The organism is Streptomyces sp. NPDC039609 (assembly GCF_055596705.1).
This window is the reverse complement of the sequence record NZ_JBVIUJ010000010.1, coordinates 225211-281309: the sequence shown is the minus strand read 5'-3', so window position 1 is coordinate 281309 and position 56099 is coordinate 225211. Positions and strand designations below refer to the sequence as shown.

At 71.4% G+C, this 56099-nt stretch carries 53 protein-coding genes and 1 tRNA gene (2 of these 54 only partly in view); 26 read left to right on the top strand and 28 right to left on the bottom strand.

The annotated features are described in order from the left end of the window. Nucleotides 1-194: the 5' end (the start) of a hypothetical protein gene (locus tag ACZ561_RS28950; RefSeq protein ID WP_471000273.1), read on the bottom strand. The gene continues 211 nt to the left of window position 1, outside the view; the window shows 194 of its 405 coding nt (coding positions 1-194); it begins with the start codon at nt 192-194; its stop codon lies beyond the left edge, outside the window. A gap of 34 nt (nt 195-228) precedes the next feature. Next, nucleotides 229-3297, bottom strand: a complete 3069-nt coding sequence (locus tag ACZ561_RS28945) for a CHAT domain-containing protein (protein ID WP_471000270.1) — start codon at nt 3295-3297, stop codon at nt 229-231. 101 nt (nt 3298-3398) lie between these two features. Between ACZ561_RS28945 and ACZ561_RS28940 the strand changes: the two genes are divergently transcribed. The 3 genes from ACZ561_RS28940 to ACZ561_RS28930 are packed head-to-tail and all read left to right on the top strand — an operon-like array spanning nt 3399 to nt 5126. After that, complete coding sequence (locus ACZ561_RS28940; protein WP_471000267.1) at nt 3399-4118, top strand: vWA domain-containing protein; 720 nt, start codon at nt 3399-3401, stop codon at nt 4116-4118. Nucleotides 4119-4170: 52 nt separating this feature from the next. Continuing rightward, the gene (locus tag ACZ561_RS28935) at nt 4171-4545 is read left to right on the top strand and encodes a VOC family protein (protein WP_471000264.1); all 375 of its coding nucleotides are present in this window, start codon (nt 4171-4173) and stop codon (nt 4543-4545) included. 41 nt (nt 4546-4586) lie between these two features. Beyond that, on the top strand, nt 4587-5126 hold the full coding sequence (locus tag ACZ561_RS28930; protein WP_471000261.1) for a pyridoxamine 5'-phosphate oxidase family protein: 540 nt from the start codon (nt 4587-4589) through the stop codon (nt 5124-5126). 53 nt (nt 5127-5179) lie between these two features. Here the strand turns inward: ACZ561_RS28930 and ACZ561_RS28925 are convergent, their stop codons facing one another. From ACZ561_RS28925 to ACZ561_RS28915, 3 genes are all read right to left on the bottom strand, one after another. Further along, nucleotides 5180-5674 (bottom strand): lytic transglycosylase domain-containing protein, encoded by a 495-nt coding sequence (locus ACZ561_RS28925; RefSeq protein ID WP_471000258.1) that lies wholly within the window; start codon nt 5672-5674, stop codon nt 5180-5182. Between the two features lie 89 nt (nt 5675-5763). Further along, nucleotides 5764-6777, bottom strand: coding sequence for an acyl-CoA dehydrogenase family protein (locus tag ACZ561_RS28920; protein WP_471000256.1), 1014 nt, complete (start codon nt 6775-6777; stop codon nt 5764-5766). After that, nucleotides 6777-7922: an acyl-CoA dehydrogenase family protein gene (locus ACZ561_RS28915; protein ID WP_471000253.1), complete on the bottom strand. Its 1146-nt coding sequence runs from the start codon at nt 7920-7922 to the stop codon at nt 6777-6779. The genes ACZ561_RS28920 and ACZ561_RS28915 overlap by 1 nt, the downstream gene beginning before the upstream one ends. A 56-nt stretch (nt 7923-7978) precedes the next feature. Here ACZ561_RS28915 and ACZ561_RS28910 point away from each other — a divergent pair, with 56 nt between their 5' ends. From ACZ561_RS28910 to ACZ561_RS28885, 6 genes are all read left to right on the top strand, one after another. Further along, nucleotides 7979-9115, top strand: a complete 1137-nt coding sequence (locus ACZ561_RS28910; protein WP_471000250.1) for an acyl-CoA dehydrogenase family protein — start codon at nt 7979-7981, stop codon at nt 9113-9115. Then, on the top strand, nt 9112-9906 hold the full coding sequence (locus ACZ561_RS28905) for an SDR family oxidoreductase (RefSeq protein ID WP_471000247.1): 795 nt from the start codon (nt 9112-9114) through the stop codon (nt 9904-9906). The genes ACZ561_RS28910 and ACZ561_RS28905 overlap by 4 nt, the downstream gene beginning before the upstream one ends. Nucleotides 9907-9921: 15 nt before the next feature. Then, entirely contained in the window at nt 9922-10542 is a 621-nt protein-coding gene (locus tag ACZ561_RS28900; protein ID WP_471000244.1) for a TetR/AcrR family transcriptional regulator, read from the top strand. An 18-nt stretch (nt 10543-10560) separates the two neighbouring features. Beyond that, complete coding sequence (locus tag ACZ561_RS28895; RefSeq protein ID WP_471000241.1) at nt 10561-11718, top strand: acetyl-CoA C-acetyltransferase; 1158 nt, start codon at nt 10561-10563, stop codon at nt 11716-11718. A 247-nt stretch (nt 11719-11965) separates the two neighbouring features. Continuing rightward, the gene (locus tag ACZ561_RS28890) at nt 11966-12169 is read left to right on the top strand and encodes a cold-shock protein (protein WP_005318814.1); all 204 of its coding nucleotides are present in this window, start codon (nt 11966-11968) and stop codon (nt 12167-12169) included. Between the two features lie 89 nt (nt 12170-12258). Next, the gene (locus tag ACZ561_RS28885; RefSeq protein ID WP_471000238.1) at nt 12259-13899 is read left to right on the top strand and encodes a DEAD/DEAH box helicase; all 1641 of its coding nucleotides are present in this window, start codon (nt 12259-12261) and stop codon (nt 13897-13899) included. Here ACZ561_RS28885 and ACZ561_RS28880 read toward each other — a convergent pair. Genes ACZ561_RS28880 through ACZ561_RS28860 form a run of 5 tightly spaced genes read right to left on the bottom strand, consistent with a single transcriptional unit; the run spans nt 13896 to nt 18217 of the window. Then, nucleotides 13896-14792, bottom strand: coding sequence for a tyrosine-protein phosphatase (locus tag ACZ561_RS28880; protein WP_471000236.1), 897 nt, complete (start codon nt 14790-14792; stop codon nt 13896-13898). The genes ACZ561_RS28885 and ACZ561_RS28880 overlap by 4 nt on opposite strands. Nucleotides 14793-14821: 29 nt before the next feature. Next, a complete protein-coding gene (locus tag ACZ561_RS28875; protein WP_471000234.1) occupies nt 14822-15871 on the bottom strand; it encodes an NAD(P)H-dependent flavin oxidoreductase in 1050 nt (349 codons plus the stop codon). Next, nucleotides 15868-16608, bottom strand: coding sequence for a CoA-transferase subunit beta (locus ACZ561_RS28870; RefSeq protein WP_471000231.1), 741 nt, complete (start codon nt 16606-16608; stop codon nt 15868-15870). The genes ACZ561_RS28875 and ACZ561_RS28870 overlap by 4 nt, the downstream gene beginning before the upstream one ends. Beyond that, the gene (locus ACZ561_RS28865) at nt 16605-17450 is read right to left on the bottom strand and encodes a CoA transferase subunit A (RefSeq protein ID WP_471000228.1); all 846 of its coding nucleotides are present in this window, start codon (nt 17448-17450) and stop codon (nt 16605-16607) included. The genes ACZ561_RS28870 and ACZ561_RS28865 overlap by 4 nt, the downstream gene beginning before the upstream one ends. Then, on the bottom strand, nt 17447-18217 hold the full coding sequence (locus tag ACZ561_RS28860) for an enoyl-CoA hydratase family protein (protein ID WP_471000225.1): 771 nt from the start codon (nt 18215-18217) through the stop codon (nt 17447-17449). Before ACZ561_RS28860 ends, ACZ561_RS28865 begins: the two co-directional genes overlap by 4 nt. Before the next feature lie 68 nt (nt 18218-18285). Here ACZ561_RS28860 and ACZ561_RS28855 point away from each other — a divergent pair, with 68 nt between their 5' ends. Then, nucleotides 18286-19050, top strand: coding sequence for an SDR family oxidoreductase (locus ACZ561_RS28855; protein ID WP_471000222.1), 765 nt, complete (start codon nt 18286-18288; stop codon nt 19048-19050). 1 nt (nt 19051) lies between these two features. Further along, a complete protein-coding gene (locus tag ACZ561_RS28850; protein WP_471000219.1) occupies nt 19052-19933 on the top strand; it encodes an SDR family oxidoreductase in 882 nt (293 codons plus the stop codon). Here the strand turns inward: ACZ561_RS28850 and ACZ561_RS28845 are convergent. Then, nucleotides 19923-20387, bottom strand: coding sequence for a MarR family winged helix-turn-helix transcriptional regulator (locus ACZ561_RS28845; protein WP_471000216.1), 465 nt, complete (start codon nt 20385-20387; stop codon nt 19923-19925). The two genes, ACZ561_RS28850 and ACZ561_RS28845, sit on opposite strands and share 11 nt — an antisense overlap. Nucleotides 20388-20505: 118 nt before the next feature. On the opposite strand from ACZ561_RS28845, the gene ACZ561_RS28840 reads away from it, so the two are divergent. Next, nucleotides 20506-21900: an MFS transporter gene (locus ACZ561_RS28840; RefSeq protein WP_471000214.1), complete on the top strand. Its 1395-nt coding sequence runs from the start codon at nt 20506-20508 to the stop codon at nt 21898-21900. A 147-nt stretch (nt 21901-22047) separates the two neighbouring features. Here ACZ561_RS28840 and ACZ561_RS28835 read toward each other — a convergent pair whose 3' ends face one another. Continuing rightward, nucleotides 22048-22938 carry an EamA family transporter gene (locus tag ACZ561_RS28835; RefSeq protein WP_471000211.1) on the bottom strand — a complete coding sequence of 297 codons (891 nt, stop codon included), beginning with the start codon at nt 22936-22938 and terminating at the stop codon, nt 22048-22050. Nucleotides 22939-23017: 79 nt separating this feature from the next. Here ACZ561_RS28835 and ACZ561_RS28830 point away from each other — a divergent pair, with 79 nt between their 5' ends. The 3 genes from ACZ561_RS28830 to ACZ561_RS28820 all read left to right on the top strand — a co-directional run bounded on the left by ACZ561_RS28830 (nt 23018) and on the right by ACZ561_RS28820 (nt 25000). Then, complete coding sequence (locus ACZ561_RS28830; protein WP_471000208.1) at nt 23018-23911, top strand: LysR family transcriptional regulator; 894 nt, start codon at nt 23018-23020, stop codon at nt 23909-23911. Nucleotides 23912-24029: 118 nt separating this feature from the next. Next, nucleotides 24030-24344 (top strand): TauD/TfdA family dioxygenase, encoded by a 315-nt coding sequence (locus tag ACZ561_RS28825; protein WP_471000206.1) that lies wholly within the window; start codon nt 24030-24032, stop codon nt 24342-24344. Next, a complete protein-coding gene (locus tag ACZ561_RS28820; RefSeq protein ID WP_471000203.1) occupies nt 24341-25000 on the top strand; it encodes an HD domain-containing protein in 660 nt (219 codons plus the stop codon). Before ACZ561_RS28825 ends, ACZ561_RS28820 begins: the two co-directional genes overlap by 4 nt. Here the strand turns inward: ACZ561_RS28820 and ACZ561_RS28815 are convergent. The 4 genes from ACZ561_RS28815 to ACZ561_RS28800 form a co-directional block, all read right to left on the bottom strand. Continuing rightward, on the bottom strand, nt 24922-25677 hold the full coding sequence (locus ACZ561_RS28815; RefSeq protein WP_471000200.1) for a GntR family transcriptional regulator: 756 nt from the start codon (nt 25675-25677) through the stop codon (nt 24922-24924). The two genes, ACZ561_RS28820 and ACZ561_RS28815, sit on opposite strands and share 79 nt — an antisense overlap. 25 nt (nt 25678-25702) lie before the next feature. Beyond that, the gene (locus tag ACZ561_RS28810) at nt 25703-26410 is read right to left on the bottom strand and encodes an HAD family hydrolase (protein WP_471000409.1); all 708 of its coding nucleotides are present in this window, start codon (nt 26408-26410) and stop codon (nt 25703-25705) included. Nucleotides 26411-26543: 133 nt separating this feature from the next. Next, nucleotides 26544-28013, bottom strand: coding sequence for an ankyrin repeat domain-containing protein (locus tag ACZ561_RS28805; protein ID WP_471000197.1), 1470 nt, complete (start codon nt 28011-28013; stop codon nt 26544-26546). 72 nt (nt 28014-28085) lie between these two features. Then, nucleotides 28086-28961 (bottom strand): hypothetical protein, encoded by an 876-nt coding sequence (locus ACZ561_RS28800; protein WP_471000194.1) that lies wholly within the window; start codon nt 28959-28961, stop codon nt 28086-28088. Nucleotides 28962-29103: 142 nt separating this feature from the next. Between ACZ561_RS28800 and ACZ561_RS28795 the strand changes: the two genes are divergently transcribed. Continuing rightward, nucleotides 29104-29901, top strand: coding sequence for a S1 family peptidase (locus tag ACZ561_RS28795; RefSeq protein ID WP_376442104.1), 798 nt, complete (start codon nt 29104-29106; stop codon nt 29899-29901). 92 nt (nt 29902-29993) lie between these two features. On the opposite strand, the gene ACZ561_RS28790 is transcribed toward ACZ561_RS28795, so the two are convergent. Next, nucleotides 29994-31736 carry a beta-galactosidase gene (locus tag ACZ561_RS28790; protein ID WP_471000191.1) on the bottom strand — a complete coding sequence of 581 codons (1743 nt, stop codon included), beginning with the start codon at nt 31734-31736 and terminating at the stop codon, nt 29994-29996. Between the two features lie 84 nt (nt 31737-31820). On the opposite strand from ACZ561_RS28790, the gene ACZ561_RS28785 reads away from it, so the two are divergent. From ACZ561_RS28785 to ACZ561_RS28760, 6 genes are all read left to right on the top strand, one after another. Then, on the top strand, nt 31821-32708 hold the full coding sequence (locus ACZ561_RS28785; RefSeq protein ID WP_471000189.1) for a helix-turn-helix transcriptional regulator: 888 nt from the start codon (nt 31821-31823) through the stop codon (nt 32706-32708). Nucleotides 32709-32719: 11 nt separating this feature from the next. Beyond that, nucleotides 32720-33025, top strand: coding sequence for a chorismate mutase (locus tag ACZ561_RS28780; RefSeq protein ID WP_329121787.1), 306 nt, complete (start codon nt 32720-32722; stop codon nt 33023-33025). A gap of 16 nt (nt 33026-33041) precedes the next feature. Continuing rightward, nucleotides 33042-34031: an asparaginase gene (locus ACZ561_RS28775; protein ID WP_471000186.1), complete on the top strand. Its 990-nt coding sequence runs from the start codon at nt 33042-33044 to the stop codon at nt 34029-34031. 136 nt (nt 34032-34167) lie between these two features. Continuing rightward, nucleotides 34168-36663, top strand: coding sequence for an aminopeptidase N (gene pepN / locus ACZ561_RS28770; protein WP_471000184.1), 2496 nt, complete (start codon nt 34168-34170; stop codon nt 36661-36663). 176 nt (nt 36664-36839) lie between these two features. Continuing rightward, on the top strand, nt 36840-38240 hold the full coding sequence (locus ACZ561_RS28765; protein WP_471000182.1) for a pyridoxal phosphate-dependent decarboxylase family protein: 1401 nt from the start codon (nt 36840-36842) through the stop codon (nt 38238-38240). After that, complete coding sequence (locus ACZ561_RS28760; protein WP_471000180.1) at nt 38237-39649, top strand: lysine N(6)-hydroxylase/L-ornithine N(5)-oxygenase family protein; 1413 nt, start codon at nt 38237-38239, stop codon at nt 39647-39649. The genes ACZ561_RS28765 and ACZ561_RS28760 overlap by 4 nt, the downstream gene beginning before the upstream one ends. 10 nt (nt 39650-39659) lie before the next feature. On the opposite strand, the gene ACZ561_RS28755 is transcribed toward ACZ561_RS28760, so the two are convergent. After that, complete coding sequence (locus ACZ561_RS28755; protein WP_471000178.1) at nt 39660-41459, bottom strand: bifunctional metallophosphatase/5'-nucleotidase; 1800 nt, start codon at nt 41457-41459, stop codon at nt 39660-39662. A 152-nt stretch (nt 41460-41611) separates the two neighbouring features. On the opposite strand from ACZ561_RS28755, the gene ACZ561_RS28750 reads away from it, so the two are divergent. The 3 genes from ACZ561_RS28750 to ACZ561_RS28740 all read left to right on the top strand — a co-directional run bounded on the left by ACZ561_RS28750 (nt 41612) and on the right by ACZ561_RS28740 (nt 44950). After that, nucleotides 41612-42283, top strand: a complete 672-nt coding sequence (locus tag ACZ561_RS28750) for an SIMPL domain-containing protein (protein ID WP_471000176.1) — start codon at nt 41612-41614, stop codon at nt 42281-42283. Nucleotides 42284-42505: 222 nt separating this feature from the next. Then, complete coding sequence (gene pyk / locus ACZ561_RS28745) at nt 42506-43942, top strand: pyruvate kinase (RefSeq protein ID WP_471000174.1); 1437 nt, start codon at nt 42506-42508, stop codon at nt 43940-43942. Nucleotides 43943-43996: 54 nt separating this feature from the next. Further along, nucleotides 43997-44950: a DUF4331 family protein gene (locus ACZ561_RS28740; RefSeq protein WP_471000172.1), complete on the top strand. Its 954-nt coding sequence runs from the start codon at nt 43997-43999 to the stop codon at nt 44948-44950. Here ACZ561_RS28740 and ACZ561_RS28735 read toward each other — a convergent pair whose 3' ends face one another. Both ACZ561_RS28735 and ACZ561_RS28730 read right to left on the bottom strand, forming a co-directional pair. Further along, entirely contained in the window at nt 44951-45733 is a 783-nt protein-coding gene (locus ACZ561_RS28735; protein ID WP_471000170.1) for a transcriptional regulator, read from the bottom strand. Between the two features lie 110 nt (nt 45734-45843). Then, a tRNA-Leu gene (locus ACZ561_RS28730) sits at nt 45844-45916 on the bottom strand. A gap of 99 nt (nt 45917-46015) precedes the next feature. Here ACZ561_RS28730 and ACZ561_RS28725 point away from each other — a divergent pair. Further along, nucleotides 46016-46672: an ANTAR domain-containing response regulator gene (locus ACZ561_RS28725; protein WP_471000168.1), complete on the top strand. Its 657-nt coding sequence runs from the start codon at nt 46016-46018 to the stop codon at nt 46670-46672. Between the two features lie 69 nt (nt 46673-46741). On the opposite strand, the gene ACZ561_RS28720 is transcribed toward ACZ561_RS28725, so the two are convergent. From ACZ561_RS28720 to ACZ561_RS28685, 8 genes are all read right to left on the bottom strand, one after another. After that, entirely contained in the window at nt 46742-47458 is a 717-nt protein-coding gene (locus ACZ561_RS28720) for an ABC transporter ATP-binding protein (protein ID WP_471000166.1), read from the bottom strand. Continuing rightward, nucleotides 47455-48507, bottom strand: a complete 1053-nt coding sequence (locus tag ACZ561_RS28715; RefSeq protein WP_471000406.1) for an ABC transporter ATP-binding protein — start codon at nt 48505-48507, stop codon at nt 47455-47457. Before ACZ561_RS28715 ends, ACZ561_RS28720 begins: the two co-directional genes overlap by 4 nt. Before the next feature lie 5 nt (nt 48508-48512). Then, on the bottom strand, nt 48513-50279 hold the full coding sequence (locus tag ACZ561_RS28710; RefSeq protein ID WP_471000403.1) for a branched-chain amino acid ABC transporter permease: 1767 nt from the start codon (nt 50277-50279) through the stop codon (nt 48513-48515). A gap of 5 nt (nt 50280-50284) precedes the next feature. Beyond that, entirely contained in the window at nt 50285-51217 is a 933-nt protein-coding gene (locus ACZ561_RS28705; protein WP_376442139.1) for a branched-chain amino acid ABC transporter permease, read from the bottom strand. A gap of 105 nt (nt 51218-51322) precedes the next feature. Beyond that, complete coding sequence (locus ACZ561_RS28700; protein ID WP_471000164.1) at nt 51323-52555, bottom strand: branched-chain amino acid ABC transporter substrate-binding protein; 1233 nt, start codon at nt 52553-52555, stop codon at nt 51323-51325. 446 nt (nt 52556-53001) lie between these two features. After that, nucleotides 53002-53394: a hypothetical protein gene (locus ACZ561_RS28695; protein ID WP_471000162.1), complete on the bottom strand. Its 393-nt coding sequence runs from the start codon at nt 53392-53394 to the stop codon at nt 53002-53004. A gap of 786 nt (nt 53395-54180) precedes the next feature. Continuing rightward, on the bottom strand, nt 54181-54693 hold the full coding sequence (locus ACZ561_RS28690; protein ID WP_471000160.1) for a PaaI family thioesterase: 513 nt from the start codon (nt 54691-54693) through the stop codon (nt 54181-54183). 75 nt (nt 54694-54768) lie between these two features. After that, nucleotides 54769-56099: the 3' portion of an FdhF/YdeP family oxidoreductase gene (locus ACZ561_RS28685; protein ID WP_471000158.1), read on the bottom strand. The gene runs 952 nt beyond the window's last position; only the last 1331 of its 2283 coding nucleotides appear in the window; its start codon lies beyond the right edge, outside the window; the stop codon is at nt 54769-54771.

The window sequence follows — 56099 nt, the reverse complement described above, 5'->3', positions numbered from 1 at the left end:
CGCTCGCCCAGCACCAGCGTCGGATCGTGGCCGAGCCGCCGCAGCGCCTCCAGCGCGCTGCCGCCCTCCCGTACCTCGTCGAAGACGTCCTCGAACTCGTCGAGGGCGCCGTCCTCCTCGAAGTCCGCACGGACCGCCGGGTAGTTGTCGCACAGCCAGGTACGGGCGCGTTTCTCCAGGGCGCGGTCTGTCATCTTCTCCTCTTCGGTTTCGGGGTGCACTGCGGTCTCAGGCCCCTATGTGGATGTACGGCATCCAGATCTTCGGCTGGTACGGGTGCTCCGCCCGGACCTCCGCCAGCGTGGCGTGCAGCGCCCGCGGCGCCCGGTCGGCATCCAGCACCCCGTCCCGTACGAGGCGCCCGTACACGGCGTCGGTCACCGCCGGAGCGCTCGCGTCCTGCACGGGATACAGGCTGGCCAGCACGTGACGGAAGCCCCCGAAGTGCAGCACCGCGGCCGGATGGGTCGCCTCGTCGGGCACCTCCGGGTCCGGTACGGCGGTGTCGCACGCCGACAGGAACGCGAACTCCGCGTCCATGGCCGGGATCCGGGCGAGCTGCAGCGGGGTGAGGATCTCGCCGCCACCGACTCGCAGACCCTCGCGGGCGAAGCCGTGACAGACGGCGTGGAAGCGGGTGTGGTCCGGCAGGAGGCGGGCGACGGCGTCGACCGTGGCGTCGTCGTCCCGCAGCCGGACGGACTCGGGCACATGGTGTGCGACGACCTCGGCTTCGGCGCCGACCTCCGGCAGATCCGGCTCGTCCACGGTGAGCAGGAGCAAGGACTCCGTGGGAGGCGCCTGCCGTGGCCGGCGGGCGTGCAGCAGAGAGGTGAGCGTCGGCGCGTGCGAGGGGACGACCCGGCCGGGCACCGACTCCCGCACGCCACCGCGCCTGGACCCGGCCGCGTGCAGCGGAAGGTACGTGGCCATCCCGGTCGGGCACCACCAGAGTCGACGCAACTCGCCTTCGTCCGAGCCGAGTTCGGGAAGCGCGTCGAGCACAGGTCGAGCGACCGTCTCCCACAGCCAGTCGAGCGTCCGCGCACTCGCCTGCTCCCGCCGCATCTCGGCCCGGATGACGAGCGCCTCGGCGGCGGCGACGCCGTCGGCAGCGGAGACGGATGCCGTCGGCGTGCCGTGATCCGCCGATGCGTTCCGGTGCGCCTCCCGTAGCGCTGCGTGTGCCTGGACGAGGCGCTCGTCGGCCTTCGCCGTACGGCCGAGGGCCTCGCCCGTCGCCTCGTACGTGAGGGTGTCGAGCGGCACGACGGACACCGGGCCCGCATGGCGTACGACCAGGGCGTGGCAGCCGAAGACGGTGATGTTCACGATCACTACCGGGCCCTCGGCGGCGGCCGCCCGCAGGGCGGCGTAGTCGGGGCTGCGCAGCAGGCCCGCCTCGCGGGTCCGGGTCTCCCATTCGCGGGCCAGGGCGGTGCGGCGCTCCGACTGTGCCGGGTCCTCCGCCCCGCCCTCCGGGAGGGGCGTGTCCAGCTCTTCCCGTATCGCGTCGAGGCGGGCGAAGAGCTCCGGGTCGTCCGCCCGCAGCCGGGTCAGCTCCGTCGTCCGCAGGTCGAGCAGCTGCGACCACATCACGGTACGACCCCGCTCGAGGATCTCCACCGCCCGCTCGGGCCGACCCGCGCAGACGGCGACGGCCGCCGCGTCGACCGCGAGCTCGTACAGATCGGCGAGCAGGGTCCGCTGGTCGCCGTGGTCGACACCGCGCCACACGACGAGCGGCAGCAGCTCCACGGCCAGCGCGAGACCGTCGGCTCCGGAGGTCCACAGCTGTTCCGCGGTCGCGCCCACCCGTTCCCGGGCCACCCCGCCCGCGGCGAGCTCCATGGCGGTCCCGGCGGCGAACATGCCCCACATCCGGGCCGCGTGCAGTCGCACATCGGCGGGCATGGCAAGGTTCTCCGCCGCCGCCCTGAAGGCCTCCGTGGTCTCCATCCACAGGGCGGGGACCGGATCCGGGTCCTCCTCGACCAGCTCCAGGAGCACGATGCCCAGGAGGTAGCGGTACGAGCCCTCCTCTCCCGTCCCACGCTCGGCCTTGTCGGCCAGCTCCTCTGCCAGGCCACGCGCCTCGGCCAGCGTCGCGGCCCGCGACCCCTCCCGGGGCGCCTCGATCAAGGCGCCGATCAGCTGGCAGAGACACCCGTCGTCGTCGGACCCCGCTTCGAGGGCGACGCCCTCACGCAGGGCCGCCACGGCCGTCTCCCATGCCGCGATGCCGCCCTTGCCCTCCCGGACACCGCGGACGTGCTGCCGGCCCAGATTGCGCAGAGCGGTCACGCTGGGGCCTTTACCCAACGGGCGGGAACGCACGGCCTGTTCGGCGACCTCCACGGCTTCCCGGAGGTCGCACTCGTCGCCGCTCAGATCGAACCGGGCGCCGAGGGCCTCACTGAGCTGGATGAGATACGGGCGCTGGTCGAGCCCCTTCCTCCATCGGGGTGCGGACAGCACCTCGCGGCGGATCAGAATCACCTCGTCGAGCGCCGCCGAGCTGTGCGCGTCCTGGTAGCGCTCCCACAGCGCGTCGCCGAGGTTGTCCCGCAGCGACCAGACGAACTTCTTGGAACCCCAGCCCGGAAGGGCACGGAGCCCGGCCAGTCCGCGCCGGGCCGCGGCGATGCCCGCGTCCAGCGACTCCATCTCCTGGGTCCGGTTGAGGTGGTTGATCAGGGCCCAACTGTCGAGGGCCGCCATCATCCCCTCGTTGAGCGCGTTCGCGCTCGGCAGCCGTCGGGGCCTGCGCAGCGGTGCGGTGACGGCGTGGAGAGCCTCCACGTCACCCATCCGCATCGGTGTGGTCGTCGCCTGCATCAGGAGGAGCCGGTGCACCATGTGGGCGCCCTCGTAGTGAGCCACCGGAGCCCACACCAGGAGTGGGGCGCACAGCGCGAGCGTGAGCAGCATCAGCTCGCGGAACTCGACCGGGGTCGCCGCCCACACCGCCCGCGGGCCGTCGACGAGATCGAAGCCCATCCCCAGGACGGTTCCGCGCACCGCCAGTGCCACGACGGCGAAGCACGCGAGCACGAGGACGCAGCCGAGGGGAAGCAGCACACGCAGCAACGGCGGTGTGTACCGCCAGCCCTCCGGGACCAGAGGCTCGTACCCCGCCCGTACGAGCATGGCGCCCGCCAGCGGGCCGAAGAGCGCAAGCGCGACCACCTGCACCATCGTCATCCCCGGCGGCGGACCGTCCAGATACACGAACAGGCCGCACACGCCGGGCAGTACGGCGTAGACCGCCCCCAGGATCCATAAGCCGACACGCATGGGGGACAGTCTTCCAGGCCGCCTTAAGCGGGTGATCACGTACTCTCGGCAGCAGTCGTACGGGAGGGGTCCGTACGGGAAACCGGGGAGGGGAGCCGTCCGTGGCCCTGAGTCTGCGCAAGGTCGAGGAGACCGCGCCCGCGCTGGTGAGTCTCTACAAGTCGGCTGGGGTCTCCCTCCAGAAGCACGGGATGAGCGGGCAGCGCGTCGCCGTCTACCTCGTGGTCGACTACTCGGGCTCGATGAAGCCCTACTACCAGGACGGCAGCGTGCAGGCCCTGGCCGACCGGGTGTTGGGGCTCTCCGCCAACCTGGACGACGACGGGCGGGTGCCGGTGGTCTTCTTCTCCACCGACATCGACGCCGAGACCGACATCGCGCTCGCCGACCACCAGGGGCGGATCGACCGGATCGTCGCCGGGCTCGGTCACATGGGCAAGACCAGCTACCACCTGGCGATGGACGCGGTCATCGACCACTACCTCGACAGCGGCTCCAGCGCGCCCGCGCTCGTCGTCTTCCAGACCGACGGCGGACCGATCAACAAGCTCGCCGCCGAGCGGTACTTGTGCAAGGCGGCGAAGCTGCCGATCTTCTGGCAGTTCATCGGCTTCGGCGACCCGGGCAGCCGACAGTTCGAATTCCTGCGGAAACTGGACGAGTTGGCCGTCCCGGCCAAGCGGCCGGTGGACAACGCCGGCTTCTTCCACGCAGGGAAGGACCCGCGCAGAGTCCCGGACGCGGAGCTGTACGACCGTATCGTCGCCGAGTTCCCCACCTGGCTCGCCGCGGCCCGGGCGCAGGCCATCGTCCGGTCGTGACGCGGCGGAAAGCCGCTGGCCGCAGGGGTGTTGATCGGGTGATAGTGATGCCATGGCATCTCTTGTGCGACATGTGACGATCGATTGCGCCGACGCGTACACCCTGGCGACCTTCTGGGTCGACGTCGTGGACGGGAAGCTCGGAGAGGGTGACGTTCCGGGCGACTCGGAGGTTCTGGTCCTCACCGAGGGGGCGGGCCTGCTCTTCATCGAGGTGCCGGAGAAGAAGTCGGTCAAGAACCGGGTCCACCTCGACATCCAGCCCCAGGACCGCACCCGCGACGAGGAGGTCGAGCGGCTGATCGCGCTCGGTGCGACGCTCGTCGGCGACCACCGGAACGCGGACGGGACCGGTTGGGTGACCCTGGCCGACCCGGAGGGCAACGAGTTCTGCGTGGAGCGCTCCACCGCCGAGCGCACGGAGTAATCCAGACAGAAGATGTCGGGTTTCCGGTGTTCCCTGGAACCATGGGACACACCGGAACAACCCCGACCGCCACCTGGGCCGCCTTCGAGGCCGCCGAGCCCGACCTCGCCACCACCGTGCGCGAGCGCTTCGGGCAGTACACCCACCACGCCCTCGCCACCCTCCGTACGGACGGCTCGCCCCGGCTCAGTGGCATCGAGGCGGACTTCCGCGCCGGCGAGCTGTGGCTCGCCATGATGCCGAACTCCCGCAAGGCCCTCGACGTCCGCCGCGACCCCCGGTTCGCGCTGCTCGCCAACCCCGGCGAGGGCACCGGCATGGGCGGCGGCGACGTCCGCGTCTCCGGGCGCGCGGTCGAGATCACCGACCCGGTGAAGCTGGCATGGTACGCGGACGGGGTCGGCCAGCCGCTGCCCTTCCACCTGTTCCGGGTCGAGCTGACGGAGGTCGTCCGGACCGCGGTGGAGGGCGAGGAGCTCGTCTTCCGTACCTGGTCGCCGGGGCGACGGGTACGGACGATCCGGCGGGGCAACGACGAGAGCCCGCCGCGCGAGCAGCGGGACCAGGGCCTGCCCGGCTGATCAGGGCCGGACAGGCTCTGGCGGTGTCTCGTCGGACCAGGCCGGATCAGGGCCTAGCCGGTGACGCGCTGGTACTCCCGCAGTACGGCCTTCACGTAGGCCTGCGTCTCCGGGTACGGCGGGATGCCGCCGTACCGCTTCACCGCCCCGACGCCGGCGTTCCACGCCGCCAGCATGTAGTCGTTCCTGGAGCCCACCTGCCGCTTGATGCCGGCGAGGTGCTTGGCCGCCGAGTTGGTCTGCGTGGTGGCGTTGCGCAGGTCGGCGCCGGTGGCCGGGAGCATCTGGAACAGTCCGCGTGCGCCGACCGCGGACCGGGCCGACGGGTCGCAGCCGGACTCCTGGCGCGCCATGGCGGAGAGCAGCTGCCAGGGGACCCCGTGGGTCCGGCCGGCCGCCTTGAAGGTGGACGCGTACTGGGGACACCCGCCCGAAGCCGCCGGGGCGGCCGTGGCCGTTCCGGTCTGCGTCGCACCGGCGGCAGCGAGCGCCAGGGCGATCGCACCGGTACGGACGGCCCACCGGGAACCGAGGGGAGAGAGGGACATGAAGGCACCCTTCTTCAGGAACTGGTCATGGGGGTCGAGGTGATTCAAGTCCCCCATGGTTGCCTGGGCTTGGGCGCATGTGACCGAGGTCATGGGCGATCGTGCGGGCGTGTCGGGCCGCCGGCCGCGTCCGCGAGCACCCGCTCCCGGCACCAGGAGGGGCTGCCCCAGGCGTCCCGGAGGGGCCGGGCCTTGCGGAGCCAGAGGGAGAGATCGAGCTCCTCGGTGTAGCCGATGGCGCCGTGCAGCTGAAGGGCGGTGGCGGCCACCGCGTGCGCGGCCTCCCCGGCCGCCACCTTGGCCGCCGCGAGATCGCCTTCCTCGAAGGTGAGCGCTGCTCCGAACAGCAGCGGACGGGCGAACTCCAGGCCGATCAGGGTGTCGGCCAGGCGGTGCTTGACCGCCTGGAAGGATCCGATCGCCGCGCCGAACTGGGTCCGCTGCTTCGCGTACGCCACCGTACGGTCCAGGAGCGCGAGCCCCACGCCGAGCGACTGCGCCGCCGTCGCGAGCAGGGCCCAGCACCGGGCCTCCAGGGCCGCCGCGACCACGCCGGGGCCGGCCGCGAGGAGCTCCCCGCCGGGTGCGGGCCGCGCGAGCCGTCGCACGGGGTCGGCGGAGATCCGGAGCTCCCCGTGGCCGCGCGCGATCCGCAGCTCGTCACCGGCGACGGCGAGGACCAGGTCGGCGGCGTCCGGGTCCAGGACGAGCCCGTCCCGCGCGAGCACCAGCGTCGCCACCGTCCCGCCCGTGACGAGCCCGGGCAGGAGCCGCTTCGCCGGGCCCGGCTCGCCCCGTTCGGCCAGCTCCGCGAGCAGGGCCGTCGCCGCGACCGTCTCCACCAGCGGGCCCGGTACCGCGTGGCGGCCCGACTCCACGAAGGCGTGGGCGAGTTCGACGGGGAGCGGGCCCACGCCCTCGTAGGCCTCGGGTGCCGCGAGCGCGAAGACACCCGCCTCCCCGAGCCGCCTCCACACGGCGCGCCCAGGGCCTGGGTCGCCCGCGGCCCAGGCCCGTATCGCGGTGGGCGTCTCCGCGGCGGAGAGCATCGCGTCCAGGGAACGGGCGAAGTCCCGCTGCTCGTCGGTCGGCAGAAAACGCATCAGCGGCGGCCCTTCGGGAGGCCGAGCAGCCGCTCGGCGATGATGTCGCGCTGGATCTCGTTGGTGCCGGCGTAGATCGGACCCGCGAGCGAGAAGACATGCCCCTCGGCCCACTCCGTGTCGGACAGCTCGCCCTCCGTGCCGAGGAGATCGAGCGCCGTCTCGTGCAGCGCGATGTCGTACTCCGACCAGAAGACCTTGTTCAGGCTCGACTCCGCCCCGATCTTCGCCCCCGAGGCGAAGCGCGACGCGCCGCCCGCCGTGAAGAGCTGGTACGCCCGCGCCCCGATCACCGCGTCCGCGACCCGGTCCCGGAGCCCCCGGTCCTCGCCGGTCTCGTGCCACAGCCGCACGAGCCGGTCCGCGGCGGCCAGGAAGCGGCCGGGGGAGCGGAGCATGAGCCCGCGCTCGTTGCCCGTGGTGGACATCGCGATCCGCCAGCCCTGGCCCGGCTCGCCGATCACGTCGTCGTCGGGCACGAACACCTCGTCGAGGAAGAGCTCGGCGAAGGCCGGCTTCCCGTCGAGCCGTCCGATCGGCCGGACGGTCACTCCCTGCGCCCGCAGGTCGAACATCAGATAGGTCAGCCCCCGGTGCGGCCTGGCGGGGTCCGTCTCCGGGTCGGTGCGGAAGATGCCGAAGGCGCGGTCCGCGAAGGCCGCCCGCGAGGACCAGGTCTTCTGCCCGGACAGCAGCCAGCCGCCCTCGGTCCGTACCGCCCGCGAGGTCAGCGAGGCGAGGTCCGAGCCGGACCCGGGCTCGGACCAGGCCTGTGCCCAGACGACCTCGCCGGTCGCCATCGGCGGCAGCACCCGGGCCCGCTGCTCCTCCGTCGCGTGGTCGAAGAGGGTGGGCGCGAGGAGGTTGATGCCGTTCTGGGAGACCCGGCCCGGCGCCCCCGCCGCGTAGTACTCCTCCTCGAAGATCAGCCACCGGAATATGTCGGCGTCCCGGCCGCCGTACCGGTCCGGCCAGGACACCACCGACCAGCGGTCGGCGGCCAGCTCCGCCTCCCAGCGGCGATGCGCGGCGAAGCCCTCCGAGGTCTCCAGGGACGGCAGCGGCTCCTCCGGCACATGGGCGCGCAGCCACTCCCGGGCCTCGGCCCGGAAGGCGTCCTCCTCGGCGCTGTACGACAGGTCCATCGGAGCTCCTTCCTCCCACCTTCCCTAACAAGTGTTTGGTAGGTTAACGTACGGCCATGAGCAGCGTCGAGGAGTTCCGCGCGGAGATACGGGACTGGCTACAGGCCCGCCTCAGTGGCGAGTTCGCCCCTCTGAAGGGCCGCGGCGGACCGGGCCGGGAGCACGAGGCGTTCGCCGAACGCCTCGCCTGGGAACGGCAGTTGGCGGCTCACGGCTGGACCTGCGTCGGCTGGCCGAAGGAGTACGGCGGCCGCGGCGCGAGCATCGAGGAGCAGATCGCCTTCCACGAGGAGTACGCCCTCGCCGACGCCCCCGCCCGCGTCAACCACATCGGCGAACAGCTCCTCGGCCCCACCCTCATCGCCCACGGCACCGAGGAGCAGAAGGCCCGCTTCCTGCCCCCGATCCGCGCCGTCGAGGAGCTTTGGTGCCAGGGGTACAGCGAACCCGGCGCCGGCTCCGACCTCGCCGCCGTCCGCACCCGCGCCACCCGCGACGGGGCCGCCTGGGTCGTCGACGGCCAGAAGATCTGGACCTCGCTCGCCCACGAGTCCCAGTGGTGCTTCGTCGTCGCGCGGACCGAGCCGGGGTCGAAGCGCCATGCCGGACTCTCGTACCTCCTCGTCCCCATGGACCAGCCCGGCGTCGAGGTCCGGCCGATCGTCCAGCTCACCGGCACCAGCGAGTTCAACGAGGTCTTCTTCGACGGCGCGCGCACCGACGCCGCCAACGTCGTCGGCGAGCCCGGCGACGGCTGGCGGATCGCGATGGCCACCCTCGGCTACGAACGCGGCGTCTCCACCCTCGGCCAACAGGTCGGCTTCCGGCGCGAGCTGGAGGGCCTCATCGACCTGGCCCGGCGCAACGGGGCCCTCGCCGACCCCCTCGTCCGCGACCGGCTCGTCAGGGCCTGGACCGGGCTCCAGGCCATGCGGGCGAACGCCCTGCGCGGCACGGAACCCTCCATGGCCAAGCTGTACTGGTCCCACTGGCACCGCGACCTCGGCGAGCTCGCCATGGACATCTGCGGCGCCGCCTCCACGGTCGTCGCCGCCGAGCCGTACGAACTCGACGAGTGGCAGCGGCTGTTCCTCTTCTCCCGCGCCGACACCATCTACGCCGGATCCAGCGAGATCCAGCGCAACATCATCGCCGAGCGGGTGCTCGGCCTCCCGAAGGAGCCGCGCCCATGACCCCGCCCGTCGCCCCGCCCGCGTACGTCCCCGGCCACGGCCTGCTCGCCGGCCGTACCGCCGTCATCACCGCCGCCGCCGGAGCCGGCATAGGCGGCGCCACCGCCCGCCGCTTCCTGGAGGAGGGCGCCAGGATCCTGATCAGCGACGCCCACGCCCGCCGCCTCAAGGAGACCGAGGCCGCCCTCGCCGCCGAGTTCGGCGCGGACCGGATCGACTCCCTGCCCTGCGACGTCACCGACGAGACCCAGGTCCAGCAGCTCTTCGACACCGCCGTACGCCTCCACGGCGGCCTGGACGTCGTCGTCAACAACGCCGGCCTCGGCGGCACCGCCCGGCTCGTCGACATGACCGACGAGCAGTGGACCCGGGTCCTCGACGTCACCCTGAACGGCACCTTCCGCTGCACCCGCGCCGCCCTGCGCCACTACAAGGACGCCGACACCGGCGGGGTGATCGTCAACAACGCCTCCGTCGTCGGCTGGCGCGCCCAGGCGGGCCAGGCCCACTACGCCGCCGCCAAGGCCGGCGTCATGGCGCTCACCCGCTGCGCCGCCGTCGAGGCGGCCGCGTACGGGGTCCGCGTCAACGCCGTCTCCCCGTCCCTGGCCATGCACCCGCATCTGGTCAAGGTCACCTCGGCCGAGCTGCTCGCCGAACTCACCGAGCGCGAGGCCTTCGGGCGGTACGCCGAACCCTGGGAGATCGCCAACGTCATCGTCTTCCTCGCCAGCGGCTACTCCTCCTACATGACCGGCGAGACCGTCTCGGTCAGCAGCCAGCACGCGTAGGACCAGAATGGACGTGTGCCGAACACTGCCAGCAAGAAGAAGACCCCGGTGACCGCCTCGCCCGAGCGGCGCCGAGAGCTCCTGGACACCGCCGCCGAGGTGTTCGCCGCCCAGGGGTACAACGCCACGACCGTACGCAAGATCGCCGACGCCGCCGGAATGCTCGCCGGCAGCCTCTACTACCACTTCGATTCCAAGGAATCGATGCTCGACGAGATCCTCTCCACCTTCCTGACCGAGCTGTGGGACGGCTACGACGCCGTCCTCGCCGCCGACCTCGGGCCCAGGGAGACCATCGAGGCCCTCGTCACCGAGTCCTTCCGGGAGATCGACCGGCACCGCGCCGCCGTCGCGATCTACCAGAAGGAGTCCCGGCACCTCAGCTCCCAGCCGCGCTTCCACTACCTCTCGGACTCGCAGGTGAAATTCGAGAAGGCGTGGCTCGGCACGCTGGAGCGCGGGGTCGAGGCCCGGGTCTTCCGCGCCGACCTCGACATCCGGCTCACCTACCGCTTCGTGCGCGACACCGTCTGGGTCGCCGCGTCCTGGTACCGCCCGGGCGGCCAGCACAGCCCGGAGGAGATCGCCCGCCAGTACCTGTCGATGGTCCTGGACGGTATCGCCGTACGTACATAGACATCTGGAGGAGCTGTCATGGCCGAGGCCTACATCGTCGAAGCGGTCCGCACCCCGGTGGGCCGCCGCAAGGGAGGCCTGGCCTCCGTCCACCCGGCGGACCTCGGCGCCCATGTCCTCAAGGCCCTCGTCTCGCGATCGGGCATCGACCCGGCCGCCGTCGAGGACGTGGTCTTCGGCTGCCTCGACACCGTCGGCCCGCAGGCCGGCGACATCGCCCGTACGGCCTGGCTGGCGGCCGGCCTCCCCGAGGAGGTCCCCGGCGTCACGATCGACCGCCAGTGCGGCTCCTCCCAGCAGGCCGTGCACTTCGCCGCGCAGGGCGTCCTTTCCGGCACCCAGGACCTCGTCGTCGCGGGCGGCACCCAGAACATGTCCATGATCCCCATCGCCTTCGCCTCCCGGCAGGCCGCCGAACCCCTCGGCCTGACCGAGGGCCCCTACGCCGGCTCGGAGGGCTGGCGTGCCCGGTACGGCGACGCGCCCGTGAACCAGTTCCACGGCGCCGAGCTGATCGCCAAGAAGTGGGGCATCACCCGCCGTGACCAGGAGGAATTCGCCCTCCGCTCCCACGAGCGGGCCCTGCGCGCGATCGACGAGGGCCGCTTCGAGCGGGAGACCGTGGCCTACGGGGACGTGACCCTCGACGAGGGCCCCCGACGGGACACCACCCTGGAGAAGATGGCCGGCCTCAAGCCGGTCGTCGAGGGCGGCACCATCACCGCGGCCTGCTCCTCCCAGGTCTCCGACGGCGCCGCGGCGATGCTCCTCGCGAGCGAGCGGGCCGTACGGGAGCACGGCCTCACGCCGCGCGCCCGCATCCACCACCTCTCCGTCCGCGGCGAGGACCCGATCCGGATGCTCTCCGCCCCCATACCGGCGACCGCGTACGCCCTGAAGAAGACCGGCATGACCATCGACGACATGGATCTCGTGGAGATCAACGAGGCCTTCGCCCCCGTTGTCCTGGCCTGGCTGAAGGAGACCGGCGCGGACCCCGCCCGGGTGAACGTCAACGGCGGCGCGATCGCCCTCGGCCACCCGCTGGGCGCGACCGGCGTGAAGCTGATGACCACCCTCCTCCACGAACTGGAGCGCACGGGCGGCCGGTTCGGCCTCCAGACGATGTGCGAGGGCGGCGGCCAGGCGAACGTGACGATCATCGAACGGCTCTGAGGACGATGTGCGAGGGCGGCGGCCAGGCGAACGTGACGATCGTCGAACGGCTCTGATCTCCTCGCCGCCCCGGATGTGACGCTCGTCGCCGCCCCGCCCCTTCGGGTGGGGCGGCGTGCTAAGGTTCCGGAGTTGCTAGTTTTGGTACCCATGAACTTTATGTGCGCCTGACGGGAATGTTCCTTCAGGCGCGATTTTGTTTTCCGGACTCTCCGGGATGGGACCCTTACCTATTCAGGAGAAAATTATGGCCACCGGAACCGTGAAGTGGTTCAACTCGGAAAAGGGCTTCGGCTTCATCGAGCAGGACGGCGGCGGCGCCGACGTCTTCGCCCACTACTCCAACATCGCGACCTCCGGCTTCCGTGAGCTGCAGGAAGGCCAGAAGGTCACCTTCGACGTCACGCAGGGCCAGAAGGGCCCGCAGGCGGAGAACATCCTCCCGGCCTAATTGCCGGACGCGTTTCTCGCAGCCGGGGCCCGCACCGCGCAGGTGCGGGTCCCGGCTCGTGCTGTGCTCAGGCCAGGAAGGCTTTTCCCATGACCCGCTCCGAAAGGCGGCCCCGTCGGGCCGCGGAATCCAGTTCCGGAACCCCGTCCGGAAACACCCGCCGCGGCTCCGCCGCCCCCAGGGGCAAGGCCAAGGGAGCCGGCCGCCGCGGACCGGCCACACCTCCGCCGCCGCGTGAGTTCACCCTGCCCGAGACGCTGACGCCCGCGCTCCCCTCCGTCGAGTCCTTCGACGCCCTCGACATGCCCGCGGCGCTCGTCAAGACGCTCAACGCCCAGGGCGTGACCGAGCCCTTCCCGATCCAGGGCGCCACCCTGCCGAACTCGCTCGCCGGCCGGGACATCCTCGGTCGGGGCCGCACCGGCTCGGGCAAGACCCTCGCCTTCGGCCTCGCCCTGCTCGCCCGCACCGCGGGCCGCCGCGCCGAGCCCAAGGCCCCGCTCGCCCTGGTCCTCGTGCCCACCCGTGAGCTCGCCCAGCAGGTGACCGACGCCCTCGCGCCGTACGCCACCTCGGTGCAGCTGCGGCTCGCCACCGTCGTCGGCGGCCTGTCGATCACCAAGCAGGCGAATTCGCTGCGCCGTGGCGCCGAGGTCGTCGTCGCCACGCCCGGACGGCTCAAGGACCTCATCGAGCGCGGCGACTGCCGGCTCGACCAGGTCGCGATCACGGTCCTGGACGAGGCCGACCAGATGGCCGACATGGGCTTCATGCCGCAGGTCGTGGCGCTGCTCAAGCAGGTCGAGCCGGACGGCCAGCGGATGCTGTTCTCGGCGACGCTCGACCAGAACATCGACCGGCTCGTGAAGATGTTCCTCGACGACCCGGTCGTGCACTCCGTCGACCCCTCGGCCGGCGCGGTGACGACGATGGAGCACCACCTGCTCTACATCGCCGACGAGACCGACAAGAAGGCCGTCACGATGAAGATCGCGGCCCGCGACGGCCGCACGATCCTGTTCCTGGACACCAAGCGGTCCGTGGACCGGCTGGTCAAGCGGCTCCTCGCCAACGGCGTACGGGCCTCCGGACTGCACGGCGGCCGCTCGCAGCCGCAGCGCAACCGCACCCTGGATCAGTTCAAGAACGGCCAGGTCACGGCGCTCGTGGCGACCAATGTGGCGGCCCGCGGCATCCACGTCGACGACCTCGACCTCGTCGTGAACGTCGACCCGCCGATCGACCACAAGGACTATCTGCACCGCGGCGGCCGCACGGCGCGCGCCGGCGAGTCCGGCAGTGTCGTCACCCTCGTGCTGCCCGAGGAGAAGCGGGACATGAGCCGGCTGATGTCGAACGCCGGCATCAGTCCCCGTACGGCACAGATCAAGTCCAGCGACGAAGAGCTGACGCGGCTCACCGGCGCCCGGGAGCCCTCCGGCATACCGATCGTCATCGAGGTCCCGCAGCCGGCCCAGCCCGCGGCCGCCCGCAACGGCGGCCAGCGCTCGCGCCGCGGTGGCGGCGGTGGTGGCGGCCGTACCCGCTCCCAGGCCAACGGCCGTACGGGCACGGGCGGTTCGACCGCACGCACCACCGGCGGAGGCTCGACCTCGCGTACCGGTACGGGCGGTTCCGCCGCCCGTACGGGTACGGGCGGTTCGGCCACCCGTACCCGCAGCGGTGGCGGTTCCGGCGGCAGGGGCCGCCGGGGCGGCGGCGCCGCCTAGTCGACGAGCCGGTCCTGGAGCCGCGACAGCGTGCGCAGCTCCAGGCCCAGGCCGTCGGTGAGGTACCGGAAGAGACTGCCGTACCCGGTCCGCACCTCGTCGAGCGCGGTGTTCAGATACGCGGTCCGCACCTCCTGGAGAGGGATGATCAGGTCCGGGTTCTGCATGAGCCCGCCCTGCTTCAGCCCCTCCCGCACCTTCGCGTCGTACGTGGCCCGGAAGGTGTTGGAGGCCATGTAGTCGCCGACGGCCGTCGCCTCCGGCACGCCCAGGGCCGTCAGCAGGAGATAGCTCGTCCAGCCCGTACGGTCCTTGCCCGAGGTGCAGTGGTACAGCGAGGGTGTCGAGCCGAGGCCGGCCAGCTCGCGGAGCGTGAGGCCGAGCTGGGCGCGGTTCGCCGCGCTGGTGACGAACGAGCGGTACACCTCGGTCATGAACGCGGCCGCCCGCCCGCCGCCGAGCATCTGCTCCTGGCGCACCGGATCGCGAGAGCCGATCGCCGCGAGCAGCTGCCCGAACAGGCCGTTGTCGGTGACCGGCCGCGACACCGCGACGACCCCGGCCGGGAGCCGGTCCGCGCCGTCGTACTGGACCTCCAGCGGGATCCGGAAGTCGACGGCCCGCCCCAGGCGCAGCCCGGCGAGGGTCGTCACATCGGAGTCGGTGAGCTTGCCCAGGGCATCGGCCCGGTACACCAGGCCGTGCCGCACCCGGCCGCCGGTGTAGGTGGGATAGCCACCCAGATCGCGGACGTTGACCGCGCCCTGGAGCGGGATGTGGCGAACGGCCGTGGCGCGGGGGCGACTTCGGGTCGCCGCGACGGCCGGGGCGGTCGCCGCCGCGAACGCCGCGGCGGTGGCGGTGCTCAGTAGTGCGCGTCTCGACAGAGGCATGACTGAACTCCCGTGAGGGGATGAGGGTTTCACCCTGGTGTGGGCAGGGTGCGGAGCACGTGCTCGGCCTCGGACATGACCCGCAGGACGAGTTCCTCGCAGCTCGGGAGGTCCTCGATCAGCCCTGCGACCTGTCCGGACGCCATGACACCGAGGTCGGTGCGGCCCTCGACCATGGACGCTTTGAGGAGCATGGGGGTGTTCGCGGCGAGCAGGACCTGGCTCCACGACAGGTCCTTGCCGTGTTTCATCGCGAGACCGTCGCGGATCATCCGGGACCACGACAGACCCGAGATCCGGCGGAAGCCGGCCGCGCGGCGTACGGCCTGCGCCAACGCCCGTACCCGGCCCGCCCGTTCGAGTGCGGCGACCATCTCCGTACGGAGCATCCGGTGCGGGAGTCCGTCGACGGCGGTCGTCACCGTCACGTCCTTGACCGTCGCGGCCAGGTACCTCGCCTTGACGGCGTCGGGGACGGTCGAATCCGAGGTGAGCAGGAAGCGGGTGCCCATCGCGACGCCCGCCGCGCCGTAGGAGAGCGCCGCGACCAGGCCACGGCCGTCGTGGAAGCCACCGGCCGCGATCACCGGGATGTCGACCGCGTCGACGACCTGCGGCAGCAGGACGGTCGTGGCCACCTCGCCGGTGTGCCCGCCGCCCTCGCCGCCCTGCACGATCACCGCGTCCGCGCCCCAGGCCGCGACCTTCTCGGCGTGGCGCCGGGCCCCGATGGACGGGACCACGACCACGCCCGCGTCCTTCAGTTCGGAGATCAGCTCGCGAGAGGGGGCGAGGGCGAAGGAGGCGACCCGTACGCCCTCGTCGACGATGATCCGCACCCGCTCGCGGGCGTCGCCCGCGTCCGCGCGGAGATTGACCCCGAACGGCCGGTCCGTACGCGTCTTCACCTCACGGACCGCGGCGCGCAGCTCCTCGACGGTCATCGTCGCCGAGGCGAGGATGCCCAGGGCGCCGGCGTTGGCGGAGGCCGAGACCAGCCGCGCTCCGGCCACCCAGCCCATGCCGGTCTGGACGATCGGGTACCGGACGCCGGTCAGCTCGGTGAGCGCCGTCTTCATCGGACCCGGACCTCCCGGTCCCGCAGCCCCTTCGGGTCGATCACCTCGCGGATCAGCCGCAGCTCCTCGGCGGTCGGCTCGCGGGTGTACGGCACGTCGTCCCCGATCACGAGGTCGAAGCCGGTGGCCTGCCGGACCTGGTCCACGGTGACGCCCGGGTGGAGCGAGGCGAGCCGCATCGAGCGGTCGGGCGTCTCGAAGTCGAGGACGCCGAGGTCGGAGACGACCCGCGGGATCCGGTGGAAACGGTCGGCTCCTGCCGCGGCCGCGCGGTCGTAGCCGACGCCGCTGACCATGTCCACGCGCTCGACGAAGACCCGTGGCGAGTGCTTGGGGATCCAGTAACTGACCGGATTGTTCAGGGTGTTGACCGGAGCGCCGCGGACCCCGAGGAGCTGGCGGTCGGGCCGGGACCAGTCGCCTATGCAGGAGATGTTCTGGTTGCCGTGCCGGTCGATCTGGCTCGCGCCCATCATGACGTGCCGCTTCCCGCCGGTGACCATGGTGAGGTGGCGGCGGTACGGCAGCCAGCCCTCCACCTGCCCGTCGAGGCCGACGAGCATCGCCTCGCCGTCGGTCAGCAGCAGATCGGGGGAGAAGGAGCGTTTGGCGAGCCGGGCGCCGAAGGAGGAGACCGGGGCCATGGCGGCGGCGAGGATCTCGCCGTTGTCGCGCCAGGCCTCGGCGCAGGCGACGACGCAGTACTCGGCGCGGGTGACGGTCGTGGTCGTGGTCACTGCTGCTCCTCGTGCCAGGTGCGTACGGCCTGCTGGTAGTCGTCCTCGCTCTTCCCGGAGAGGAACCGTTCGGCGAACTCGGGCCAGGGTGTGGTGGCGTACAGCTTCTGGAAGGGCTCGTCGCGGGTGTAGTCGGGGGCACAGGAGGTGAAGTGCGCGCCGTTCGGTGCCTCGACGACGCCGGTGACGCTGTGCCGGCCGACGAGCAGGGACTGCGGTGCGGTGTCGCCCCCGAAGCCGTCGACGATCTCCTCGCAGGAGATGTAGGCGGTGTCGGCGGCCTCGCAGAAGAGATCGTCGAAGTACGGGTCGGGGCCCAGGTACTGGCCGTTGCCGAGCCGGTCGGCGCGGTTGAGGTGGACGAAGGCGGCGTCCATGCGCAGGGCGGGCACGGCGACGAACGTCTCCCCGTCCTCGTACGGCGAGGTGACCGTCCGCAGCTCGGGGTTGACCCTCATCACGTCCGAGCCGAGACCGGCCCGCACGGGCAGGAACGGCAGACGGTTGGCGGCGGCGTGCAGGCCCCACATGAACATGGCCTCGTCGAGCTCGGTCATGGCGAAGTCGCCGCGTTCGCGGGCGGCGCGGAAATTCGGTTCGAGGGGGATGGAGTCCAGGGTGGTGAAGGCGGCGACGAGCTTGCGGATCCGGCCGGCGGCGGCGAGCAGGCCCACGTCGGGGCCGCCGTAGGAGACCACGGTGAGATCGCTGATCTCGGACCGGAGCAGCGCTCTGACCAGGGCCATCGGCTTGCGGCGCGAGCCCCAGCCGCCGATGCCGAGCGTCATGCCGCTGCGCAGGCGGCCCACCACCTCGTCGGCGGTCATCGTCTTGTCGGTCATCGCGAGTCCTCCTTGGCCCGGTTCGTGCCGAAGGTGTCGCGGACGCGGTCGGCGACCCCGCTGAGGTTGGCCTCGAAGGTGAAGCCCTGCTCGAAGCGGTAGCTGCGGCGCACGTCCACGGGGTCGATCCCGTTGATGGCGGCCTTGGCGAGGCGGATCAGATACCCGTCCTTGCGGGCGATCTCGGCCGCCAGCTCCACCGCCGCTTCCAGAAGTTCCCCGCGCGGCACGACCTTCCAGACCGAGCCGTGGGCATGCAGCTCGGCGGCGGTGGCGGTGCGGGAGGTGTAGTACAGCGCGCGCATCAGATGCTGCGGCACGAGCCGGGCGAGATGCGTGGCGGCGCCGAGAGCGCCCCGGTCCAGCTCGGGCAGCCCGAAGGTGGCGTCCTCGGAGGCGACGATCATGTCCGCGTTGCCGACGAGCCCGATCCCGCCGCCCAGACAGAAGCCGCCGACGGCCGCGACGACCGGCACCTCGCACTCGTAGACCGCCGAGAAGGCCTCCGCGCAGCCATGGTTGGCGCCGATCAGCGCCGTGTGCCGCCCGGTCCCGTGCTCGCGCTGCATCTCCTTGATGTCGACGCCCGCGTTGAAGCCCCGGCCTGCGGCGGCCAGCACCACACAGCGGACCTCGGGGTCCCGGCCCGCCGCGCGGACGGCGTCGGCGAGGTCGTACCAGCCCTGTACGGGAAGGGCGTTGACGGGCGGGAAGTCGACGGTGACAAGTGCGATGCCCTTGCCCGGGCTTGAGGTGGAGACACCCATGAGCGGATCAGCTACCTTTCCACCAAACATTTGTTAGGTGACTGCTTGGTGAGGAAAGGTAGCAGCCGATGGAGCTGGACGGGAGGGTTGCCGTCGTCACCGGCGGCACGCGCGGGGTCGGCGCGGGCATCGCCCGGGCGTTCCTCAGAGCGGGGGCGCGGGTGGTCGTCTGTGCGCGCAGACCACCGGACGAGCCCGTCGAGGACGGGGGTCGCGAGGCCGTCTTCGTCCCCCTCGACCTGCGGAAACCCGCGGAAGTCGTCGCCTTCTTCGCGGGCGTCGGCGAGCGGTACGGACGGCTGGACGCCCTGGTCAACAACGCCGGCGGAACGCCGTACCGGCTCCTCGGCGAGGGGGACGCCGAACGGCACGCGCGGGTCGTGGAGTTGAACCTCATCGCCCCGCTGACCGTCTCCCTCGCCGCGTACGAACTGCTGCGGGCCTCCCGCGGCGCGATCGTCATGGTCGGCAGTGTCAGCGGGACCCGGCCCTCGCCCGGAACGGCCGCGTACGGCGCCGCGAAGGCGGGCCTGGAGAACCTGGCCCGCTCGATGGCGGTGGAATGGGCGCCCGACGTACGGGTGAACTCCCTCGTCCTCGGCATGGTCCGCACCGAGCTGTCCCACCTCCACTACGGCGACGAGGACGGCATCGCCGCCGTCGGGGCGACGGTGCCGCTCGGCCGGCTCGCCGAGCCCGCGGACGTGGGGGAGGCGGCGGTGTTCCTCGCCTCCGACCGGGCCGCGTACGTCTCGGGGGCCTCGCTGCTGGTGCACGGGGGCGGCGAGCGCCCCGCGTTTCTGGATGCCGCGACTGTCAACAAGGAGAGCTGAGATGGGTCTGTGCGAGGGTCGGGTCGTGATCGTGACGGGCGCGGGGCGGGGGCTCGGGCGGGCGCACGCGCGCGCCTTCGCCGCCGAGGGGGCGAAGGTGGTCGTCAACGACCTGGGGGTGGGGCTCGACGGCTCCGCCGGGTCCGGCTCGCCCGCCGTGCAGGTGGTGGAGGAGATCCGCGCGGCGGGCGGCGAAGCCGTCGCGCACGGCGGTGACATCGCCACGGAGGAGGGTGCGGCCTCGCTGGTCGCGGCGGCCCTGGACTCCTTCGGACGGCTCGACACCCTGGTCAACAACGCGGGATTCCTGCGGGACCGGATGCTGGTGAACCTCGGCGAGGACGACTGGGACGCGGTGATGCGCGTCCATGTGAAGGGCCACTTCCTGCCGTTGCGGCACGCGGCCGCGCACTGGCGGGCGGAGGCGAAGGCCGGGCGTGAGCCCGTGGCCCGGGTCGTCAACACCACGTCGGGCGCGGGTCTGTTGGGCAGCGTCGGACAGGGCAACTACGCGGCGGCCAAGGCCGGCATCGTCGGCCTGACCCTGGTCGCGGCGGAGGAGATGGGCCGGTACGGGGTCCAGGTCAACGCGATCGCCCCGGCGGCCAGGACGCGGATGACGGAGCAGGCGTTCGCCGGCCTGGAGGGCGTGCCCGAGGACGTGTCGCCGCTGGTGGTCTGGCTGGGCTCGACGGCCTCGGCCGGTGTGACCGGTCGCGTCTTCGAGGCGGAGGGCGGCCGGATCACCGTCATGGAGGGGTGGCGGCCGGGACCGACGGCCGACAAGGGGGCGCGCTGGAGTCCGGCGGAGGCGGGGGAGGCGGCGCTGAAGCTCCTGGCGGAGGCGGAGGTGCCGGGCCCGGTGTACGGCTCTACTCGGTAAGGCGCTTCGTCGCGGCGCGCTGGCGGTCGGTCGCGCCGGTCAGGAAGCGGGTGACGGTGAGGAGCTCCTCGGTGGTGAACTCCTCGTAGAGTTCGTGCACTTCGCGCGCCCAGTCGTCGAAGAGCGGGGCGAGCTCCGCCAGCTTCTCGGGCCGGGGCTCGATCAGCACCCGGCGCTTGTCCGTCGGGTGCTTCACCCGACGGACGAATCCCTTGCGCTCCAGACGGTCGACGAGGCCCGTCACGGAGGCGGGCGCGAGACCGGAGTGCTCGGCCAGCTCCTTGGCGGTGAGCGCGCCGTGGCGCTGGAGGAGGTCCAGGGTCTTGGTCTCCGTGGGGCCGAGGTCCTGCTTGGCCGCGACCGCCGTGTGGAAGGCGACGGACGCGGCGCTGGAGTCGCGTCCGGCGACGGTGAGGGCGGCGACGACCTCGGCGCGCCGGTTCTGCTCGCTCATGGACCCACTCTAGCAAGTCTTTCGTTCGGTCGAACGAAAGACTTGTGATCACGGGACGGCCTGTGTCAGATTTTATTTCGTTAGGTCGAACGAAGTAAATCCCGGGAAGGGGCGCGCGATGTCCGCGACCACCGTCTCCACCACGACCAGCGGTGACTCCGTCGCCGTCCACCCGCGCCGCTGGGCCGCGGCCGTCGTCATGATGGTCGCCGCCCTGATGGACCTGATCGACGTCACCATCGTCAACGTCGCCCTGCCCTCCATCGGGCACGGACTCGGCGCCTCCGAGAGCGCGCTGCAGTGGACCGTCTCCGCCTATCTGCTCGGCTTCGCCGCCACCCTGATCGTCGCCGGACGGCTCGGCGACCGCTACGGACGCAAGGCGCTCTTCCTCGCCGGTACGACAGGCTTCGGACTCGCGAGTCTCGCGTGCGGAATCGCCCAGACACCGGGCCAGTTGATCGCCGCGCGGACCGTGCAGGGTGTGACGGCGGCCGTCCTCATGCCACAGGTCCTCGGCTCCTTCCACGCCCTCTTCCAGGGCAAGGAGCGCGGCAAGGTCTTCGGGATGTACGGGGCGGTGGCCGGCTTCGCCTCCGCCGTCGGGCTGCTCCTCGGCGGGGTGCTGACGGACGCCGACCTCTTCGGGCTCGGCTGGCGGGCCGTCTTCCTCGTGAACGTGCCGGTCGCCGTGGTGACCCTGGTCGCGGCCGTCGTCCTCGTACCGTCCACCCGGGAGCGGTCCGCCGCCCGTCCTCCCGTGCTCGGCAGTGTCGTGCTCGCGGCCGGCCTCGTCGCGATCGTGCTGCCACTGGTCCAGGGCCGTGAGCACGGCTGGCCGCTGTGGGGCTGGCTGCTCCTCGGCGGTGGTGTGCTCGCGGTGACGGGCCTCGCGGCGCGCGGGTCGGTGCTGCCGGGGCGGACGTTCCGGGTGCCCGCGTTCTCGTACGGGCTCGCGGTGCAACTGCTCTTCGCCCTCGGGATGCAGGGCTTCTTCCTGGTCTTCGCGATCTGGCTGCAGGGCGAGCAGGGGTACGCACCGCTGGAGGCCGGCCTGTTGATGGTCGCCTTCTCGGCCGGAGGCTTCCTCACCGCCCCGGTGGCGGACCGGTTGGCGGCCCGGTTCGGCCGGTACGTCCCGGTGGCGGGCGCGGTCCTGATGGCCGTCGGCTACGGCTGGGTCTGGTACGCGATGAGCACCGCGGCCCCCGTCCACACCGGCGCCTGGCCGCTGGTCCCGGGTCTCGTCGTCGCCGGCGCGGGCCTCGGCTTCCTGGTCGTGCCGCTGGTCACCATCGTCCTGTCGTCGGTGCCGGGGGAGACGGCGGGCGGGGCGTCGGGCGTCTTCTCGACGGCGCAGCAGTTCGGCGGGGCGCTGGGAGCGGCGGCCATCGGTACCGCGTACTTCGCGGACCTGTCGGTGGGGGCGGCGATGCCATGGGTCGTCGCGACCTACGCGGCGACGGCCCTCCTGAGCCTGCGCCTCCCGCGCGGGGGAGCGGCGGCAGCCTGACCTCGGGCGGGCGGCCCGGGCGGGGAGCGGCGGCAGCGTGACGTCGGCGACCCGGGCGGGGAGCGGCGGCAGCGTGACGTCGGCCGTCCGCGCGGGGAGCGGCGGCATTCCGAAGCGGGCGCCCCCGAAGCCCTCGGGCTCCTCACCTCAGGAGCCCGAGGGCTTCGGGGCGATCTGGCCCGCGGCGATCGCGGCGAGGGCGAGGGCGAAGCCGACCAGCTGGACCGGGCCGAGTGACTGGCCGAGCAGCAGCGCTCCCAGCAGGGCGGCCACGATCGGCGACAGCAGGACGAGGACGGCGACGGACGTGACCGGCAGGGTGGTCACGCCACGGACCCACAGGACGTACGAGAGCAGGCCGCCGACCAGGCCGAGCCAGAGATAGCCGAGGACGGCGCTCGTGTCGACGGCGGGCGGCGCGCCCTCGAACAGGAACGTCACCGGCACCAGGAACAGGCCGCCCGCGGCGAGTTGCCAGCCCGCGAACGCCGTCGGGCCGACGCCGTCCGGGCGTCCCCAGCGCTTGGTGAGCGTCACCCCGAGTGCCATCGAACCGGCGCCGCCGAGACCCGCCAGAATCCCGACCGCGTCGAATCCCGCGTCAGGGCCGACCACCACCAGACCGACGCCCACGACACCGGCGATCCCCCACACGAAGCTCCGGGCCGACGGGGGCTGGCGCAGCACGGCCACGGCCAGGACCGCGACGATCAAAGGCTGCGCGGCACTCAGCGGGGCGGCCACACCTCCGGGCAGCCGTTCGGCGGCGACGAACAACAGGGGGAAGAGCGCGCCGATGTTGAGCACACCCAGCGCGGCGGCCCTCGGCCACCACGCCCCGCGGGGCAGCGTGCGCGTGACAGCCAACGCGATCAGGCCCGCGGGCAGGGCGCGGAGGAGTCCCGCGAACAACGGGTGGCCCGGGGGCAGGAGTTCGGTGGTGACCACGAAGGTGGTCCCCCAGACGATGGGCGCGGAGGCGGTCAGGGCAGTGTCGGCAAGACCTGCCGGGCTCGATGACGTCACCAGGTTCTTCACGCGATCCAGCTTCGGCGCCCATGATCAATGAGTCCAATGCATGTTTGTCACGGGATCCATCGTGATTCACGATGGATCCATGGAGCTTCAGCAGATGCGGTACGTCATCGCCGTCGCGGAGACGAGCAGCTTCACCCGCGCCGCCGAGCGGTGCCTCGTGGTCCAGTCCGCCCTCAGCCATCAGGTCGCCCGGCTGGAACGGGAGCTGGGCGCCCGGCTCTTCGACCGCACCAGCCGCCGCGTGCGGTTGACGCCGGCCGGTGAGGCGTTCCTGCCGGCGGCCAGGCAGGCCGTCAACGCCGCCGAGCGCGCCGCCTCCGAGGTCGCCGCGGCCGTCGGCGAGATCCGCGGTCGGCTCGCCATCGGCGTGATCCCCACCGTTGCGGCCTTCGACATTCCGGCCGCACTGCACGCCTTTCGCCGGCTCTACCCGCAGGTCCGCATCCGTCTGCACGTCGGCGCCAGCGAGCTCCTCGTCGAGCTGGTCAAGGAAGGCACGCTCGAGATCGCCTTCCTCGGCCTGTCCCCGACGGCCCGGCCCGGAGGGGTCGGCTCCAGGGTGCTGGCCCACGACCGGCTGGTCGCCGTGGTCGCCCCCGGCCATCCGCTCGCAGGGGAGACCGAGGTCGACCTCGCCCGGCTCTCCTCCGAGGTGTTCGTGGACAAGCCGGCGGGAACGGCCGGACGCCTCCAGTCCGACCAGGCGTTCGCCGCGGCCGGAGTCCACCGCGAGGTCGCCTTCGAGGTGACCGACGCCGGGTTCACGACGCGGCTCATCCACCAGAACCTCGGCATCGCCCTCCTTCCCTCGGCCTACACCCCGCACCTCACGGGCGTGGTCACGATCCCGGTCCGGGACGCGCCGGCCCGGACCGAGCACCTCATCTGGAACCGCGCCACCCTCACCCCCGCGGCGACGGCCTTCCTCGCGGAACTGGACATCGTGATCGACCAGGAGACGGAAGGTTCCTGACACGGCGTCCGGGCGTGGCTCGCCCCGCGGCGGCGGTACGCATGCCCGACGGCCCGGACTCCACGGAGCGGGCGGAAGCGGCTCCCTCGACCCGCCGAAGCGGTTCTCCCCGTTCGCCGTGGCGGGGCGAGGTGGCGACGCCGTCCACCCTGCCGTAACCCCGCGGCCACTCCCGGCTGCGAGGCTCGCACTCGAACGGAAGTTGTTCTACGCCGCCTACCGGCGCTTCGGCGACCTGCTGCTCCGCCCCGAACTCCAGCTCGACTTCCGGCTCACGCCCGGCGACTGCCTGATCTTCGACAACACCCGGCTGCTGCACGCCCGGACGGCCTTCGCCGAATCCGGCGCCCGCCACCTCCAGGGCGCCTACGCCGACATCGACGGCCTCGCCTCCACCCTCGCCGTACTGCGCCGGGAGGAGAGCGCGAAGTGAACCCCCTCGACACCCTCGCCGGGCTCTTCGAAGGCGAAGGCAGCGCCGAGTACTTCGGCGAGGCCGTCACCCAGGCCGAGCACATGCTCCAGGCCGAGCACATGCTCCAGGCCGGCGCCCTCGCCGAGGCGGCCGGCGCCCCGCCGCACCTGATCGCCGCCGCTCTCCTGCACGACGTCGGCCACTTCCAGGGGGCGGTCACCGGCCGCGACCTGATGGAGCACGGCACCGACAACCGGCACAGCCACACCGGCGCCGACTGGCTCGGCCAGTGGTTCGGCCCCGAAGTCACCGAGCCCGTACGGCTGCACGTCGCCGCCAAGCGCTACCTCTGCGCCGTCGAGCCGGCCTACGTCGACCTGCTCTCCGAGGCGTCCGTGCACACCCTCGCCGTCCAAGGGCGGCCCGATGACCGAGGCGCAGCTACGCGCCTTCGAGGCGCATCCGGGGGCGGCCGACGCCGTCGCCGTCGCCGTACGCCGCTGGGACGAACAGGCGAAGGACCCGGACCTGCCGACGCCCGGCTTCGCCCACTTCAGGCCCCTGCTGGCCGGGCTGCTCCTCACGGGCTGAGCGCTCACGAACCGAGCCGACGGCCCAGCGCGCTCGTCCCCGTCGAACTCTGCATCGTGAACGCCACGGTCCCCGGCAGATAGCGGTCCTGCGACCACTCCACCGGCGCGCCCGCCGGGTCGGTGGAGTGCCGTCGCTCCCGCAGCAGCGACTCCCCGGCCCGGCAGCCGAGCAGCTCCGCGTCGTCGGCGTCGGCGGGCACCAGGTCGATGGTGTGCCGGGCGTCGGCGAACAGCACGCCGTGCAGCTCCAGTTGCTCCGAGTGGGAGACGGTGTCCAGCGGCATCCGGGCCACCAGCTCCCCGATCCGCTCCGGATACGTCGTACGCTCCACCATCACCGGCGTGCCCGCGAGCGTCCGCAGCCGCCGTACCCGGTAGACCGGCGATCCCTCCTCGACGCGCAGCCTCTCGGCCTCCTCCGCGTCCGCGGGCACCCGGTCGACGGCCACGATCCGCCCCCCGGGCTCCTCCCCGAGCGAGCGCGCCCAGCGCGTGAACGAGCGCAGCTCGCCGAAGCTGTGCAGCCGGGGCCCGCCGAGCACCACCCGGCGCGAACCGCGCCGCGAGGTGATCAGCCCGTCGGTCCTCAGCGCGGCGAGCGCCTGGCGGACCGTGCCCCTCGACACACCGTAACGGCGGGCCAGTTCGTCCTCGGCGGGCAGCTTCGCCCCCGACCCGTACTCGCCCGCGGTGATGGCGGTCCGCAGATCGGCGGCGACCTTCAGATACAGCGGCGTCCTGCCCCGTGCCTCACTCACAGGCCCACCCTGTCATGCCCCGTGCTCACCGGACCAGGGAGATCAACAACTCGGGATCCACCTCGGTCAACGAGCCCGCCAGCGTGACGCCTTCGGTGCCGGCGAAGTCCTCCAGCGGCTCCGTCGACGGCACGGCGAGCACCCGGCAGCCCGCGGCCACCGCCGAGGCGACTCCCGTCGGACTGTCCTCGACGGCCACGCACCGCGCCGGTTCGGCGCCGAGCGCCACCGCCGCCGCCAGATAGGGATCGGGCTCCGGCTTCGTCCGTACGGTGTCCTCGGCGCCGAACAGCGCGTCGAAGCGGTGCCCGTCCAGGGTGCCGGCGACCTGGGCGACGACCGCCCGCGGCGATGCCGACACCAGCGCCGTCGGCACCCGGCGGGCGCGCAGCGCGGCCAGCAGCCGCAGCGCGCCCGGCCGGGGCGCCGCGGCCACCGCGAGCCGCGCGGCGAAGTCCGCGCCCAACTCGGCCGCGAGCTCCGCCGCCGGCGCGTCCAGGTACTCCTGGAGCATGGCCGCCGTGTCCTCCACCGAGCGTCCCGTCACCGCCGTACGGTGCCCGGCGTCCAGGCCGCGGCCCCGGCGCACGGCCGCGGCCTCCACCACGTCCAGCCAGACGCCCTCGGTGTCGACGTCAGGGCGGTCAGGCCGAGGGCGCCGACGAAGGCGGCGGTGCGGGCAGCGGAGGTCACGCGTACTCCATGGGGGAAGGGGAGCGAGGCCAAGATGCATGAACAACTGTTGTCCATACAACTCCTGCATTACGGGGGGTCCCGATGTCCCGTCGGTGAACGCGAGGAGAAGCCCGCCCTGCGATTCCCCGGCGGATCGGGGTGTTCGGCCCGTCCCGCCCGTGCTGCCGTGATCAGCGGCAGCGGGGGCTCGTCCACTCCAGCCGGTTCCTGACCCGAGGGTCCTCGATGTACTCGACGGCGGCGAGGGCCGTGTCCCGGGCGGTGCCGCCCGGACTCCCCTCCGCCAGGATCCACGCCAACGCCTCGACGGCACGCGGATCCTGTCGGATCGCCAGCCCACGCGCCGCCTCGGCGACGACGTCAGGATCCGAGTCCTCCAGCCGGGCCGCGAGCGCCTCCCGCAGTACGGGCGTGTCCTCGGGCACCTCCGCGAGCGCCAGGGTCGCCCAGTCCCGCACCCCGTGGTCGTGATCGCGGCTCAGCGCGACCAGTCGCGCCACCGCCGCCGTGTCCCCCGCGGGTACGGGCCCGGTGAGCGCGCACCCGAGGGCCCGCCGCACCTCGATGTCGGGATGCGAGGCGAACGCCGTCATCTCGGGCACCGCGACCGGGTCCCCGTACTGCCCGAGCGCGACGACCACGGAGAGCGCGGGCTCCCTCGCGGCATCCCTCGCCGTCTCCGCCGCCAGGTGGCGCAGCACCGGCATCGCCCGCGCCGTGAAGCCGTCGAGGCCGCCCAGGACGCGCGCGCCCAGGGCCCGCCGCAGGGGCTCCTCGCTCGCGCACCACGCGACGCATGCCGCGAAGGTGTCCTCGTCGCCGCGGTCGGCCAGGGCACGGACCGTCTCGGTCCAGTCGTCGAGGTCCGGGTCCCCGCACCGCAGCGCCCGCCCCGCGAGCTCCTCGTACGGCGCGCGGACCCCCAGCACGCGCTCCAGGAGCGTGGCGATCGCCGCGTGGCCGGTCTGCTGCTCGTTGCCGCTGCCCGGGGCGCCGTTCGCGCGCAGCAGGTCGACGACGACGGTCACCCCGCCGTCCTCGTACACACGGCGCACCACGGTCTCCCCGGACCCGTCGCCCCCGCTCGTCCCGAGCAGCCCGCGCCGCAACTCCTCCGCGATGTCGACACCGATCCAGCGTCGCGCCTCGCGCAGAGCGTCCTCGACCGGCCCGGCACCGTGGTCGAGCAGGGCCCGTACGCTCCCGGTCGAGCCCCTCCGCGCCGCCGCGACCAGCGGCGGAAGCCCGTCGGGTCCGGGCCGGCCGGGGTCGGCGCCGTGCTCCAGAAGCACCCGCACCGTCTCCACGTGCCCGAGCCGCACGGCCCAGTCCAGGGGCGTGAACCCGAACGCCTCCGCCTGGTCCGCCCGCGCCCCGCCGGCCAGCAGCGCCCGCACCACCTCGGTGTGCCCGCCGCAGGCGGCGCCGCACAGCGGAAGGTCCCCCGCCTCCTCGCCGCTGCCCCGCGCGGGATCGGCGCCCGCCGCCAGCAGAAGCCGTACGATCCCGGCCTCGTTCGCCACGGCCGCCCGGTACAGCGGGGTCTCGCCCTCGTCGTCGGCCTCGGGGGACATTCCGGCCCGGAGGGCGCGCACGACGGCGTCGTCCCCCTCGTGAATCGCGTCGAACAGCGTGCTCATCCGTCGACCTTCACCCGCCGGACACGAACGGCGCAAACGAATAGGGGTGTCCGACGGATCGAGGCCGGGGCCCTATGTCTCGCACTCCAGGACCGCACCGCACACCCCGCACCGCGCCTTGACCCTGCGGCCCGCCGGGACGCGCAGTCGCTGCCGGCACACCGGGCACGGGAACGCGACCCGGGCCGAGGCTCCCGTGCCCTCGAAGGCGTAGGGAGCGCCCGCCGGCGCCCGGCCGTAGCGGCGGTCCTTCGCGTAGCGGTGGCGCGCCGCCCATCCCGCCGCCGCCAGCGGGGGCCGGCGGTTGTCCCGCGCGGCCTCCTCCCGCCCCCGGTTCCACGCCTCGTACGCGCGCGGGCTGGTGAACCACGGCGAGGGGTCCTCCCCGAACGCCTCGGCGCGCTTCGCCAGCACGTACCCGAACTCCTCCGGCGTCAGGTACCCGAGCTTCTGGCTGGACACCCCGTCCTCCCGGAACGCGTCCAGGAGCAGCCATCCGGCCCCCAGGTACGTAGTCACCACATCCGTGAGGATCTCGTTCTTCCGGGTGTCGGGGAACCCGAGGTCGAGGCGGTGCAGGAGTACATGGGTGATTTCGTGGGCCAGTGCGGCTCCCACGTCCCTGCGGTGCTGCCGGAAGCGGTCGTTCAGCTCGACGAAGTACTCGGGTCCCGCCGCCAGTTCCACGCTCGCCGCGTGCGTCATCGGGCGGAAGCTCACGATCATGCGTGCCTCGGGGAGCTCCAGGTGGTGGACGAGGGACTTCGCGACCCGCTGGGCCCCGAGGTGGAGGTCCTCCTCGTCATCGAAGGCCACGTCCGCCGCCGGCACGCTCGTCGCGTACCGCCGGACCCCGTCCGCGGACAGCCTGCGGTACATCGCGGTGATCGAGGCCCGCACCTCGTCGAGGTGCGGGAACCCATGGACGACTTCGTTGCCGTTCGGCACGTCGCACCCCCTTTCCTTCACTGTACGGGCGCGGCACGGCACCGTCCGCTGGCCGAAAACGTGTCCTTGTGGCCCCGGTGAGCCTTTGTTCATAATCCGGACCAAGCCTTGACGGGCACATGCCATCAAGGCTCAACCCCCCATGAAAGGCAGACACTTGAAGAAGAACAGGTTCGTCCGCGCTCTTCAGAGAATCGCCGCGGTCGGCGCCGTCGTGCTCGCCGCCGTCAGCCTCCAGCCCTCCACCTCCTCCGCCGCTCCCGCCCCGGTCGTCGGCGGAACCCGTGCCGCCCAGGGCGAGTTCCCCTGGATGGTCAGGCTCTCCATGGGCTGTGGCGGCTCGCTGATCACCCCGCAGGTCGTCCTCACCGCCGCCCACTGTGTGAGCGGCTCCGGCAACAACACCAGCATCACCGCCACCGCCGGAGTCGTGGACCTCCGGAGCAGCAGCGCCATCAAGGTCCGGTCCACCAAGGTCCTGCAGGCCCCCGGCTACAACGGCAAGGGCAAGGACTGGGCGCTGATCAAGCTCGCCACCCCGATCACCTCGCTGCCCACCCTGAAGATCGCCGAGACCACCGCGTACAACAGCGGCACCTTCACGGTGGCCGGCTGGGGCGCCGCCCGTGAGGGCGGGGCCCAGCAGCGCTACCTGCTCAAGGCGACCGTGCCGTTCGTCTCGGACGCGTCCTGCCAGGCCTCCTACGGCAGCGACCTCGTCCCCGCCGAGGAGATCTGCGCCGGCTTCGCCCAGGGCGGCGTCGACACCTGCCAGGGTGACTCCGGCGGCCCGATGTTCCGCCGTGACAACGCCGGTGCCTGGGTCCAGGTCGGCATCGTCAGCTGGGGCCAGGGCTGCGCACGCCCGAACTACCCCGGCGTGTACACCGAGGTCTCGACCTTCGCCGCCCAGATCAAGTCCGCGGCCGCGAGCCTCTAGCACGACCTGAGCGTGTACGGCCGCGGGGCCACCGCCCCGCGACCGCGAGCCCGTACGGGGACGGGGCCACCGCCCCCGTACAGGCTCGTCTCTCATCCGAGCCGCACGCTCCCCGCCCCGCCCTCCAGTTCGAGCACCCACACCTCGTTGCCGCCCTCCCGCAGCACCGGGCCCGGCACGAACAGCGACTCCTGCGGGCCCGCGGACCAGTACCGGCCCAGGCAGAAACCGTTCACCCAGACGAAGCCGCGCGTGCCGCCCGGCAGCGACAGCGCCGCGTCACCCGGCCCGGACACATCCACCACCGCCCGGTACAGCCCCGGCCCGGTGTCCCCGGCCACAGGCCGCAGCGGCACCTTCGCCACCGCCCCCGCCTCGAAGGCGTCAAGACGCAGCCCCCGGGCCCGTACCCCGTGCACGTACTGCCGCTCGTGCCGGACCCCGCCCGTGATCCCCTTCGGCTCGGCCTGCCGCGGCCCGTAGTTGACCCGGCCCAGCGACTCCACCCACAGCTCCACCACCGCGGGCCCCGCCACCGGCTCGGCGAGCACCGCGTCCTCCGAGGTCAGCACCCCGGCTTGCACCCCGTCCACGTACACCACCGCGCGGTCGCGCAGCCCGGTCACGGAGAGCGGGTACGGCTGCCGCGGGCCGGGGACCTCCAGCCGGTAGCGCACCAGGCCCCGGTCCACGCCCAGCTCCTCGAACGTCGGCGGCAGCGGTGTCTCCGACTCCTCGTCGCCGAGCACCTCGAGGACCTCGGCGAGCGGCGCCCACTCCGTCAAGGAGGCGTCCGCCGGCCCCGCGATCCGGCGCGGCGGCTCCGGCACCTCCGGCAGCGGGCCGTCCGCGAACTCCCCGAGCACCTCGCGGAACAGCCAGTACTTCTCCGTCGGCAGCCCCGCCTCGTCGACCGGCGCGTCGTAGTCGTACGAGGTCACCGTCGGCCGCAGCTCGCCCTCGTGCAGCTCACCGGCCCGGTTCGCGCCCGCCCAGCCCGCGAAGTTCGTCCCGCCGTGCGCCATGTAGACGTTCACCGACGCCCCGCACTCCAGGATCTCCCGCAGCGTGGCCGCCGCGTCCGCCGCGTCCCGCACGGAGTGCTCCGTGCCCCAGTGGTCGAACCAGCCGCACCAGAACTCCATGCACATCAGCGGCCCCGACGGCTGATGCCGCCGCAGCACGGCGAACGCCTCCCGTGCCTCCGAGCCGAAGTTCGCCGTCGCCAGGATCCCGGGCACCGAACCACCCGTCAGCATGTGGTCCTCGGGCCCGTCCGACGTGAACAGCGGCACCCCCACCCCGCACTCCACCAGCAGGTCCGCGACCTTGCGCAGATACCCCTGGTCGGAGCCGTAACTCCCGTACTCGTTCTCCACCTGGACCATGATCACCGGGCCGCCGCGGTCGATCTGCCGCTCCACGACCTGCGGCAGCAGCGTCCGGAACCACCGCTCCACATCAGCCAGATACTCCGCGTCGTCCGTCCGCACCCGCCGCCCCAGCCGCCCCGTCAGCCAGTGCGGCAGCCCGCCGTTCTCCCACTCGGCGCAGATGTACGGCCCCGGGCGCACGATCGCCCACATCCCGGCGGCCGCCACCGCGTCCAGGAAGCGGCCCAGCGCGGCCACGTCCCCGTACCGGCCGCGCTCCGGCTCGTACAGGTTCCACGGGACGTAGGTCTCCACGCAGGTGAGTCCCATCGCACGGAGCATCCCCAGACGATGGCCCCACTGGTCCTCGTGCACCCGGAAGTAGTGCAACGCCCCCGACAGCAGCCGCACGGGCCGCCCGTCCAGAAGAAAGTCCTCGTCACCCACAGCGAACGTGCTCATGGCCTCACCCTCGCCCTCTGGCGGCGGACGGGTCCATGGACAAAGATCGTCGCTGTTTGGACGGAAGAAAGGCAGGCACGGCGGATGTACCACACCTGGATGCGCTACTTCACGCCCAGCCCGATCCACCACCGCCTCGGGCTCGTCTGCTTCGGCGTCGGACTGCAGCACGGCGCCCTGCCCACCGTCGGCCCTCGCACACTCGACCACCATGTGGCCGTCGTGGTCAGCGCCGGCAGCGGCTGGTACCGGGGCCCGGACGGCCGGCGCACCACCGTGACGGCGCCCGCCCTGATCTGGCTCACCCCCGGCGTACCGCACCACTACTCCGCCGACCCGGAGACCGGCTGGGACGAGTCCTTCGTCGACTTCGGCGGCCCCGCCACCACCACCTACACCGAGCTCGGCTACATCGAACCGGACCGGCCCGTCGTGCCCCTCTCCGACGCGGCCGCCCCGCGCGCCGCCATCGGCCGCATCGCCCGGGCCGCCCGCCGCGGAAACCCTCTCCTCGAGGTCGAGACCGGGGCAGCCGTCCACGAACTCCTCGTCGCCCTGCGCCGCGCCCGCGCCGACACCAACGCCGACGGGGACCCCATCCTCACCGCCCTCGCCCGCGACGCCTTCCAGCCGCTGTCCGTCGCCGAACACGCCGCCCGGCACGGCATGACCCCCGCCGAGCTGCGCACCGCCGTGCGGCGCACCGCCGGCTGCAGCCCCAAGGACTACCTGCTCTCCATACGCCTCGGACGCGCCAAGGAGCTCCTCGCCGCCACGGAACTGCCCGTCGCCGCCGTCGCCCGCCGCGTCGGCTACGACGACCCGGCCTACTTCTCCCGGCTCTTCACCCGCAGGGTCGGCACCGCCCCCATCCGATTCCGGGAACAGCAGGGGCGCACCGTCCCGGGCGGCTGGAGCAACCAGATCCCGGATCCCGAACACCCTCCGACGATCGCCACCCGATCCGTCTAAGCTCGCTGCTCATGAGTGAGATCGACGAGTCCGTCACGGCGGAACTGACCCGGCTGCGCGAAAGCATCGACAACATCGACGCGGCGGTCGTCCACATGCTCGCCGAGCGCTTCAAATGCACGCAGCAGGTAGGCGTCCTCAAGGCGAAGCACCAGCTGCCGCCCGCCGACCCGGCCCGCGAGGCCAGCCAGATCGCCCGGCTGCGCGAACTGGCCGAGAGCGCGAAACTGGACCCGGCGTTCGCGGAGAAGCTGCTGAACTTCATCATCGCGGAGGTCATCCGCCACCACGAGACGATCGCGGACGGAGCACGCTGATGAACGGAGCGGGCCGGTGAGCCGCGTCACTGTCTTCACCCTGGGCGGAACGATCTCCGCGCGCGGCGGCGACGCCTCACGCCTGACAGGGGCGGAGGTCCTGGCCGGACTCGGCGCCCCCGACATCGACGTGGAACTCCGCGACGTCCGCCGGCTGCCCAGTTCCTCCCTGTCCTTCGAGGACCTCGCCGCCGTCGCGCACGAGGTACGGGGGGCCGTCGCGGCCGGCTCGGGCGTCGTCGTCGTCCAGGGCACCGACACCCTGGAGGAGACCGCCTTCCTCCTCGACCTGCTCTGCGTCACCAGCGAACCGATCGTCGTCACCGGCGCGATGCGCCGCCCCGACCTGCCCGGCGCCGACGGCCCGGCCAACCTGGCCGCCGCCCTCGCCGTCGCCGCCGACCCCGGCTGCCGGGATCTCGGCGTCCTCGTGGTCCTGGCCGACGAGATCCACGCCGCCCGCCTCGCCCGCAAGACCCACACCACGTCCGTCACCACCTTCGCCTCCCCGGGCGCGGGCCCGCTCGGCGCGGTCGTCGAGGGCGAGCCGCGCATCCTCCTGCGCCCGACCGGCACCAGCGCGATCCACCCCCTCAGTCTCGATCCGGCGGTACGGGTCGCCCTGATCACCCTCACCGTCGGTGACCGCGGCGAACTCCTGGAGGCCGTCGACTCCCGCTTCGACGGCCTCGTCGTGGCCGCCTTCGGCGCGGGGCACGTCCCCTCCTGGCTCGTCGAGCCCCTCGCCGACCTCGCCACCCGCATCCCCGTCGTCCTCGCCTCCCGCACGGGCGCCGGCACCACCCTCTCCCGTACCTACCGCGGACCCGGCTCCGAGCACGACCTCCTGCACCACGGCCTCGTCCCCGCCGGTCCCCTCGACCCGGCCAAGGCCCGCCTCCTCCTGCACGCCCTGCTCTCCTCCGGCGCCAAAGGCCCCGCGGGCTACGACCGCCCCGGCATCACGGCGGCCTTCGCCCATGTGAACGGAACCGGCCTCGCGTAGGGGGTCCGGAGGTCTGTCGGCCCCGGCCGGGCGCTCCCGCCCCCGTCCGCCGACCCCTCGGCGCAACCCCGTGGTCCGCTGAGCTGTCAGCGGAACCCCCGTGCCCCTCGACCACCCCATCGGGCAGCATGGGCCCATGTCCGTACTGACGCGCGACGAAGCGCAGACCCGTGCCCAGCTCCTCGACGTCCAGCACTACACGGTCGACCTCGACCTCACCACCGGCGACGAGACCTTCGAATCGACCACCCTCATCCGGTTCACCACCCGCACCGCCGGGGACACCTTCGTCGAGCTGAAGCCCGTCACCCTCCGCTCCGCCACGCTCGACGGCACCGCCCTCGACCCCGCGACGCTCGTCGAGAACCGCCTCCCGCTCGCCGCCCTCGCCGCCGGGGAGCACGAGCTGCGCATCGAGGCGCAGATGCGGTACTCCCGCACCGGCGAGGGAATGCACCGCTTCACGGACCCCACCGACGGCGAGTCGTACGTCTACACCCAGCTCTTCATGGAGGACGTCCAACGCGTCTTCGCCGCCTTCGACCAGCCCGACCTCAAGGCCGTCTTCGACGTGAGCGTCAAGGCCCCCGAGGGCTGGACCGTCCTCGCCAACGGCATCACCGAGCAGCAGGCCGACGGCCGCTGGAAGGCAGCGACCACCCCGCTCCTCTCCACGTACTTCGTCTGCGTCGCCGCCGGCCCCTGGCACTCCGTCCGCACCGAGCACGCCGGACTGCCCTTCGGCATCCACTGCCGCCGCTCCCTCGCCCCCTTCCTCGACGCCGACGCCGACGAGATCCTCGACATCACCAAGGCCCTCTTCGACCGCTTCCACGAGAAGTTCGAGGAGCCCTACCCCTTCGACTCGTACGACCAGGCCTTCGTCCCCGAGTTCAACGCCGGCGCCATGGAGAACCCCGGCCTCGTCACCTTCCGCGACGAGTTCGTCTACCGCTCCGCCGTCACCGTCACCGAGCGCCAGACCCGCGCCATGGTCATCGCCCACGAGATGGCCCACATGTGGTTCGGCGACCTGGTCACCCTGCGCTGGTGGGACGACATCTGGCTGAACGAGTCCTTCGCCGAGTACATGGGCTACCAGACCGTCAACGAGGCGTGCTCCGAGCGCTTCCCCGACACCTGGATCGACTTCGGCATCGAGCGCAAGGCATGGGGCTACGACGCCGACCAGCGCCCCTCCACCCACCCCGTCGCCCCCGACCCGGACGCCGTCCCCGACACCGCCTCCGCGCTGCTCAACTTCGACGGCATCTCCTACGCCAAGGGCGCCTCCGCGCTGCGCCAGCTCGTCGCCTGGATGGGGGAGAAGGACTTCCTCACCGGCATCAACACCCACTTCAAGCGCCACCGGTTCGGCAACGCCACCCTCGCCGACTTCATCGACAACCTCGCCTCCGCCACCGACCGCGACGTCCACGGCTGGGCCGAGCAGTGGCTGCGCACCACCGGCGTCGACACCCTCACCCCCGAACTCGGCGGCGACGAGACCCGCACCACCCTCACCGTGCGCCACGACGGCAGCCGCCCGCACCGCATCACCGTCGGCGTCTACGACCGCGACCTGGTCGAGGCCAAGCGGCTCGTCCCGCGCGAGCGCGTCGAAGTGGACGTCCCTCAGACGGAGCCCCTCGACCTCCCCGGCCCGCGCCCCGCGCTCGTCGTCCTCAACGAGGGCGACCTCACCTACGCCAAGGTACGCCTGGACGAGGCCTCGCTGGAGACCGCCCTGCGGACCCTCTCCGGCATCCCGGACGCCCTCACCCGCGCGATCGTCTGGAACACCCTGCGCGACATGGTCCGCGACGGCGAACTGGAGCCCTCGGCCTACCTGGAGACGGCCCTGGCCCACCTCCCCGAGGAGACCGACCTCGCCATCGTGCAGGGCGTCCTCGCCTTCGCCCGTACCCAGATCGCCGACCGCTACGTCTCCGTCGAAGAGCGCCCCGCCGCGCTGACCCTGCTCACCGGCCTCGCCCGCGACCTCCTCCGCCGCACCGAGGACGGCGAGAACCCCGGACTTCGGCTCACAGCCGTCCGTACGTTCATCAGCGGCGCGACCCAGCCCGACGCCATCGCCGCCTGGCTCGCCGACGGAACCGTCCCCGGCGGCCCCGAGATCGACCCGGAACTGCGCTGGCGCATCCTCGCCCGGCTCGCCGTCCTCGGCGCGATCGACGAGACCGCGATCGACACGGAGCTGGAGCGCGACCCCAGCGCCACCGGCCAGGAGGGCGCGGCCCGCTGTCGCGCCGCACTGCCGAACGCGGAGGCGAAGGCGGCCGCCTGGTCCCGCCTCTTCGACTCGGACGACCTGTCCAACTACCTCTTCACGGCGACCGCCCAGGGGTTCTGGCAGCCCGAACAGGGCGACCTGGTACGGGAGTACGTGCCCCGCTTCTACCCGGCCGCCACCGCCCTCGGCGCCCGCCGCGGCCCCGCGATGGCCGAGGCGGCGGGCCGCTACGCCTTCCCGATGTACGCGATCGACCAGGAGTCCCTGTCCCTGGGCGACCACCACCTCACGGACGAAGCCCTGACCCCGGCACTCCACCGCAAACTGGTGGACCAACTCGACGACCTCCGCCGAGCGCTGCGGGTCCGCACCGCCTGACTCGGGCGGGGGCGATCGTCCCGCAGGTCCGAGGGACGCCAGGCACACCCCACCAGCCGGCCGCCCCCGAACGCCCACCACGAGGGACAGGGCCTTGTCCAGGCCCTGTCCCTCGTTCGGGTTACATGATCCTGCCCAACGGACAAACCCCCAGAACCCCCGACAGGCTCGTGCCCATGCGTGCCTCACCCCCACCCCTCGCCGGAGGCGAGACCGGCGCCGACGCCATGCGCCCCCTCCTGGACACCGTCCTCGACGCCCTGCGCGAAGGCGCCCACGCGCGCGGCGGGCCGATCCCGGCCGGTGGACCGGACGCGGTCGCCGCCCGGGTACGGGACGCACTGGGGGAGGCACTCCCGGAGGTCGGCACCGACCCCGCCACCACCCTCCACACCCTGGTCCGCGCCCTGGCGGAAGGCGCCGCCGACCCCGCACACCCGCTCTGCGCCGCCCACCTCCACACCCCGCCCCTCGCGCTCGCCGCCGCCTCCGACCTCGCCGCGTCCGCGCTCAACCCCTCCATGGACTCCTGGGACCAGGCACCCGCCGCCTCCGCCCTGGAAGAGCTGGTCACCCAGGCTCTCGCCAAGGCCGCGTACCCCACTGCGCCCCACCCCGACGCCCTCGTCACCACCGGCGGCACCGAGTCCAACCAGCTCGCCCTCCTCCTCGCCCGCGAGCGCCACGGCCCCGGCCACCCCCTCCAGGTCGTCGTCGGAGCCAACGCCCACCACTCCTTCCGCCGCGCCGCCTGGCTGCTCGGCCTCCCCGAGCCGGTGACCGTGCCCACCCCCAACGGCACCCTCGACCCCGTCGCCCTCGACGAGGCACTCACCGACCTCCCCGGCCCCCTCCTCGTCGCCGCCACCGCGGGCACCACCGACACCGGCCGCATCGACCCGCTCCCCGAGATCGCCACGCTCTGCGAGGCCCACCACGCCGAACTCCACGTCGACGCGGCCTACGGCGGAGCCGCCCTCTTCAGCGACACCCACCGACCCCTCCTCGCCGGCCTCGACCACGCCCGCTCCGTCACACTCGACCTGCACAAACTCGGCTGGCAGCCGGTCGCCGCCGGACTCCTCGCCGTCCGTGACACGACCGACCTCGCCGCCCTCTCCCATACGGCCGACTACCTCAACGCCGACGACGACACCGAGGCCGGTCTCCCCGACCTCCTCGGCCGCTCCGTGCGCACCACCCGCCGCCCCGACATCCTCAAGATCGCCGTCACGCTGCGCGCCCTCGGCCGCTCCGGACTCGGTGCGCTCGTCGACCGGGTCTGCGCGCTCGCCCAGCACCTGGCAGACCTCGTCGAGAAGGCCCCCGCCCTGGAGCTCTACGAGCGTCCGACGCTGACGACCGTCCTGTTCCGGCCCACGAACGCCGACGACACCACCGTCGCCGCGATCCGCCGCACCCTTCTCGCCGAGGGCCGCGCGGTCCTCGGCCGGGCCCACGAGGACGGCCGGCTCTGGCTCAAGGCCACCCTGCTCAACCCCCACGCCACCCCCGGCGACCTCGAAGAGGTCCTCGCCCTCGTAGAAGCCCTGACGGAAGGCAGCACCGACCGATGACGGCCAGCACCCCCCAGCGAGACCTCGATCAGCCCCACGATCTGGTGGGCATCGGCATCGGACCCTTCAACCTCTCCCTCGCCGCGCTCGCCGACGGCGTCCCCGGAAGCCTCGCGGCCACCTTCTTCGAGCAGAGCCCGGCCTTCCACTGGCACCCCGGCCTCCTCATCGAGGGCGCCACCCTCCAAGTCCCCTTCCTCGCCGACCTGGTGACCCTCGCCGACCCCGCCAGTCCCTGGTCCTTCCTCAACTACCTGCGCACCCGCGAACGGCTCTTCCCCTTTTACTTCGCGGAGAAGTTCCACATCCAGCGCGCCGAGTACGACGCCTACTGCCGCTGGGTCAGCACCCGGCTCCCCGGCCTGCACTTCGGCCACCAGGTCGACTCCGTCCGCTGGAACCCCGAACGCTCCCTGTTCGAGGTCGACTTCACCCAGCTCGACGCCGAGGGCGAGGCCGAGGCGCTGGGGCGCGCGTACACCCGGAACGTCGTCCTCGGCGTCGGCACCGAGCCGTACGTCCCCGAGCCCCTGAAGCCGCTCGCCGCCGCCCCGAACGTCCCCGTCATCCACTCCGCCGAATACCTCGACCACCGCGAACGGCTCCTCGCCGCCGAACACGTCACCGTCATCGGCTCCGGCCAGTCCGGGGCCGAGATCTTCCTCGACCTGCTCAAGACCAGGCCCGCGGGGGCCGAGAAGATCCACTGGCTGGCGCGGACGGAGGCCTTCGCGCCGATGGAGTACTCCAAGCTCGGCCTGGAGCACTTCACCCCCGACTACACCCGCTATTTCCACTCCCTGCCCGAGCCCGTCCGCAACGAACTCGTCCCCCGCCAATGGCAGTTGCACAAGGGCATCGACGCGGACACCATCGCCGCCATCCACGAGGAGCTCTACCGGCGCACCCTGCACGGCGGCTGGCCGGACGCCGTCCTCACCCCCGGCGTCCAGGTCCGCACCGCCGGACGGGTCGCCACCACCAAGGTGGAACTGCACCTGGAACACACGCAGGAAGGCACCCGCTCCCGACTCACCACCGACGCCGTCGTCCTCGCCACCGGCTACCGGGAGCGCCCGCTCGGCCGGATGCTCGCCGGACTCGACCCGTACACACGCCACGACTCCGCCGGCCGGGCCAGGATCGACGGCGAGTTCCGGCTCGTCCTCGACGATTCCGTCACCGGCTCCGTCTATGTGCAGAACGCCGAGAAGCACACCCACGGCGTCGGCGCCCCCGACCTCGGGCTCGCCGCCTGGCGCAGCGCCACCATCCTCAACTCGCTCACCGGCAAGGAGCCGTACCCGCTGCCGCGCCGCACCGCCTTCACCAGCTTCGGCCTGGAACGGCGAGAGGCGCCACGCGTCCCGGCCCAGGGCCAGGCGCTGACGCCTCTCACACAGAGCTGAACCGCCCGGCTCAGAACACGGGCACACCACCCCGGGTCAGCTTCCAGTCCACCGAAGCGAACTGGCCCGGGTCGATCGAACCCTTCGCCTTCACCCACTGGATGATCGTGTTGCGGATCTCGTCCGAGTCGGCCCACAACTGCTTGGCGTTCGCGACGTGCGGGAACGCGCCACCACCGCTGGCACGGTAGTTGTTCACGGCCAACACGAACTGCGCGGCCGGGTCGATCGGCTCGCCGCCGAAGGACAGGTTCACGATCCGCGAGCCGGCCGGCTCGGCGATGTCGATCTCGTACGTCACCCCGTACACGGCGTCGTAGTTGTAGTCCGGAGTACCGTCCGCGTTCGTCAGCTTCGCGGTGTCCACAGGCGCCCCCGCCGGCGTCCGCACGTAGTACCGCGCCGAGAACTCCAGATAGTCCTTGATCTGGGCACCCGTCAGAAGACGGGCCTCCAGGGTGTTCTCGAAGACATAGAGGCCGGCCGCGTCCCTGATCGTGACCTGACCCGCCGGGATCGCCGCCGTACGGGAGAAGCAGGACGCCTGCGAGAGGACCGGCAGGGCCGCGTACTCGCCGCCGGCCAACGCCGCCTTCACCGTCTCGGCCTGGACGTGGTTGATCAGGTCGATGATCGGCTCGTCCTTCCACGGCGCCTCGGCCGTGGCCATGGTCGCGGTGGAGGTGCCGATGATCTGGTTGACGTACGCGACGACCTTCTTGTGCTCGTCCGAGAGCAGCCCGACGATCTTCGCGTCCTCCTCCACCGTGTTGGAGTTCAGGACCTGGGCGCCGACCTTCTCGACGACCCAGCGGCCCTTCTGCCACACGAGCTCGAAGTCGAAGAGGGTGAGGCGCTGCCCCCACTTCAGCGGCTCGGACAGCACGACGTCCTTGCCGGTCTCCTTGTTCTTCACCCGGTACTCCGGGATCTCGGTGTGCGCGTGCCCCACGAGGATCGCGTCGATCCCGGGGACCTGCTCGGCGACGAGACCAGCCGCGTTCTCGACGTACGGCAGCTGGTCACCGTACGAGGACGTACCACTGGAACCGCTGTGCGCCGACACGACCACCACGTCCGCACCCATCGAGCGCAGCCTCGGCACCCACTTCGCCGCCTGCTCCTCCAGACCCGGGAAGACCATCTTCCCGCTGACGTTGGCCTTGTCCCAGATCGCGATCCCGGGGTTGGTCAGACCGAGCACCGCGACCTTCACGTCCCGGCCGTGCGGGGTGCGCAGCCGGTGCATGCTGTACGGCGGGAACGCCGGCCGCAGCGTCTTCGCGTCCAGCGCGTTGGCACCGAGCAGCGGGAAGTCGCACTGCTCCTCGAACTTCCGCAGCACCGGGATGCCGTAGTTGAACTCATGGTTGCCGAGGGCGGCGGCGTCGTAGCCGATGGCGTTCATCGCCTGCGCCATGGGGTGCACGGGACCGCGGCGGGCCGTGATCGGGTCGACCTTGGCGTAGTAGTACGACAGCTGGGTGCCCTGGATGGTGTCACCGGCGTCGATGAGAAGCGTGTTGCGCTTCCCCTTCGCCTTGCGCACCTGTTCGACGAGGGTGGAGATCTTCGCCAGACCGACATCGTTGTGCGCCTTGTCGTCGAACTCCTTGTCGGTGAAGTAGTCCCAGTTGAAGACGTTCCCGTGCAGATCGGTCGTGCCCATCACGGTGAAGGAGTACCGCTTGGCCGGCCTGGTGTGAGGTCCGTGGGCCTGCGCCGGCGCGGCGGCGACCCCCGTGGTGAGGGCGGCTCCGGCTCCGACGGCGACGGAGCTCTCCAGGAACGTCCGACGGTTCAGCGGCATGTGTTCTCCTTGGTCCAGTGGCGCACAACGCGCGTAGATTCTGGCCCACCCGTCACGTCGACAACAGAGGTATCGGGTTACGGAGTGGGAAAGTGTTCGGGACCGCAGCAGCGGTTCGCGTAGTTCGCACCGTTCGTACGAGGGAGACCGCCGTGACGAGTGAACACCCCACCCCCGAGGCCCCCCAGATCACCGTACGCGGTGAGGCACGGCTGGAGGTCGACCCCGAGATCGCGCGCATCGGCGTGACGGTCGGCGCGCGCGGGACGGACCGCGGCGCGGCGCTCGCGGATCTGACCCGCCGCAACTCCCAGGCGCTCGAGCTCGTCAAGTCCTACGGGCAGGCAGTCGAGAAGGTCGAGACGGGAGCGTTCTCGATCGCTCCGGAGCTGGGCCGACACGGCCGCGCCGAGCGGGTCCGGGCCTACCACGGCCGAGTCCACATCACCGCGGAACTCAACGACTTCACGGCACTGGGGGAGCTGACGAGCCGTCTCGCCGACCTGGAGATGACCGGCGTCGACGGCCCGTGGTGGGCACTACGCCCCGACTCGCCCTCGTACCGCCAGGCGCGCACACAGGCGGTGGGGGAGGCGGTCCAGCGGGCCCGCGAGTACGCGGCCGCCCTCGGAACCACCCTCTCCGCCCTGCTCGAACTGTCGGACACGGGCCTGATCCCGCCGCCCGCGCCGGTGGGCGGCATGAGGATGGCGTTCGCAGCGGAGTCCGTCGACACCGCCCCACCCCTGGACCTCGAGCCACAGCGTCAGACGGTCACCGCCGAGGTGACGGCCCGATTCACAGTGCGGCCGCCGGTGCTGTGAGGCCCCCCGGTCCGGTACGAGCCCCTCGTGTCCCGGCCCTCCTCGGCGGTGCGACTCCGTCACCCGAGGCTCCGATCTCGCACTGTGATCAACTCCTGATGCGTGCTCATCGGAGCAGGGATGCGCACACTTAAACACTTGTCAATAACCCTTCACTCAAAGGTTGTTGAACAGACATGCCCGGCCACTTCTCTACCCACCGGTAAGCCCTAGGCTCGAACCATGCGCCGAGCAAAGATCGTTTGCACCCTGGGCCCCGCCACCGACACATACGACCAGATCAAGGCACTGGTCGAAGCGGGAATGGACGTCGCCCGATTCAACCTCAGCCACGGCAGCTACGCCGAACACGAAGAGCGCTACCAGCGCGTACGCAAAGCCTCCGACGAGACCGGCCGCAGCATCGGCGTCCTCGCCGACCTTCAAGGCCCGAAGATCCGGCTCGGCCGCTTCCGCGAAGGCCCCGTACTCCTCGAACGAGGCGACGACTTCACCATCACCGTCGAACCCGTCGAAGGCGACCGCCACATCTGCGGCACCACCTACGACGGCCTCGCCACCGACGTCACCACCGGCGAGCGCATCCTCGTCGACGACGGACGCGTCACCCTCGAAGTCACCTCCGTCGACGGACCCCGCGTCCACACCCGCGTCGTCGAAGGCGGCATGGTCTCCGACAACAAGGGCCTCAACCTGCCCGGAGTCGCCGTCTCCGTCCCCGCCCTCTCCGAGAAAGACATCGACGACCTCCGCTGGGCACTGCGCACCGGCGCCGACATCATCGCCCTCTCCTTCGTCCGCAGCGGCCGCGACATCGACGACGTCCACCGCATCATGGACGAAGAGGGCCGCCGCCTCCCGGTCATCGCCAAGATCGAGAAGCCCCAGGCCGTCACGAACATCGACGACATCGTCGCCGCCTTCGACGGCATCATGGTCGCCCGCGGCGACCTCGGCGTCGAGATGCCCCTCGAACAGGTCCCGATCGTCCAGAAGCGCGCCATCAAGCTCGCCAAACGCAACGCCAAACCGGTCATCGTAGCCACCCAGATGCTCGACTCCATGATCGACAACTCCCGACCCACACGCGCCGAGGCAAGCGACGTCGCCAACGCCGTCATCGACGGCACCGACGCCGTCATGCTCTCCGGCGAGACCAGCGTCGGCAAATACCCCATCGAAACCGTCCGCACCATGGGCCGAATCGTCGAGGCCGCAGAGGAGGACGTCCTCGCCAAGGGCCTCCCACCACTCACCGACCGGAACAAACCCCGTACACAGGGCGGAGCCGTCGCCCGCGCCGCCGCCGAAATGGGCGACTTCCTCGGCGCCAAACTCCTCGTCGCCTTCACCCAGTCCGGCGACACCGTCAAACGCCTCTCCCGCTACCGCTCGCCCATCCCCCTGCTTGCCTTCACACCCGACCCGGCCACCCGCTCCCAGCTCAACCTCACCTGGGGCGTCGAGACCTTCCTCGGCCCGCACGTCGACTCCACCGACGCCATGGTCGCCCAGGTCGACGAAGAACTCCTCCGGATCGGCCGCTGCCGGAAGGGCGACGTCGTCGTCATCACCGCCGGCTCCCCGCCCGGCCTCCCCGGCTCCACCAACCTCGTCCGTGTCCACCACATCGGCGAGGACGACAGCCCGAAGGAGTGACCACGGCGGCCCCGTCGCGCCCCGACCCCCCGGTCCTACCGCGAAGGTGACGCCATGTCACACCACCTCAGCGGCCCCCACCTGCGCTCCCCGATGGACGACGCCCGCCTGGACCTGACCGACCTCTTCGCCTTCACCGTCCCCGGCGGGCGCACCGCGCTCATCATGAACGTCAACCCGATCGCACCCACCGGCGGCACCGCGTTCCACCCCGACGCGGTCTACCGCATCAACGTCGACACCGACGGCGACAACCAGGCCGACATCGCCTTCAGCTTCACCTTCTCCGACCCCGCGGAGGACGGCGAGCAGACCCTCACCCTCCACCGCGCCACCGGCACCGAGGCCCGCGCCCACGAAGCAGCCGGCACCCCGCTCTTCACCGACGTCCCCGTCTCCTTCGGCCGTGAACTGTCCGTCACCGAAGCCGACGGCTACAAGGTCTCCGCCGGACTGCGCAGCGACCCCTTCTTCGCCGACCTCGACGGCATCGTCGCCGACTTCACCTGGACCGGCACCGACTGGGGCGCCGACAAGAACGTCTTCGGCATCGCCCTCGAAATGCCCGACGCCGAACTCGGCGACAACCCGAAGATCGGTGTCTGGGCCCGCGTCAGCCTCCACGTGGACGGCGAACTGAAGTCCGTCGACCGCGGAGCCCACCCCTCCCTCACCGCGTACCTCAACGCGGAAGAGGCCAAGGACGCCTACAACGAAGGGGAACCGGCCGACGACTGGGCGACCTACCTCGAACCCTGGAAGGCCGCCCTCGCCCACACCGGCGGCTACACCCCGGGCGACGCGGAGGAGGCCCTGCGTACCGTCCTCCCGGACGTCCTGCACTACGACCGCGGGCGCCCCGCCTCCTACCCCAACGGCCGCACGCTGACCGACGACGTCACATCGGCCCGTCTGGACATGATCTCCAACGGCAGGGTCGTCTCGGACCACATCGGCCCCCACACCGACCTGCTGCCGCACTTCCCCTACCTGGGAACGCCGCACTGATCAGTGCTTCGCGCCGACGTGCAGGTCCATGAGAGCGACGGAGGCCTTGCGGGCGACGGAGATGTTCTGCGCGGTGCGCGACTGGTTGGTGGCCTTCCACTCGACACCGACGCGGTCGAGGGCGGCGGTGAGGAGCCCGATGATGTCGGCGGACGAGTTGGTGAAGAAGTAGCGGGGGTACTCGTACCGCTTGCGCTCACCGCCGACGATGCGGGTGGTCCAGTTGGTGATCCGGCATCCGTCGGAGTGGATGAGCCCCCGGATGAACGCCCATGGGTGCGCGTCGACAATCCCCTGCTGCCAGGGTTCGAGCGCGATGCGCCGCTCGTGCTTCTTGCCCGGGCCGTGCTGGGGGAAGAGGCACGTCCAGTGTCGCCCGTAGCTGGTGACCATCACGCACCCTTGCTTCTGCAGGACGTAGGCGCTCCCCTCGGGGCGTACGGCCTTGATCGCCTCGCGGCACTGCTCGATCAGTCCGGGCCAGGCGTCCGCGCAGGCGATGCGTAAGTAGTGGCCGCCCCGGGGGTGATCGCTGATGCAGCCGTCGCCCAAGTAGAGCCCGAGCAGGTAGGAGTACGCGATCGCGTCGTCGGGCAGCCCTGGAGTCGGTCGGCACCTGGGGCAAGGCGCGGTCTGCGCGCCGACGCGGGGGAGCGGTTCAAGTCGCTTGCCCCAGGCGCGTAGAGCGGCGCGGGAGACACCCGTCTGCTTGCTGACGGAGTTGAGGCTGTGTCCCTCGGCGACGAGCGCCAGAGTGCGCTTGCGCGTCTCGAGGTCGTACATGGATGCGAGCCTGGTCGGATTGCGGCTCGCGCGAAGGGAATCGAAGAGACGTTCACTGTGACGAGTGAAGATCGCCAAGCCCCTTCGAAACCTTGGAATCGAAGGGGAAGTGCCCCGGGTGGGATTCGAACCCACGCTGTATGGTGTTTGAGACCATCGCCTCTTCCGCTGGGCTACCGGGGCTCCTTCGAAACGAAGGTCAATGGCAACCTGCTGTGTCTCAAACATACAGGACCTAGGTAGGCTCATGTAGCAGTACCTGCCCCGCAACGAGGAGCCCCCGTGACCGCCCCCGAGTCGCCCCAGCCCGCCGACGACAACGATGCATCGCACGTCCCGCCGCTGACGACCCGTGTCGTCATCGCCGAGGACGAGGCCCTCATCCGCCTCGATCTCAAAGAGATGCTCGAAGAAGAGGGCTACTCGGTCGTCGGCGAGGCCGGCGACGGTGCCCGGGCCGTCGAGCTCGCGCGGGAGCACCGCCCCGACCTCGTCATCCTCGATGTGAAGATGCCCGTCCTGGACGGGATCTCCGCGGCCGAGAAGATCGCGGGGGAGTCCATCGCACCCGTCCTGATGCTCACCGCCTTCTCGCAGCGCGACCTCGTCGAGCGGGCGCGGGACGCCGGTGCCATGGCGTACCTGGTGAAGCCGTTCAGCAAGAGCGACGTCGTGCCGGCCATCGAGATGGCCGTGTCCCGGTTCGCGGAGTTGCGCGCGCTGGAGAAGGAGGTCGCGGACCTCTCGCAGCGGCTGGAGACCCGCAAGCTCGTCGACCGGGCGAAGAGCATCCTGCAGACGCAGTACGGCCTCACCGAGCCAGCCGCGTTCCGGTGGATTCAGAAGACGTCCATGGACCGGCGTATGTCGATGCAGCAGGTCGCCGAGGCGGTCATCGAGGACGCCGAGGAGAAGAAGGCGGCGAAGGGCCAGCAGTAGTCGTGCCGTATACAGGAGAAGGCCCGTCCCACAACGTTGTGGGGCGGGCCTTCTGTCTGTGGTGCGGTTCTACTCCTCGCCGAGGTAGGTCTTGCGGACCTCGTCGTCGTGGAGCAGGTCCTGGCCGGTGCCGGAGAGCTTGATGGAGCCGACCTCCAGGACGTAGCCGTAGTCCGCGAGGGACAGGGCGGCCTGGGCGTTCTGCTCGATGAGCAGGATGGTCATGCCTTCGGCCTTGAGGGTGGCGATGGTCTCCATGATCTTCTGCATCATGATCGGGGAGAGGCCCATGGAGGGCTCGTCGAGCATGAGCAGCTTGGGCTGGGACATCAACGCGCGGCCCATGGCCAGCATCTGCTGCTCACCGCCGGAGAGCGTGCCGGCGGCCTGCTTGCGACGTTCGCCCAGGATGGGGAAGAGGTCGTAGGCGCGCTGGACGTCCTTCTCGATGCCGTCCTTGTCCTTGCGGAGGAAGGCGCCGAGCTGGAGGTTCTCGGCGATGGTCAGCTTCGGGAAGATGTGCCGGCCCTCGGGGGAGTGGGCCATTCCGAGGGAGACCACCTTGTGGGCGGGGATGCCGTTGAGCACCTGGCCGTCGAAGGTGATCTTTCCGCTCGCGGGCTTGATGAGGCCCGAGAGGGTGCGCAGGGTGGTGGTCTTGCCGGCGCCGTTGGTGCCGATCAGGGTGACGACCTGACCGGCGTCGACGGAGAAGGAGATGCCCTTGACGGCCTCGATCTTGCCGTAGGCGACCCTGAGGTCCTCGACCTCGAGAAGAGCGGTCACTTGGAGTCTCCTTCGGTGGTGCTTTCCGCTGCCGGAGCGTCGTCGGCGTCGGCGGCGTCCTCGGCCTCGGGGGCTTCGGGAGCCTCGTCGGCCGGGGCCTCGGGGGCTTCGGGAGCCTCGTCGGCTTCGGCCTCGGCGGCTTCGGCCTCGGCGGGAGCCTCAGCTTCAGTCTCCGCTTGTGCCTCCGCCTCGGCGTGTGCCTCCGCCGCCTCGACCTCCGCGACCTCCTCCGCGCCCGGCGCGCCCTCGAACGGCGTACCGAGGTAGGCCGCGACGACGCGCTCGTCGCCCTGGACGACCTCGGATGTGCCCTCGACGAGCTTCTCGCCCTGGACGAGCACCGCGACGCGGTCGCACAGGTTGAAGATGAACTTCATGTCGTGCTCGATGACCAGGACGGCGATGCCCTTGTCACGGATCGCGAAGACGAGCTCCTCGGTCGTGCGGGTCTCGTTCTGGTTCATGCCGGCCGTCGGCTCGTCGAGGAGCAGCAGGCCGGGGTCGCTCGCCAGCGCCCGGGCGATCTCCAGCTTGCGCTGTTCGCCGTAGGGCAGGTTGCGGGCGAGGTGCTCCGCCTTGCTCGCCAGGCCGACGAACTCCAGGAGCTCCATGGCGCGTTCGCGCGAGGCGACCTCCGCCTTCTTGAAGCCGGGGCCGCGCAGGAGCGCGGACCAGAGGCCCTCCTTGGTCCGGGTGTGGCGTCCGACGAGGACGTTCTCCAGGACCGTCATGTTGGAGAAGAGGCGGATGTTCTGGAAGGTGCGGGCGATGCCGGCCTTGGTGACCAGGTGCGGCTTGGGCGGCAGCACGGTCCCCTTGTAGCTGACCGTTCCCTCGGTGGGGACGTACAGGCCGGTCAGGCAGTTGAAGAACGTGGTCTTGCCGGCGCCGTTGGGGCCGATCAGACCGACGATCTCGCCCTCGCGGACGGTCAGGTCCACTCCGCGTACGGCGGTGAGGCCGCCGAAGCGCATGGTGACACCGCTGGCGTCGAGGACCGTGGCGGCGGTGGACGCCGCTGCCGTGGTTTCCGTGGTGGTGGTCGTCATGGCGTTCACGCCCCCGCCTTCGAGGTTCCGACGATGGGGTCGGCGGGGGGCCGCTGCTCCGGTACGTCGAGCTTGTCGGCGTTCTCGTCGTGCTCGTGGTACTCGAGCTGGGCGCGCCGGTTGGGGATGAGGCCCTCCGGGCGGAAGCGCATCAGCAGGATGAGCGCGAGACCGAACGCGAGGAGCTGGTAGTCCTTCAGGAAGGCCAGCTTCTCGGGGATGAGGAAGAGCAGTGCCGCGCCGAGGAGCGGACCGCGGATGGTGCCCATGCCGCCGAGGATGACGGCCGCGAGAAGGAACGCGGAGTTCGGGGCGACGGGGCCGGCGAACACGTACATCTCGGGGAGGACCGTGCCCTGGAAGTGGGCCTGGACCGTGCCGGCGACGCCGGCGAGGGTGGCGCCGAGGGCGAAGGCGATGAGCTTGACCCGGAAGCCGTTGATGCCCATGGCGGTCGCCGCGGTCTCGTCCTCGCGGATGGCGACCCAGGCGCGGCCGATGCGGGAGTCCTGCGCCCGGCTGAAGACCAGCACGACGAAGACCATCACCAGCAGCATGAGCAGGTAGTAGTTGGCGTACGAGCCGAGTTCCACGCCGAGGATGGTGTGGGTCTCGCCGAAGTCGTACCCGAAGATGTTCAGCGCCGGGATGTTCGGGATGCCGTTGGGGCCGTTGGTGATCTGCGGACCGTTGTCGCCGTCCATGTTGTTGACGGTGATACGGAAGATCTCACCGAAGCCGAGCGTCACGATGGCCAGGTAGTCACCGTGCAGCCGCAGGGTCGGCGCGCCGATGATGACGCCGAAGATCAGCGAGGCGATCGCGCCGATGATCATGGCGACCCAGAACGGGAGCTGGATGTCGAACGCGGAGGCGGTCGATCCCGAGACGAGGGCGGCCGTGTAGGCGCCGACGCCGAGGAACGCGACGTATCCGAGGTCGAGCAGACCCGCCAGGCCGACGACGACGTTCAGACCGAGGGCGACCGTGGCGAAGATCAGGATCTGTACCGCGATCACGGTGAACGTGTCGGTGGTCTGGGTGAAGGGGAAGACGGCCGCGGCGGCGAACGCCGCGACGGCGGCGATCTGCTTGTTCTTCGATGCGATGGCCGAGATACGGCTGACGAGGCCGGACTTGTTGAGCGCGGCCGCGCCGAAGCCCGCGAGGAGCAGGTAGCCGATGAAGAGCTCGGGGTCCTCGGTCGAGATGCCGTACGTGACGGCGTACATGCCGATCGCGAACGCGACGACGATGATGAGGATCTCGGCCCAGGAGGGGATCTCCTTGGGCTTCGCCGGCTTGCGGGAGTCGTCCTTGAGCGAGAACGAGGCCAGCGGGATCAGTACCGCGACGAAGGCCACGTACGCACCGGGCTCCCAGTGCGCGATGCCGCCGAGCTGCGCCGCGATGGCGATCACGGTGTACCAGGTGGTGCCGAGCGCGCCGAGGGCGAGGAACTGCAGGGTCTTCGCCGAGCCGCCGGGGGTGAGCCAGCGCAGGCCCTTGATGCCGAGCCCGGAGAGGGCGAAGGCGATCAGGAGGAGGCCCGCGACGAGGGTGAGGACCTGGAGGCCGCCGGGGTAGCCGTTGACCGTGAGGTCGCCGGGGAACTCGGTGGTGTACGTCCAGGCGAGGAAGGTGCTCGCGATGGTGGCGAGGCCGCCGGCGGCGATGATCCAGTGGAGGAGGCCCGTGCTCTTGGCGTCGGTGTTCTCCACGATGCCGGACTCCTGGGGAGTCTCGGGGGTCTTGGTGAGGTCGGTCGTCATCGCGATCACGCCCTGTCCGCGGTGCGTTGACCGAGCAGACCTTGTGGTCTGAACAGGAGCACCAGGATGAGGAGGGAGAACACCCAGATGTCCTTCCAGGCACCGCCGCCGAACTGTGCCATCCCGGGGATGTGCTCGACGTAGGCGATGGAGAGGGTTTCCGCGAGACCGAGCACCACGCCGCCGATCATGGCGCCGTAGATGTTGCCGATGCCGCCGAGGACGGCTGCGGTGAAGGCCTTGAGGCCCAGCAGGAAGCCCATCTCGAAGCGGATCTGGCCCTTGTCGAGGCCTTCGGCGACCGCTGCGACCGCGGCGAACGCGGCGCCGATGGCGAAGGCCATCACGATGATGCGGTCGGTGTTGATGCCCATCAGCTTCGCGGTGTCCGGGTCCTGCGCCGTGGCCTGCATGGCGCGGCCGCTGCGGCTCTTCGAGACGAAGAGGCCGAGGGCGAGCATGCACATCGGGGCGGCGACGAGGACGAACGTGTCGGCGCGGGAGATCGACAGGCCGTCGAAGATCTCGAAGGGTCCGCCCTTGAATTCGGGGAAGGTGACCTTGCTCTTGGCTCCCGGGTAGAAACCCCAGATGAGCTGCTGGAGCACGATCGACAGACCGATGGCCGTGATCAGGGGGGCGAGTCGGGGCGCGCCGCGCAGGGGGCGGTAGGCGAAGCGTTCGGCGGCGGTGGCGACGGCCACGGAGACCACCGCGCCGCCTATGAGCATCACGGGGATCGCGATCACGAGGGCGGTGCCCTCGGGCAGGATCGTGTATGCCGTGAGGGCGCCGAAGCCCCCGATCATGAAGATCTCGCCATGGGCGAAGTTGATGAGCTGGACGATGCCGTAGACCATCGTGTAACCGATGGCGATGAGGCCGTAAAGGGCCCCCAGGGCAAGGCCGTCGGCCAGCTGTTGCGGCAGTTCGTTCACCGCAGGGCCTCCGATGAGCGTGTCGGATATGACACCGCGCGAGGGCGCTGTTTGCGCCCTCGCGCGGCTTGGTTCATTTGGTGCGTGTTACGGGGTGGTACGGGGTCAGTCCTTGAAGGTCTCGGACTTCACGTCGACCCAGGCGCCGTTCTTGACCTGGTAGACGGTGAGCTGCTTGTTCGTGGTGTCGCCGTACTGGTCGAAGGAGACCTTGCCGGTCACACCCTCGAAGGAGACCTTGGACATGGCCTCGGTGACCTTGGCGCGGGCGTCGTCCGGGAGCTTGCCGTTGTTGGCGGCGACGACGGCCTTGACGGCCTGGATGATCGACCACGCGGCGTCGTAGGAGTAGCCGCCGTAGGCCGCGTACGGGTCCTTGTAGCCGGCCGCGGTGTAGTCGGCGATGAACTTCTTGGCGGTCGGGAGCTTCTCGACCGGGAAGCCGACCGAGGTGGCCAGGTCACCGTCGTTGGCCTCGCCGGACGCCTTGATGAACTCCGGGTCGTAGATGCCGTCGCCGCCCATGGTGGGGATCTTGGCGCCGGTCTTCTTGACCTGGTCGGAGAGCAGGCCGCCCTCGGGGTACTGGCCGCCGAAGTAGACGGAGTCGGCGCCCGAGCCCTTGATCTTGTTGGCGGTGGAGGAGAAGTCCGTCTCCTTGACCGTCACGGAGTCGGTGCCGACGACGGTGCCGCCGAGGCGCTTGAACTCGTCGGAGAAGATCGCGGCGAGGCCGGCGCCGTAGGTCTGCTTGTCGTTGACGACGAAGACCTTCTTCTTGCCGGCGTCCTTGAACAGGTAGTTCGCGGCGAACTTGCCCTGGATGACGTCGGTGGTGGCGGTACGGAAGTAGGTCTTGAAGGGACGCTTGAAGTCGCCCTTGCCCCAGTTGTCGCCCTGCGAGAGCGAGGGGTTCGTGTTGGCCGGGGAGACCTGCGTGAGGTTGGCCTTGTCGAAGTCCGCCTGCATGGACTGCGAGACGCCGGAGTTCAGCGGGCCGACGACGCCGAGGACGTCCTTGATGCCGACGAGCTTGGTGGCGTTGGCCTTACCGGTGGCCGGGACGGCCTGGTCGTCGAGGGCCTCGATCTTGAAGGTGACGCCCGGGACTTCTTTGTTCTTGTTGGCGGTCTGGACCGCCAGGTCCACGGAGTTCTTGATGCCCTGACCCAGCGCGGAGAGCGAACCCGTGAGCGGCGCGTCGACACCGATGACGACGGTGGTGTTGCCGCTGGAGTTGTCGCTCGTTCCCTTGTCGTCGCGCGAACCGCAGGCGGTGAGGGTGAGTGCTCCCGTGGTGATCACGGTGGTGAGGATGAGCAAGGAACGGTGTCGCACGATGAATCCTTTCCCTGGCGCGGCCCCCTCGAGCTGAGGCGGTGCCGTTAAGCGTGGAGCCGGAGGTGCCGTTTGTGAATGCCGGGCCGTACTGGGGATGACTGGGTGGTGCTGGGCCGTGCAGTGGACGCGCCCGGCGGCGCGGTGACTGGCGGTGACTCTAAGCGCAGGTGAGGGAGGTGGGGAGCGAGGAGGTCAGGATGTGACTGTCTTGTTATCGCGAGGGGGAGAGGAGGTGGACAGGGGGTGGGCAAATTGGGGCATTCCGGTCAGCAATGTGCTGTTCACATAGTGAGAACGCCCAGTTCCGCTAAGGGGCTTGAGCAGATCTTGCTCCTGTCGGACCACTTGTGACTGTCTCCGGATACCGGACACCCCTCCAGGTGTCAGCGAACAGAACGCCGCTGAGGTGTTCCACCGGATCGACACACGTATGTCACGGAGTGTTACGGGGGCGGCTTCCAGTTCTCCGAGCTTCCGGTCGCCCCGTTCGTCGACGCGCACCGTCTTCGGGTCTCCTGGTCGGTGAAGGCCGCCGCTGCTCCGTGTCCCTCTTGGCGCTCCTTGGTCCGGGCGCCGGCGAGGACCTCGTCGTGGATCTTCAACTGCTCATTGGAAAGCCCTTTTTGTTCCCAATCGAGCCCCGCCCACTTGCTCCCCGTGAGTGCCTCCTTCACCCAGTACGCGACGAGGTCGGTGCAGATGTCCACCGCCGTCCTGGGGTGCGCGGGTGCCGGGGCGGGGCTGCCTTCCGAGCAGCCGGGCAGGGTGGCCAGAGCGCCGGAGGCCAGGACCGCGGCGAGCGCGGTCCCTGCCGGAGCGTACGGCGGGAACCTCATGTCCGGGACGCTAGGGGATCTCGTACGAGGGCACAACAGGCTGGCTGATTACGGCAGTTGGATGGCCGCGCGGGCGGCACGGATGCGGGGCGGGTCGAGCCGGTGCACCACGGGCGGGGCGTGGCGGGGGTGTGTCGGCCGCGCCGGCGGTGGTGGCCGGGGATCGTCGGGCGATGGGCGTGGCGACGTTTCGATCCGCCCGAATCGCCCCGACACGTGCCGCTGTTGCCCTGCGGGGCGGTCGTGCGGAGGCGGATCCGTGCGGCGTTGAGCGCGGTGAACGTGATGCGGCGCTCCGAGGCGGTCGCCGCCACCTGGTGGGCCGGGCCTCCCGGAGGGGTCGGGCCCGGGGCTTCGGTGTCCGGAAGTCGATACTCCCGTGTGCCCTCGGTCGGTGGCCCCCGCGTTCGGAAGCCGACGTTCCGCGTCCGGGGGCCGGTGTTCCGCAGCCCGGCGTGCCGGGCGGGCGGCGACGCCCGGAAGGCGGGGCTCCGCACCCTCCGAAAGGGGCGCTGTGACACCCGGCGGCGAGGAGTGCCGGCTCGCGTGGCGGTGACACCCGGTGACCGTGAGGCCTTCATCGTCCCGGAATCCGGGGGCGGTGGCCCGGGGTGGTCGCGCGGGGCGGTTGCGCGGCGGCGGCGGGGTCGCCCCGGGGGCCCCGGCGAGGCTCCCGGCAGGCCGCTCAACGGCGTATCGCTCCTGACACGGCGCGGCCCGGGACGGCGGTGTCCGTCCCGGGCCGGGAATGCTTCGCGGTGGCGGTCCGCGGTCCGCAGGCCGCGGTCAGGCGCTCGCGGCGCCGCCGTCCTTGCCCGCGTCGGGAAGGTTGTCGGCGTCCTTGGCCGTGATCTCGCGGAGCATGCAGGTCAGGCGCGCCGAGCAGACCCGCTTGTCCTGCTCGTCGGTGATCACGATCTCGTACGTCGCCGTGGAGCGGCCACGGTGGACCGGCGTCGCCACACCCGTCACGAGGCCGCTGCGGGCCCCCCGGTGGTGGGTGCAGTTCAGGTCCACGCCGACCGCGATCTTGGAGACGCCGCCGTGCAGCATGGAGCCGATCGAGCCGAGGGTCTCGGCGAGGACCGCGGAGGCGCCGCCGTGCAGCAGGCCGTACGGCTGGGTGTTGCCCTCCACCGGCATCGTGCCGACGACCTTCTCGGCCGAGGCCTCGATGATCTGCACGCCCATGCGGTTGCCGAGGTGCCCGGCCGAGAAGAGGGCGGGAAGATCGACGCCGAGCGCGGCATACTCGTCGAGGACCTCCTGCGGGAACTTCACATGCTGCTGCTCACCCATCGGCCCGGCTCCGTTCGTCTTCGTACGGCTGCTGATCCATTGATCCGCTGAACCCTGATCCGCCTGAGCAAACGCTTAGGCGGAGTGTGATTGTTCCAGACGCACGATGACGGACTTGCTGGCGGGGGTGTTGCTGATGTCCGCGGTGGACTCCAGGGGCACCAGGACGTTCGTCTCCGGGTAGTACGCGGCCGCGCAGCCCCTGGCCGTCGGATAGTGCACCACCCGGAAGCCGGGCGCCCGCCGCTCGCTGCCGTCCTTCCATTCGCTGACCAGATCGGTGTACGACCCGTCCGCCAGCCCGAGCGCCGCCGCGTCCTCGGGGTTGACCAGGACGACCCGGCGGCCGCCCTTGATGCCGCGGTAGCGGTCGTCGAGACCGTAGATGGTGGTGTTGTACTGGTCGTGCGAGCGCAGGGTCTGCAGCAGCAGCCGGCCCTCCGGCACCGCGGGGTACTCGACGGGCGCGGCCGTGAAGTTGGCCTTGCTGGTGGCGGTGGGGAAGCGGCGCTCGTCGCGCGGGGCGTGCGGGAGCGCGAAACCGCCCGGGTCGGCGGCGAGGCGGGCATTGAAGTCCTCGAAGCCGGGCACCACGCGCGCGATGCGGTCGCGGACCGTGGCGTAGTCCTTCTCGAACTCCTCCCACGGTGTGGCCGAGGCGGCGCCGAGCACCGCCCGCGCCATCCGGGCGACGATCGCCGGCTCGGACAGCAGATGCGGGCTCGCGGGCGGGAGGTTGCCGCGCGAGGCGTGCACGAGGCCCATCGAGTCCTCGACCGTCACGAACTGCTTGCCGCTCGCCTGGACGTCCTTGTCGGTGCGGCCGAGCGTCGGGAGGATCAACGCGCGCGTGCCCGTGACCGCGTGCGAGCGGTTCAGCTTCGTCGAGACGTGGACCGTCAGCCGGGCCCTGCGCATCGCGGCCTCGGTGACCTCCGTGTCGGGGGTGGCCCCGACGAAGTTGCCGCCCATGGCGAAGAAGACCTTCGCCTCGCCGTCGCGCAGCGCCTGGATCGAGCGGACCACGTCGAAGCCGTGGTGGCGCGGCGAGACGATCCCGAACTCCTTGTCCAGGGCGTCGAGGAAGGCCGGAGCGGGTCGCTCGAAGATGCCCATCGTGCGGTCGCCCTGCACGTTCGAATGGCCGCGGACCGGGCAGACGCCCGCGCCCGGCCGGCCGATGTTGCCACGCAGCAGAAGGAAGTTGACCACTTCGCGAATGGTCGGCACGGAGTGCTTGTGCTGGGTGAGGCCCATCGCCCAGCAGACGATGGTCCGCTCGGAGGCGAGGACCATCTCCAGGGTCCGCTCGATCTCGGCGCGGGTGAGACCGGTCGCGGCGAGGGTCTCGTCCCAGTCCGCCGCGCCCGCGGCCGCGGTGAACTCCTCGTACCCATGGGTGTGCT

Excerpts from the sequence above, each read along its gene's own strand:
- ACZ561_RS28840 (WP_471000214.1), top strand. The coding sequence starts at position 20,506 with ATGTCCGCGACCACCGTCTCCACCACGACCAGCGGTGACTCCGTCGCC.
- ACZ561_RS28695 (WP_471000162.1), bottom strand. The coding sequence starts at position 53,394 with ATGAGGTTCCCGCCGTACGCTCCGGCAGGGACCGCGCTCGCCGCGGTC.
- ACZ561_RS28920 (WP_471000256.1), bottom strand. The coding sequence starts at position 6,777 with ATGCGTTTTCTGCCGACCGACGAGCAGCGGGACTTCGCCCGTTCCCTG.
- ACZ561_RS28805 (WP_471000197.1), bottom strand. The coding sequence starts at position 28,013 with ATGAGCACGCTGTTCGACGCGATTCACGAGGGGGACGACGCCGTCGTG.
- ACZ561_RS28890 (WP_005318814.1), top strand. The coding sequence starts at position 11,966 with ATGGCCACCGGAACCGTGAAGTGGTTCAACTCGGAAAAGGGCTTCGGC.
- ACZ561_RS28875 (WP_471000234.1), bottom strand. The coding sequence starts at position 15,871 with ATGAAGACGGCGCTCACCGAGCTGACCGGCGTCCGGTACCCGATCGTC.
- ACZ561_RS28860 (WP_471000225.1), bottom strand. The coding sequence starts at position 18,217 with ATGGGTGTCTCCACCTCAAGCCCGGGCAAGGGCATCGCACTTGTCACC.
- ACZ561_RS28880 (WP_471000236.1), bottom strand. The coding sequence starts at position 14,792 with ATGCCTCTGTCGAGACGCGCACTACTGAGCACCGCCACCGCCGCGGCG.
- ACZ561_RS28795 (WP_376442104.1), top strand. The coding sequence starts at position 29,104 with ATGAAAGGCAGACACTTGAAGAAGAACAGGTTCGTCCGCGCTCTTCAG.
- ACZ561_RS28755 (WP_471000178.1), bottom strand. The coding sequence starts at position 41,459 with ATGCCGCTGAACCGTCGGACGTTCCTGGAGAGCTCCGTCGCCGTCGGA.
- ACZ561_RS28910 (WP_471000250.1), top strand. The coding sequence starts at position 7,979 with ATGAGCAGCGTCGAGGAGTTCCGCGCGGAGATACGGGACTGGCTACAG.
- ACZ561_RS28845 (WP_471000216.1), bottom strand. The coding sequence starts at position 20,387 with ATGAGCGAGCAGAACCGGCGCGCCGAGGTCGTCGCCGCCCTCACCGTC.
- ACZ561_RS28715 (WP_471000406.1), bottom strand. The coding sequence starts at position 48,507 with ATGACGACCACCACCACGGAAACCACGGCAGCGGCGTCCACCGCCGCC.
- ACZ561_RS28885 (WP_471000238.1), top strand. The coding sequence starts at position 12,259 with ATGACCCGCTCCGAAAGGCGGCCCCGTCGGGCCGCGGAATCCAGTTCC.
- ACZ561_RS28830 (WP_471000208.1), top strand. The coding sequence starts at position 23,018 with ATGGAGCTTCAGCAGATGCGGTACGTCATCGCCGTCGCGGAGACGAGC.
- ACZ561_RS28935 (WP_471000264.1), top strand. The coding sequence starts at position 4,171 with ATGGCATCTCTTGTGCGACATGTGACGATCGATTGCGCCGACGCGTAC.
- ACZ561_RS28765 (WP_471000182.1), top strand. The coding sequence starts at position 36,840 with ATGCGTGCCTCACCCCCACCCCTCGCCGGAGGCGAGACCGGCGCCGAC.
- ACZ561_RS28850 (WP_471000219.1), top strand. The coding sequence starts at position 19,052 with ATGGGTCTGTGCGAGGGTCGGGTCGTGATCGTGACGGGCGCGGGGCGG.
- ACZ561_RS28735 (WP_471000170.1), bottom strand. The coding sequence starts at position 45,733 with ATGTACGACCTCGAGACGCGCAAGCGCACTCTGGCGCTCGTCGCCGAG.
- ACZ561_RS28740 (WP_471000172.1), top strand. The coding sequence starts at position 43,997 with ATGTCACACCACCTCAGCGGCCCCCACCTGCGCTCCCCGATGGACGAC.
- ACZ561_RS28945 (WP_471000270.1), bottom strand. The coding sequence starts at position 3,297 with ATGCGTGTCGGCTTATGGATCCTGGGGGCGGTCTACGCCGTACTGCCC.
- ACZ561_RS28780 (WP_329121787.1), top strand. The coding sequence starts at position 32,720 with ATGAGTGAGATCGACGAGTCCGTCACGGCGGAACTGACCCGGCTGCGC.
- ACZ561_RS28785 (WP_471000189.1), top strand. The coding sequence starts at position 31,821 with ATGTACCACACCTGGATGCGCTACTTCACGCCCAGCCCGATCCACCAC.
- ACZ561_RS28925 (WP_471000258.1), bottom strand. The coding sequence starts at position 5,674 with ATGTCCCTCTCTCCCCTCGGTTCCCGGTGGGCCGTCCGTACCGGTGCG.
- ACZ561_RS28865 (WP_471000228.1), bottom strand. The coding sequence starts at position 17,450 with ATGACCGACAAGACGATGACCGCCGACGAGGTGGTGGGCCGCCTGCGC.
- ACZ561_RS28895 (WP_471000241.1), top strand. The coding sequence starts at position 10,561 with ATGGCCGAGGCCTACATCGTCGAAGCGGTCCGCACCCCGGTGGGCCGC.
- ACZ561_RS28760 (WP_471000180.1), top strand. The coding sequence starts at position 38,237 with ATGACGGCCAGCACCCCCCAGCGAGACCTCGATCAGCCCCACGATCTG.
- ACZ561_RS28905 (WP_471000247.1), top strand. The coding sequence starts at position 9,112 with ATGACCCCGCCCGTCGCCCCGCCCGCGTACGTCCCCGGCCACGGCCTG.
- ACZ561_RS28915 (WP_471000253.1), bottom strand. The coding sequence starts at position 7,922 with ATGGACCTGTCGTACAGCGCCGAGGAGGACGCCTTCCGGGCCGAGGCC.
- ACZ561_RS28930 (WP_471000261.1), top strand. The coding sequence starts at position 4,587 with ATGGGACACACCGGAACAACCCCGACCGCCACCTGGGCCGCCTTCGAG.
- pyk (WP_471000174.1), top strand. The coding sequence starts at position 42,506 with ATGCGCCGAGCAAAGATCGTTTGCACCCTGGGCCCCGCCACCGACACA.
- pepN (WP_471000184.1), top strand. The coding sequence starts at position 34,168 with ATGTCCGTACTGACGCGCGACGAAGCGCAGACCCGTGCCCAGCTCCTC.
- ACZ561_RS28790 (WP_471000191.1), bottom strand. The coding sequence starts at position 31,736 with ATGAGCACGTTCGCTGTGGGTGACGAGGACTTTCTTCTGGACGGGCGG.
- ACZ561_RS28710 (WP_471000403.1), bottom strand. The coding sequence starts at position 50,279 with ATGACGACCGACCTCACCAAGACCCCCGAGACTCCCCAGGAGTCCGGC.
- ACZ561_RS28810 (WP_471000409.1), bottom strand. The coding sequence starts at position 26,410 with ATGCATCTTGGCCTCGCTCCCCTTCCCCCATGGAGTACGCGTGACCTC.
- ACZ561_RS28855 (WP_471000222.1), top strand. The coding sequence starts at position 18,286 with ATGGAGCTGGACGGGAGGGTTGCCGTCGTCACCGGCGGCACGCGCGGG.
- ACZ561_RS28690 (WP_471000160.1), bottom strand. The coding sequence starts at position 54,693 with ATGGGTGAGCAGCAGCATGTGAAGTTCCCGCAGGAGGTCCTCGACGAG.